Source organism: Kitasatospora sp. NPDC057940, from assembly GCF_042887425.1.
GTDB lineage: Bacteria > Actinomycetota > Actinomycetes > Streptomycetales > Streptomycetaceae > Kitasatospora.
Genome location: NZ_JBHVPH010000040.1, coordinates 1 through 54,638, shown reverse-complemented (window position 1 = coordinate 54,638; position 54,638 = coordinate 1). Strand labels below are relative to the sequence as shown.

Annotated in this window: 53 protein-coding genes and 1 pseudogene; 26 read left to right on the top strand and 28 right to left on the bottom strand. The window is 73.8% G+C overall.

Annotated features, from left to right (window positions below; translation table 11 throughout):
- Positions 1–1,601: DUF3492 domain-containing protein (locus ACFVTF_RS35705; protein WP_387818170.1), on the bottom strand; the 1,601-nt coding region annotated here is incomplete at its 3' end.
- Between the two features lie 807 nt (positions 1,602–2,408).
- On the opposite strand from ACFVTF_RS35705, the gene ACFVTF_RS35700 reads away from it, so the two are divergent.
- The 3 genes from ACFVTF_RS35700 (at position 2,409) to ACFVTF_RS35690 (ending at position 3,886) form a co-directional block, all read left to right on the top strand.
- Positions 2,409–3,059, top strand: coding sequence for a TetR/AcrR family transcriptional regulator (locus tag ACFVTF_RS35700; RefSeq protein WP_363586740.1), 651 nt, complete (start codon positions 2,409–2,411; stop codon positions 3,057–3,059).
- Between the two features lie 141 nt (positions 3,060–3,200).
- Positions 3,201–3,428 carry a DUF3107 domain-containing protein gene (locus ACFVTF_RS35695; protein ID WP_063347919.1) on the top strand — a complete coding sequence of 76 codons (228 nt, stop codon included), beginning with the start codon at positions 3,201–3,203 and terminating at the stop codon, positions 3,426–3,428.
- Between the two features lie 134 nt (positions 3,429–3,562).
- Positions 3,563–3,886, top strand: coding sequence for a hypothetical protein (locus tag ACFVTF_RS35690; protein ID WP_387818167.1), 324 nt, complete (start codon positions 3,563–3,565; stop codon positions 3,884–3,886).
- Between the two features lie 182 nt (positions 3,887–4,068).
- Here the strand turns inward: ACFVTF_RS35690 and ACFVTF_RS35685 are convergent, their stop codons facing one another.
- Positions 4,069–4,797 carry a ferritin-like fold-containing protein gene (locus ACFVTF_RS35685; protein ID WP_063347921.1) on the bottom strand — a complete coding sequence of 243 codons (729 nt, stop codon included), beginning with the start codon at positions 4,795–4,797 and terminating at the stop codon, positions 4,069–4,071.
- 706 nt (positions 4,798–5,503) lie between these two features.
- Here ACFVTF_RS35685 and ACFVTF_RS35680 point away from each other — a divergent pair.
- The 5 genes from ACFVTF_RS35680 to ACFVTF_RS35660 all read left to right on the top strand — a co-directional run bounded on the left by ACFVTF_RS35680 (position 5,504) and on the right by ACFVTF_RS35660 (position 10,931).
- Entirely contained in the window at positions 5,504–7,465 is a 1,962-nt protein-coding gene (locus ACFVTF_RS35680) for a DEAD/DEAH box helicase (RefSeq protein WP_387818165.1), read from the top strand.
- A 177-nt stretch (positions 7,466–7,642) separates the two neighbouring features.
- Positions 7,643–8,521 (top strand): alpha/beta fold hydrolase, encoded by an 879-nt coding sequence (locus ACFVTF_RS35675; RefSeq protein WP_387818163.1) that lies wholly within the window; start codon positions 7,643–7,645, stop codon positions 8,519–8,521.
- Positions 8,522–8,890: 369 nt separating this feature from the next.
- Positions 8,891–9,049, top strand: a complete 159-nt coding sequence (locus tag ACFVTF_RS35670; protein WP_159398440.1) for a hypothetical protein — start codon at positions 8,891–8,893, stop codon at positions 9,047–9,049.
- A 311-nt stretch (positions 9,050–9,360) separates the two neighbouring features.
- Complete coding sequence (locus ACFVTF_RS35665) at positions 9,361–9,999, top strand: DUF6758 family protein (RefSeq protein ID WP_363586743.1); 639 nt, start codon at positions 9,361–9,363, stop codon at positions 9,997–9,999.
- Between the two features lie 71 nt (positions 10,000–10,070).
- The gene (locus tag ACFVTF_RS35660; protein ID WP_387818160.1) at positions 10,071–10,931 is read left to right on the top strand and encodes a PHP domain-containing protein; all 861 of its coding nucleotides are present in this window, start codon (positions 10,071–10,073) and stop codon (positions 10,929–10,931) included.
- Between the two features lie 74 nt (positions 10,932–11,005).
- Here the strand turns inward: ACFVTF_RS35660 and ACFVTF_RS35655 are convergent, their stop codons facing one another.
- Positions 11,006–11,647, bottom strand: coding sequence for a suppressor of fused domain protein (locus tag ACFVTF_RS35655; RefSeq protein ID WP_350879892.1), 642 nt, complete (start codon positions 11,645–11,647; stop codon positions 11,006–11,008).
- A 425-nt stretch (positions 11,648–12,072) separates the two neighbouring features.
- Between ACFVTF_RS35655 and corA the strand changes: the two genes are divergently transcribed.
- On the top strand, positions 12,073–13,194 hold the full coding sequence (corA, locus tag ACFVTF_RS35650; RefSeq protein WP_387818158.1) for a magnesium/cobalt transporter CorA: 1,122 nt from the start codon (positions 12,073–12,075) through the stop codon (positions 13,192–13,194).
- Positions 13,195–13,217: 23 nt separating this feature from the next.
- On the opposite strand, the gene ACFVTF_RS35645 is transcribed toward corA, so the two are convergent.
- The gene (locus ACFVTF_RS35645; RefSeq protein ID WP_387818156.1) at positions 13,218–14,144 is read right to left on the bottom strand and encodes a DMT family transporter; all 927 of its coding nucleotides are present in this window, start codon (positions 14,142–14,144) and stop codon (positions 13,218–13,220) included.
- Positions 14,145–14,302: 158 nt separating this feature from the next.
- On the opposite strand from ACFVTF_RS35645, the gene ACFVTF_RS35640 reads away from it, so the two are divergent.
- The 4 genes from ACFVTF_RS35640 (at position 14,303) to ACFVTF_RS35625 (ending at position 18,105) form a co-directional block, all read left to right on the top strand.
- Positions 14,303–14,842, top strand: coding sequence for a hypothetical protein (locus tag ACFVTF_RS35640; protein WP_387818154.1), 540 nt, complete (start codon positions 14,303–14,305; stop codon positions 14,840–14,842).
- Between the two features lie 128 nt (positions 14,843–14,970).
- Complete coding sequence (locus ACFVTF_RS35635) at positions 14,971–16,266, top strand: magnesium transporter MgtE N-terminal domain-containing protein (protein WP_387818152.1); 1,296 nt, start codon at positions 14,971–14,973, stop codon at positions 16,264–16,266.
- A gap of 49 nt (positions 16,267–16,315) precedes the next feature.
- Positions 16,316–16,888 carry a DUF1003 domain-containing protein gene (locus tag ACFVTF_RS35630; RefSeq protein ID WP_387818178.1) on the top strand — a complete coding sequence of 191 codons (573 nt, stop codon included), beginning with the start codon at positions 16,316–16,318 and terminating at the stop codon, positions 16,886–16,888.
- A gap of 56 nt (positions 16,889–16,944) precedes the next feature.
- A complete protein-coding gene (locus tag ACFVTF_RS35625; protein ID WP_387818150.1) occupies positions 16,945–18,105 on the top strand; it encodes an Mrp/NBP35 family ATP-binding protein in 1,161 nt (386 codons plus the stop codon).
- 87 nt (positions 18,106–18,192) lie between these two features.
- Here the strand turns inward: ACFVTF_RS35625 and ACFVTF_RS35620 are convergent, their stop codons facing one another.
- The 4 genes from ACFVTF_RS35620 to sigE all read right to left on the bottom strand — a co-directional run bounded on the left by ACFVTF_RS35620 (position 18,193) and on the right by sigE (position 21,438).
- Positions 18,193–18,870 (bottom strand): hypothetical protein, encoded by a 678-nt coding sequence (locus ACFVTF_RS35620; protein ID WP_063347930.1) that lies wholly within the window; start codon positions 18,868–18,870, stop codon positions 18,193–18,195.
- A gap of 222 nt (positions 18,871–19,092) precedes the next feature.
- Positions 19,093–19,530 (bottom strand): sec-independent translocase, encoded by a 438-nt coding sequence (locus tag ACFVTF_RS35615; RefSeq protein WP_387818148.1) that lies wholly within the window; start codon positions 19,528–19,530, stop codon positions 19,093–19,095.
- Positions 19,531–19,684: 154 nt separating this feature from the next.
- Positions 19,685–20,713 (bottom strand): zf-HC2 domain-containing protein, encoded by a 1,029-nt coding sequence (locus ACFVTF_RS35610; RefSeq protein WP_387818146.1) that lies wholly within the window; start codon positions 20,711–20,713, stop codon positions 19,685–19,687.
- A complete protein-coding gene (sigE, locus tag ACFVTF_RS35605; protein ID WP_371522687.1) occupies positions 20,710–21,438 on the bottom strand; it encodes an RNA polymerase sigma factor SigE in 729 nt (242 codons plus the stop codon). Before sigE ends, ACFVTF_RS35610 begins: the two co-directional genes overlap by 4 nt.
- Before the next feature lie 288 nt (positions 21,439–21,726).
- Here sigE and ACFVTF_RS35600 point away from each other — a divergent pair, with 288 nt between their 5' ends.
- Positions 21,727–22,359: an O-methyltransferase gene (locus ACFVTF_RS35600; RefSeq protein WP_387818176.1), complete on the top strand. Its 633-nt coding sequence runs from the start codon at positions 21,727–21,729 to the stop codon at positions 22,357–22,359.
- Between the two features lie 174 nt (positions 22,360–22,533).
- Here the strand turns inward: ACFVTF_RS35600 and ACFVTF_RS35595 are convergent, their stop codons facing one another.
- Positions 22,534–22,701: a DUF3117 domain-containing protein gene (locus ACFVTF_RS35595; RefSeq protein WP_014137929.1), complete on the bottom strand. Its 168-nt coding sequence runs from the start codon at positions 22,699–22,701 to the stop codon at positions 22,534–22,536.
- 295 nt (positions 22,702–22,996) lie between these two features.
- Here ACFVTF_RS35595 and ACFVTF_RS35590 point away from each other — a divergent pair, with 295 nt between their 5' ends.
- Positions 22,997–23,797 (top strand): enoyl-CoA hydratase-related protein, encoded by an 801-nt coding sequence (locus ACFVTF_RS35590; RefSeq protein ID WP_387818144.1) that lies wholly within the window; start codon positions 22,997–22,999, stop codon positions 23,795–23,797.
- A gap of 31 nt (positions 23,798–23,828) precedes the next feature.
- Here the strand turns inward: ACFVTF_RS35590 and ACFVTF_RS35585 are convergent, their stop codons facing one another.
- Complete coding sequence (locus tag ACFVTF_RS35585; protein ID WP_387818142.1) at positions 23,829–24,422, bottom strand: DNA-3-methyladenine glycosylase I; 594 nt, start codon at positions 24,420–24,422, stop codon at positions 23,829–23,831.
- Positions 24,419–24,859: a DivIVA domain-containing protein gene (locus ACFVTF_RS35580; RefSeq protein ID WP_063347936.1), complete on the bottom strand. Its 441-nt coding sequence runs from the start codon at positions 24,857–24,859 to the stop codon at positions 24,419–24,421. Before ACFVTF_RS35580 ends, ACFVTF_RS35585 begins: the two co-directional genes overlap by 4 nt.
- Before the next feature lie 178 nt (positions 24,860–25,037).
- Here ACFVTF_RS35580 and folP point away from each other — a divergent pair, with 178 nt between their 5' ends.
- The gene (gene folP / locus ACFVTF_RS35575; protein ID WP_387818174.1) at positions 25,038–25,850 is read left to right on the top strand and encodes a dihydropteroate synthase; all 813 of its coding nucleotides are present in this window, start codon (positions 25,038–25,040) and stop codon (positions 25,848–25,850) included.
- A gap of 24 nt (positions 25,851–25,874) precedes the next feature.
- On the opposite strand, the gene ACFVTF_RS35570 is transcribed toward folP, so the two are convergent.
- Together ACFVTF_RS35570 and dapE are read right to left on the bottom strand one after the other, a co-directional pair.
- Positions 25,875–26,684 (bottom strand): TIGR00730 family Rossman fold protein, encoded by an 810-nt coding sequence (locus ACFVTF_RS35570; protein ID WP_063347937.1) that lies wholly within the window; start codon positions 26,682–26,684, stop codon positions 25,875–25,877.
- Between the two features lie 123 nt (positions 26,685–26,807).
- Positions 26,808–27,884, bottom strand: coding sequence for a succinyl-diaminopimelate desuccinylase (gene dapE / locus ACFVTF_RS35565; RefSeq protein ID WP_387818139.1), 1,077 nt, complete (start codon positions 27,882–27,884; stop codon positions 26,808–26,810).
- Positions 27,885–28,053: 169 nt separating this feature from the next.
- Between dapE and ACFVTF_RS35560 the strand changes: the two genes are divergently transcribed.
- Both ACFVTF_RS35560 and ACFVTF_RS35555 read left to right on the top strand, forming a co-directional pair.
- Positions 28,054–29,118 carry a hypothetical protein gene (locus ACFVTF_RS35560; RefSeq protein WP_387818137.1) on the top strand — a complete coding sequence of 355 codons (1,065 nt, stop codon included), beginning with the start codon at positions 28,054–28,056 and terminating at the stop codon, positions 29,116–29,118.
- Positions 29,119–29,398: 280 nt separating this feature from the next.
- Positions 29,399–30,166, top strand: coding sequence for a hypothetical protein (locus tag ACFVTF_RS35555; protein WP_387818135.1), 768 nt, complete (start codon positions 29,399–29,401; stop codon positions 30,164–30,166).
- Positions 30,167–30,231: 65 nt separating this feature from the next.
- On the opposite strand, the gene dapC is transcribed toward ACFVTF_RS35555, so the two are convergent.
- The gene (dapC, locus tag ACFVTF_RS35550) at positions 30,232–31,380 is read right to left on the bottom strand and encodes a succinyldiaminopimelate transaminase (protein WP_387818133.1); all 1,149 of its coding nucleotides are present in this window, start codon (positions 31,378–31,380) and stop codon (positions 30,232–30,234) included.
- A 20-nt stretch (positions 31,381–31,400) separates the two neighbouring features.
- Positions 31,401–31,727, bottom strand: coding sequence for a ferredoxin (fdxA, locus tag ACFVTF_RS35545; protein WP_030061559.1), 327 nt, complete (start codon positions 31,725–31,727; stop codon positions 31,401–31,403).
- Positions 31,728–31,858: 131 nt separating this feature from the next.
- On the opposite strand from fdxA, the gene ACFVTF_RS35540 reads away from it, so the two are divergent.
- Positions 31,859–32,872: a GNAT family N-acetyltransferase gene (locus ACFVTF_RS35540; RefSeq protein ID WP_387818132.1), complete on the top strand. Its 1,014-nt coding sequence runs from the start codon at positions 31,859–31,861 to the stop codon at positions 32,870–32,872.
- A 93-nt stretch (positions 32,873–32,965) separates the two neighbouring features.
- A complete protein-coding gene (locus ACFVTF_RS35535) occupies positions 32,966–33,838 on the top strand; it encodes a transglutaminase family protein (RefSeq protein WP_387818130.1) in 873 nt (290 codons plus the stop codon).
- 72 nt (positions 33,839–33,910) lie between these two features.
- Here the strand turns inward: ACFVTF_RS35535 and ACFVTF_RS35530 are convergent, their stop codons facing one another.
- A complete protein-coding gene (locus tag ACFVTF_RS35530; protein ID WP_387818128.1) occupies positions 33,911–34,540 on the bottom strand; it encodes a response regulator in 630 nt (209 codons plus the stop codon).
- Positions 34,541–34,623: 83 nt separating this feature from the next.
- Between ACFVTF_RS35530 and ACFVTF_RS35525 the strand changes: the two genes are divergently transcribed.
- Positions 34,624–35,124: a GNAT family N-acetyltransferase gene (locus ACFVTF_RS35525; protein ID WP_387818126.1), complete on the top strand. Its 501-nt coding sequence runs from the start codon at positions 34,624–34,626 to the stop codon at positions 35,122–35,124.
- 63 nt (positions 35,125–35,187) lie between these two features.
- Here ACFVTF_RS35525 and ACFVTF_RS35520 read toward each other — a convergent pair whose 3' ends face one another.
- From ACFVTF_RS35520 to ACFVTF_RS35500, 5 genes are all read right to left on the bottom strand, one after another.
- Positions 35,188–35,538, bottom strand: a complete 351-nt coding sequence (locus tag ACFVTF_RS35520; protein ID WP_387818124.1) for a hypothetical protein — start codon at positions 35,536–35,538, stop codon at positions 35,188–35,190.
- Positions 35,539–35,552: 14 nt separating this feature from the next.
- A complete protein-coding gene (locus tag ACFVTF_RS35515; RefSeq protein WP_387818122.1) occupies positions 35,553–36,815 on the bottom strand; it encodes a sensor histidine kinase in 1,263 nt (420 codons plus the stop codon).
- A gap of 8 nt (positions 36,816–36,823) precedes the next feature.
- Entirely contained in the window at positions 36,824–37,546 is a 723-nt protein-coding gene (locus ACFVTF_RS35510; RefSeq protein WP_387818120.1) for an ABC transporter permease, read from the bottom strand.
- A complete protein-coding gene (locus tag ACFVTF_RS35505; RefSeq protein ID WP_387818119.1) occupies positions 37,543–38,490 on the bottom strand; it encodes an ABC transporter ATP-binding protein in 948 nt (315 codons plus the stop codon). The genes ACFVTF_RS35510 and ACFVTF_RS35505 overlap by 4 nt, the downstream gene beginning before the upstream one ends.
- A gap of 205 nt (positions 38,491–38,695) precedes the next feature.
- Positions 38,696–40,849, bottom strand: a complete 2,154-nt coding sequence (locus ACFVTF_RS35500; RefSeq protein ID WP_387818118.1) for a prolyl oligopeptidase family serine peptidase — start codon at positions 40,847–40,849, stop codon at positions 38,696–38,698.
- Positions 40,850–41,161: 312 nt separating this feature from the next.
- On the opposite strand from ACFVTF_RS35500, the gene ACFVTF_RS35495 reads away from it, so the two are divergent.
- The 5 genes from ACFVTF_RS35495 to ACFVTF_RS35475 all read left to right on the top strand — a co-directional run bounded on the left by ACFVTF_RS35495 (position 41,162) and on the right by ACFVTF_RS35475 (position 47,174).
- A complete protein-coding gene (locus ACFVTF_RS35495) occupies positions 41,162–41,356 on the top strand; it encodes a DUF2304 family protein (RefSeq protein WP_063347949.1) in 195 nt (64 codons plus the stop codon).
- A gap of 31 nt (positions 41,357–41,387) precedes the next feature.
- Complete coding sequence (gene mshB, locus ACFVTF_RS35490) at positions 41,388–42,320, top strand: N-acetyl-1-D-myo-inositol-2-amino-2-deoxy-alpha-D-glucopyranoside deacetylase (protein ID WP_387818117.1); 933 nt, start codon at positions 41,388–41,390, stop codon at positions 42,318–42,320.
- Complete coding sequence (locus ACFVTF_RS35485; protein ID WP_387818116.1) at positions 42,317–42,778, top strand: DUF6113 family protein; 462 nt, start codon at positions 42,317–42,319, stop codon at positions 42,776–42,778. Before mshB ends, ACFVTF_RS35485 begins: the two co-directional genes overlap by 4 nt.
- 238 nt (positions 42,779–43,016) lie before the next feature.
- On the top strand, positions 43,017–45,341 hold the full coding sequence (locus ACFVTF_RS35480; RefSeq protein WP_387818115.1) for a hypothetical protein: 2,325 nt from the start codon (positions 43,017–43,019) through the stop codon (positions 45,339–45,341).
- 120 nt (positions 45,342–45,461) lie between these two features.
- The gene (locus tag ACFVTF_RS35475; RefSeq protein WP_387818114.1) at positions 45,462–47,174 is read left to right on the top strand and encodes an ABC transporter family substrate-binding protein; all 1,713 of its coding nucleotides are present in this window, start codon (positions 45,462–45,464) and stop codon (positions 47,172–47,174) included.
- A gap of 23 nt (positions 47,175–47,197) precedes the next feature.
- Here the strand turns inward: ACFVTF_RS35475 and ACFVTF_RS35470 are convergent, their stop codons facing one another.
- The 7 genes and pseudogenes from ACFVTF_RS35470 to ACFVTF_RS35440 form a co-directional block, all read right to left on the bottom strand.
- Positions 47,198–48,247, bottom strand: a complete 1,050-nt coding sequence (locus tag ACFVTF_RS35470) for an ABC transporter ATP-binding protein (RefSeq protein ID WP_387818112.1) — start codon at positions 48,245–48,247, stop codon at positions 47,198–47,200.
- A 159-nt stretch (positions 48,248–48,406) separates the two neighbouring features.
- Positions 48,407–49,591, bottom strand: a complete 1,185-nt coding sequence (locus tag ACFVTF_RS35465; RefSeq protein WP_387818111.1) for an ABC transporter ATP-binding protein — start codon at positions 49,589–49,591, stop codon at positions 48,407–48,409.
- On the bottom strand, positions 49,581–50,633 hold the full coding sequence (locus ACFVTF_RS35460) for an ABC transporter ATP-binding protein (RefSeq protein WP_387818110.1): 1,053 nt from the start codon (positions 50,631–50,633) through the stop codon (positions 49,581–49,583). Before ACFVTF_RS35460 ends, ACFVTF_RS35465 begins: the two co-directional genes overlap by 11 nt.
- A 16-nt stretch (positions 50,634–50,649) precedes the next feature.
- Positions 50,650–51,564, bottom strand: coding sequence for an ABC transporter permease (locus ACFVTF_RS35455; protein ID WP_387818172.1), 915 nt, complete (start codon positions 51,562–51,564; stop codon positions 50,650–50,652).
- 76 nt (positions 51,565–51,640) lie between these two features.
- Entirely contained in the window at positions 51,641–52,567 is a 927-nt protein-coding gene (locus tag ACFVTF_RS35450) for an ABC transporter permease (protein ID WP_363372530.1), read from the bottom strand.
- Positions 52,568–52,684: 117 nt separating this feature from the next.
- A complete protein-coding gene (locus tag ACFVTF_RS35445) occupies positions 52,685–54,313 on the bottom strand; it encodes an ABC transporter substrate-binding protein (RefSeq protein WP_387818109.1) in 1,629 nt (542 codons plus the stop codon).
- Between the two features lie 172 nt (positions 54,314–54,485).
- Positions 54,486–54,638, bottom strand: a pseudogene (locus tag ACFVTF_RS35440) (peptide ABC transporter ATP-binding protein); the annotation flags it as partial.

Below are 54,638 nucleotides of genomic sequence, written 5' to 3'. Positions count from 1 at the left end.
GCGTCGTGGCGGCCGCCGGGGCCGTCCGTCTCGTCCGGGGCGCCCTGGCCGCCCGGGCCGCCCGGCGCGCGGCGGCCGTCGGCGAGCCAGTACTCGGCGGGCCGGGCGAACGGGCGCGGCGGCTCCCCGGCCGCGCCGCCGGCCCCGCCGCCGGGGAAGGCCGGGTACTGCGAGACCAGCTCCAGGTAGATCTCCCGGAAGGCGCCGATCACCGGCTCCACGGCGAAGCGTTCCTGCGCCCGCAGCCGCCCGGCCAGCCCGAGCCGGGCGCGCCGCTCCTCGTCGCGCAGCAGCGCCAGGCAGGCGCCGGCCAGCGCGCGCGGGTCCCGGGCGGGCACCAGCAGCCCGGTCGGCCCGACCACCTCGCGGGCCACCCCGACGTCGGTGGACACCACGGCCCGGCCGCTGAGCATCGCGTCCGCGAGCAGCCGGGGGCTGCGCTGGGACAGCGCGGAGAACACGGCCAGCGTGCCGCCCTCCCAGACCTCGGCGAGCGAGCCGGGCCGCCCGGCGAACTCCACCGCCGCGGCCAGTCCGAGCCGCTCGGCGAGCGCCGCGCAGTGCGCCCGGTAGCCGGGCGCGGCCTCCTCGCCGTGGATCACCAGCCGGGCCCGCGGCAGGTCGGCGCGCACCCGCGCGAAGGCGTGCAGCATCAGCTCGGTGTCCCGCCCCGGCTCCAGCGCGCCCGCCCACACCAGGGTCGGCACGGCGGGCTCGGGCCCGGCCGCCGGGCGGACCACCGCGGGCGTCCCCTCGTACACCACCCGGGTGCGCGCCGGGTCGGCCCCGCAGCGGCGCTGCCACTGCTGGTCGTGGGCGCTGCCGGGGGTCAGGAGGGCCGCCTGCCGGTAGGTCTCCTCGGTGAGCGCCCGGAAGTACGCCAGCAGCAGCGCCCGGACCGGCCACCGGTACGGCGCCTCGCGGTGGCCGAGGTACTGCTCGCGCAGGTGCAGGCCGTGCTCGGTGACCACGAACGGCACCCCGTGCAGGTACCGGGCGACCAGCGCGGGCAGCGCCGCGGGGCCGCCGCCGACCACGTGGCACAGGTCGGCGCCGCCGAGGCCGTCGGGCCCGGTGCCGTACCAGGGCGCGGACAGCGGCCGCAGGCACTGCTCCAGCAGGTCCGCGGCGACCAGCACGTCGCGGACCAGCGGCTGCCCGGCCGAGGTCTCCGCGCCCGGCAGCCGCCAGACCCGCTCCAGGGTGCGCCGGGCGTGCGCGGAGGCGAGGAAGGCGGGCAGCGTGCCGTCCTCCCGGGCGAGGACGGCCAGCCGGTACAGCCCGGCCCCGAAGCCGGCCCGCTCCCCCGGCAGCACCAGGGCTCTGACCAGGTCCTCGTACGCCCGGGCGTACTGGCGTCCGCGCAGCGTGCCGGGCACCCGGCCGCCCGGCCGACGCCCCCACAGCGCCAGCTCGCGTGCCCCGCGCCAGGCGGGGGACAGCCGCTCGGCGGCGCCCTGGCCGCCCTGGCCGCCCTGGCCGGTCAGCAGGTACAGCCCGAACTCGTGCTCCGGCAGGCCCGCGGCCAGCCGGTCGCACCAGCCTCCGGCGCCGCGCCGGGAATGTGGGCCGGCACCCTCGGTGAGCAGGGCGATGCGCACGGGAGACCTCCAGGGCAGAGCGGATCACGGGCAGGCGGATCACGGGCGGGCGGATCGACGGACGGCTTGAGCGGCTTGAGTGGCCACCGGGGCGGCCCCGCGCGGCGGCGGGGACGGCCGGTGGCGAGGAGTCCGGTCGGCCGGGTACGACACCGCGACGCTCCCCCGGGGCGGGGCACCACCGAGCGGTGGTGCGGCCGTCCGGCCCGACGGTCCGGCCGCGCCCCTCCCGCGATCCGTTCCCCCGGGCGCACGCCCGTTCCGGCGGGCCGGGCCCGACCCGCCGGGCCCCCTGGGTGCGGCCGCCCTCCGGATTTCCCCGGCGTCCGCGGCCTCCCCCACACCTGTTCGGTCCGACAGCAGAAAGGTAGGACCGGGCCCGGGCAATCCATCGGTCACATGCCTGGTTGCCACCTGAACGAGTGAACGGGCGTGACCTCGCCCCGAACCGGGCCGTTACCGGGCGGCGCCGGCGACCGGCCGCCGGTCGCCGGCCTCCCCGCTCATGGCGGACGATGGGAGTGGCCTTGTTCGCCGCCGCGAGGGGCCCCGGGTCCACGAAGCCGGCCCGCGCTCCGCGCTCGGTGACGCCGCCGGTGCGGTGCGTCACGAGGTCCGGATTCCGACGGCCCGGACGGCCGTTCCGGCCCCTGTCACACCCCTGCCGACGCCGAGGTCAGCGCCGTATTGTGGGCTCCTGACAAGGAGGCCGAGGTCCTTTTCTCACTCCCGCCGAACGCGGAAGCGGTTACCGAAAAGTAGAATCGGCCCTCTTGCCAGCCCCGAACAACCGAAGTGAGGAGCGCCGTGACGGCCATCCAGGAGGCGCAGGAGCGCCCGCGCGGTGCCCGCCTGCCGCGAAGCGCCCGCCGTGAACAACTGCTCGGTGCCGCCCAGGAGGTGTTCGTCGCGCAGGGTTACCACGCGGCCGCCATGGACGACATCGCCGACCGCGCCGGGGTCAGCAAGCCGGTGCTGTACCAGCACTTCCCCGGGAAGCTGGAGCTGTACCTGGCGCTGCTGGACAAGCACTGCGACGCCCTGGTCGAGTCGACCCGCGACGCACTGTCGACGACCACCGACAACAAGCTCCGGGTGGCCGCGACGATGGAGGCGTACTTCAACTACGTCTCCAGCGAGTCCGGCGCGTTCCGGCTGGTCTTCGAGTCGGACCTGACCAACGAGCCGGCCGTGCGCGAGCGGGTCGAGCGGGCCTCCGAGGCGAGCGCGACGCTGGTCAGCAAGGTGATCCAGGAGGACACCGACCTGCCCGAGGCGGAGTCCAAGCTGCTCGCCGCCGGGGTCTGCGGCCTGGCCCAGATCACCGCCCGGTACTGGCTGTCGCAGGGCCTGGACATCCCGCGCGACGAGGCGGCGCGACTGGTCGCCAGCCTGGCCTGGCGCGGGCTGAAGGGCTTCCCGATGCACCCCACCTCGGAGGGCGGGGAAGCCCTCTAGCAGGGGTGATCCACCGAGCTTCGCCGCCGCGGTGATCCCGTGCTCTATGGTGAAGCCGTACGGCGCGGTCGTCGCGAACGCTTGTCCCAGGCGGTCGGGGTGTCCGCGCGTGGAGGCTGCAACCCCGGAGGGACGGAAGCCGTGGAGGTCAAGATCGGCGTGCAGAACACGCCGCGCGAGATCGTGATCGAGAGCACGCAGAGTGCCGATGAGATCCAGAGCGCGATCGCCAAGGCGCTGGAGGGTTCGGAGAAGCTCTTCGCGCTGACCGACGAGCACGGCCGCCGCGTCATCGTCCCGGCCGAGCGCCTGGCGTACGTGGAGATCGGCGAGCAGGCCGCCCGCAAGGTCGGCTTCGGCACCGCCTGAGGCGTCGTCCGAGCTGCTCACCCGGTGCCCCGCTCCCCCAGGGAGCGGGGCACCGTTGCGTGTACGGCCGGGTCGGCCAGGGTACGGCGACAGTGCGGCCGTCGGCGCCGCGCGCCCGTCCCCGGGAGGCAGTTTTGCTGGTCGAGTCGATCGCCTTCGCCCTCGTCGGCCTGGCCGCGGGCCTGGCCGCACTGCTGGCGCGGCCCGCGTACTTCCGGGCCGCCCGCACCCTGACCCTGGGCACCGCCCTGGCGTCGGCGCTGCTCGGCGGGACGGTGGCGCACTTCTGCCTGGACGGGCGCTACCCGGCGGCGTCGATCGCGGCCGCGGCGCTGGCCTCGGCGGTGCTGACCACGACGCTGGCCCGGCCGGACCTCGCCGCCGGGCGGGCCCCGGCGCACCGGCACCACCCGCACCGGGCCGGTGTCCACCGCACCCGGCGCCACCGGCCGGCCTGACCCCCGGGGCCGGGCAGGGCCTAGGGGCTTTCTTTCGGATCACGTCGGATCAGCGCGCGGTGTCGGGGTGCGTGCATCGCAAGGCGGAGGAGGGAGTCCATGCGGAGCATCGGCGACCGACGACAACGCAGCGAGGTGCGTGCTCCGGCGCCGCGCGCCCGGCGTGATCCGAAAGAGAGCCCCTAGCTGGCCAGGCCCAGGGCGGCCATCCGCCGGGTGTGCGCCTCGGTGATCCGGTTGAACATCTTGCCGACCTCGACCAGGTCGAAGCCCTGCACCTGGACGCCGCCGACCAGCAGGTTGGACAGCGCGTCCCGCTCGGCGACCACCCGCTGGGCCTGGCTGAGCGCCTCGCCCATCAGCCGCCGGCCCCACAGCGCGAGCCGGCCGCCGGAGCGCGGGTCGGCCTCGATGGCCTGGCGCACCTTGTCCACCGCGAACTGGGCGTGCCCGGTGTCGGACATGACGCCGAGCACCAGGTCGCGGGTGTCGTCGTCGAGCCGGACGGCGACCTCGCGGTAGAAGTCGGTCGCGATGGCGTCGCCGACGTAGGCCTTGACCAGGCCCTCCAGCCAGTCCGAGGGCGCGGTCATCCGGTGGAACAGCTCCAGCGGCTCGACGAACGGGCGCATCGCCTCCTGCGGGTCGGCGCCGATCTCGGCGAGCCGGTCGTGCAGGCGCTGGTAGTGCTGGAACTCGGCGGAGGCCATCCGGGCCAGGGCCGCCTTGTCGGCGAGGTCCGGCGCCAGCTTGGCGTCCTCGGCGAGCCGCTCGAAGGCGCTCAGCTCGCCGTAGGCGAGTGCGCCGAGCAGATCCAGCACCGCCGCCCGGTAGCCGGGGTCGGCCGAGCACGCGGCCCAGTCCCCGATCGAGCCGGCCGCGGCGTCCTGCGTCTCACCATGGGTCTCCATGACCCGCCACCTTAGTCCCGCCGGCCCGGGGGACCCACCCTGGCCGGCCGTCGGCCGGTCGCCCGGGTGACCGGCCGGAACACCCCTTCCGGCCCGGGTCGGGAGGGGCAATGTCAGACGCGTCACGTGTTCGAGTCGTCGCCTGACTGTATGGTGGTACGGAGCCCCGTCGTGTTCGCACGGTGTCACCGCCGTCTCGGTGTCCCGCGCAAGCCCGCTCCGAAGCAACACCGTCCATCCGGACGTGTCCGCACCGGAGCCACGGGTACTCACGTACGCGGATGCCCGGTCGGAGAGCCGATCGGCTCCGACCATGGCTTGGACTTCAAGCCTTGGCACCGCATCAGTGGCCGAGCGAGGGCCGCCGAGACCGCGCCCCCTGGCGAAGGTCCCGCGCAGGTCCCTCATGGGAATCCTCCCCGACGCCGCCGGCGACGCGCCCCGCACAGGGCAGCGCGCACCGGCCGGCCGCAGGGACCGGCGCGGTTGTGCGTCCGCTCAGCTGCATCAGGGCCGCCAGGCCCGTACGCAGCCGTGCGGCTGCCCGCCCGCCGCTCGCTCTCGGCCCCTTTCACACGGAAGAGGCAGCACCCTGTCCACCACCGCTGAACCCATCAAGACGACGTTCCGGGATCTGGGAATCCTCCCGGAGACCGCCGAGGCGCTCGAGTCCGTCGGCATCGTCCACCCCTTCCCCATCCAGGAGATGACCCTCCCGGTCGCGCTGACCGGCCACGACGTCATCGGCCAGGCCAAGACCGGCACCGGCAAGACCCTCGGCTTCGGCCTCCCGCTGATCGAGCGGTGCGTCGTGCGCGCCGACGTGGACGCCGGCCGGGCGACCGAGGAGCAGCTCTCCGACGGCCCGCAGGCGCTCATCGTCGTCCCGACGCGTGAGCTCTGCACCCAGGTCACCAACGACCTGCAGACCGCCGGCAAGGTCCGCGACGTGCGCGTCCTGGCCGTCTACGGCGGGCGTGCGTACGAGCCGCAGGTCGAGGCGCTCGCCAAGGGCGTCGACATCGTGGTCGGCACCCCGGGCCGCCTGCTGGACCTGGCCGGGCAGAAGAAGCTGAACCTGTCCAAGGTCCGCTCGCTGGTCCTGGACGAGGCCGACGAGATGCTCGACCTCGGCTTCCTGCCGGACGTCGAGAAGATCATCACCATGCTGCCGGCCAAGCGGCAGACCCTGCTGTTCTCGGCCACCATGCCGGGCCAGGTCATCAGCCTCGCCCGCCGGTACATGAGCCAGCCCACCCACATCCGGGCCGCCGCCCCGGACGACACCGGCACCACCGTCGCCAACATCGAGCAGCACATCTTCCGTGCGCACTCGCTGGACAAGGTCGAGCTCGTCTCGCGCATCCTCCAGGCCGACGGCCGCGGACTGGCGATGATCTTCTGCCGGACCAAGCGCACCGCCGCCGACGTCGCCGACCAGCTGACCCAGCGCGGCTTCGCGGCCGGCGCCGTCCACGGCGACCTCGGCCAGGGCGCCCGCGAGCAGGCGCTGCGCGCCTTCCGCAACGGCAAGGTCGACGTGCTGGTCTGCACCGACGTCGCCGCCCGCGGCATCGACGTCGAGGGCGTCACGCACGTGGTCAACTACCAGTGCCCCGAGGACGAGAAGACCTACCTGCACCGGATCGGCCGCACCGGCCGGGCCGGCGCCTCGGGCACCGCCGTCACCCTGGTCGACTGGGACGACATCCCGCGCTGGCAGCTGATCAACAAGGCGCTGGAGCTGACCTTCAACGACCCGGAGGAGACCTACTCCACCTCGCCGCACCTGTACGAGCTGCTGAAGATCGCGCCGGGCACCAAGGGTGTGCTGCCGCGTTCGGAGCGGACCCGGGCCGGGCTCGGCGCGGAGGAGGTCGAGGACCTCGGCGAGACCGGCGGGCGCGGTGCGCGCACCGCCCGGGCCAAGGGCCCGCGCAGCGGCTCCGGCCGCACCGGCGCCCCCGAGGCCGCCGTGGCGACCGAGGAGAAGCCGCGCCGCACCCGTGAGCGCCGCCGGACCCGGGGCGGCTCCGCGGTCGCCGAGGGCGAGGCCGGGAGCGTCGTCGAGGCCCCCGCGGCCCCGGCCGTCGAGGGCACCGAGGGCGAGGCGGCCCCGCGCCGCCGTCGCCGCCGTTCGCGCGGCGCCGCCGCCGGCGAGGCCGCCGTGGTGGCCGAGGCCGTCGCGGTGACCGAGGCTGCCGTGGCGGCTCCGGTCGCCGAGGCTCCGGCCGCGGTGGCCGTCGTGGCCGCCGCCGAGGCCGTCGTCGAGGCCGCCGTCGCGGAGAAGCCCGCCGCCCGCACCCGGACGCGCGCCGCCCGCAAGCCGAAGGCGGAGGCCGTCGAGGCCCCGGCCGAGGCTCCGGCCGCCGACACCGCTGAGGCCGCCGAGGCCGCCGTCGTGAAGAAGCCGGCCACCCGGACGCGCACCCGCAAGCCGAAGGCGGAGGCCGTCGAGGTCGTCGCCGAGGCCCCGGCCGCCGAGGCCGCCGTCGCGGAGAAGCCCGCCACCCGGACGCGCACCCGCAAGCCCAAGGCCGAGGCCGCGACCGCCCCGGCGGCTCCGGAGGCTGCGGCCGCCGACGCCGCGACCGAGGTCCCGGCCCCGCGCAAGCGCACCCGGGCCCGCAAGGCCGCCGCCGCGCCGGAGGCCACCCCGGAGAGCTGACGCGCCCCGCCCCGGAGGGGGCGGGCCGGGCCCCTCGCGGTCCGGCCCGCCCCCTCCGGCGTTCCGGCGTTCCGGCGTTCCGGCGTTCCGGCGTTCCGGCGTTCCGGCGTTCCGGCGTTCCGGCGCAGGCTGGATAGGGTCGGGGTTACCGGCCAGTCGCCCGCAGGAGAGCAGCCCATGAGCACGCCGCCGTTCCTCACCCTTCCCCGCTGTGCCCGTGCGCTGCGGCTGTCGACCAGCCGCGGCGGGTTCGCCGCGCTGCGGGCCGAGCCGGACGGGCCGGTGCGCGGCTCGGCGCTGCTGGTGCCGGGCTTCACCGGCAGCAAGGAGGACTTCATCGCCCTGCTGGAGCCGCTGGCGGCGGCCGGCTACCGGGTGACCGCCGTCGACCAGCGCGGCCAGTACGAGACCGGCGGCCCGGACGACCCGGCCGCGTACGCCGTCGAGGCGCTGGGCGCGGACGTCCGGGCGCTCACCGAGGCCGTGGCCGCCGACGGCGGCGGGCCGCCGCACCTGCTGGGGCACTCCTTCGGCGGCCAGGTGGTCCGGGAGGCGGTGTTGGCCGCGGCCGCGGACGGCCCGTCGCCGTGGCGCTCGCTGACCCTGATGTCCACCGGCCCGGGCGCGATCGACCCGGCCGAGGCGGCCCGTACCCAGTTGCTGCTGGACGTGCTGCCGGTCATGGGCCTGGAGGAGATCTGGCAGGTCATGCGGCAGATGGAGGAGGGCAGCGGGGACCAGAAGCAGCGCCCGGAGCCGGCCGTCGCGGAGTTCCTGCACCGCCGCTGGCTGGCCAACGTGCCGCTGTCGCTGAGCGTCACCGGTGGCCATCTGGTCGCCGCGCCGGACCGGGTGGCGGAGCTGGCCGCCGCCACCGCCGACCTGCCGGTGCTGGTGCTGTCCGGGGTGCGGGACTACGCCTGGCCGGTGCCGGAGCAGACCGGGATGGCGGAGCGCCTGGGGGCCCGCCGGGTGGTCGTCGAGGACGCCGGCCACTCCCCGAACGCCGAACGTCCGGCCGCCACGGCCGAGGCGCTGGCCGCGTTCTGGGCCTGAACCGGACCGGTCCCGAAGAGTGGTCTGAACCACTTCTCGAAGTTCGACCGTCCTCAACACAGGACAAAAGTCGTTAGTTACGGTAATCTTTGATTCTGTCCGGGAATCATCGCCGGCCTCCGCGTCGGCGCGAATCAGCCGAAACCTGGACGTCACGGGCGGGCAACGGCCCGGAAGCACCACCACGTCACCGTGGTTCACGAGGCACCAGACGCACCGGGCAAGCAGGGGGAGCCCTTGCCGCAGCAGACCGCCGCACGTACGAACCGAACGATCCGGCCGCACCGCCGGACCCGCAGGACCCCGAAAGGGCTGGTACCCACTCAGCCGCAATCGCCCCGACCGACGGGGCAAGAAGAGGAGACGCCCATGACGAAGACCATGCGCTTCGAGATCGTCCGACTGGACGACGCCAACGGCTCCGCCGCCGACCGCCTGATAGCCGACGCCGAGACCGTCCGCGAGTTCGTCCAGGCCGCCGCCCGCACCGGTGAGCGCCTGCTCATCCGCCCGTGCCCGACCGTCTGACCACGCGCGGCGCCTCCGACCGGGAGCCCTCACCCGCCGCCGACGAGCCGGGAGCGTCCGATCCGGACGTTCCGATACCCGACTGACGCCCTGTCACCGCGATCGCCGATGACGGGGCGTCAGTGCGTCCGGGCCCTGCGCCCGTAGACGTTTGCCGCCGCCCGCCACGGGACATCCCCCAACGGGAACCGCCCGTGCCGCGCCGCCCCACCCCGCGCCGAACGGGCCCCGCCACCGACAGGTGCCGCCGAGCCCTCCGTACGGGTGATCGTCCTTGACGCGGCGGTCCGGAGGGAGGAGCGTTGTCGCCTATGAGGGGCGAGCCAAGCTGCCCGAGGTGCGCCGGTCGGGTCCGCGCCCCCGGTCTGTTCTCAGACACCTGGCAGTGCGACCGGCACGGAGCCGTGCACCCGATGCAGCCCGTGCTGCCACCGAGCGTCGAAGCCCTGGGCGTAGCCGTCGCCCGCTCGCAGGTCCCCGTCTGGCTGCCCTGGCCGCTCCCGGTCGGCTGGCTCTACACCGGCATCGCCCACGTCGGTGACGACGTCTCCGGCGCCCGGGCCACCGCCGTCGCCTGCTCCGGACCGGCCCCGCTCGGCGGCTTCGGCGAGCTGGTGCTCGTCGCCGAGGAGCTGGGGGTCGGCCTCGGCGCCCGCTACGCCGGGATGCCCGGGCCCGACCCGGGCGACTCCGTCGGCCTCTACAAGCCCGCCGACGCCAAGCTGCTGGCCGCCGGCCGGCCCACCCCGATGTTCCACGTCCCGGACGCCCCGGTCGACCGCGCGGTGTTCGTCGGCGAGGCCCGCGGCCTCTGGCTCTGGGCGGTCGCCTGGCCCGAGCAGTCCGCCCTGGTGATGTACGACGAACTCGTCCTCACCGACCTGCGCGAGGCCGGCGCCGAACTGGACCTGCTCCCCTGCGGGGCCCTCTCCCCCCGCCTGCTGGGATAGGTCCTGTCCGGCCGGGGCCCGGCGCCCTTGTCCTATCCTGGGCGGCACCCGAGCCCCCAGGAGTCCGCCCCGTGCGCATCGACCTGCACGCCCACAGCAACGCCTCCGACGGCACCGACAGCCCGGCCGAGCTGGTCGCGGCGGCCGTGGCCGCGGGCCTCGACGTCGTGGCACTCACCGACCACGACACCGTCGCGGGCCACGCCGGGGCCGCCGAGGCGGTGCGCGCGCTGCCGGAGGGCAGCCGGCTGACCGTCGTCCCGGGCGCCGAGCTGTCCTGCGTGGTGGGCGGCGTCAGCATGCACCTGCTGGCGTACCTGTTCGACCCGGACGAGCCGGAGTTCGCGCGCGAGCGGGAGCTGGTGCGCACCGACCGGTTCCGGCGCGGGCGGGCGATCGTCGAGCGCTGCCGCGAACTCGGCGCGGACATCAGCTGGGAGCAGGTGCAGCGGATCGCCGGGGCCGGCTCGGTCGGTCGCCCGCACATCGCCAGCGCGCTGGTCGAGGCGGGCGTCGTGGCCACCGTGTCGGACGCCTTCACCGCCGAGTGGTTGGCCAACGGCGCCCGGGCGGACGTCCGCAAGCACGAGACCGACCCGATCGAGGCGGTCCGGATGGTCCGGGCGGCCGGCGGGGTGCCGGTGTTCGCCCACCCCGGCGCGGTCAAGCGCGGGCGGACCGTTCCCGACCAGGTGATCGCCGACCTCGCGGCGGCCGGACTGGCGGCGCTGGAGGTCGACCACACCGACCACGACGAGGAGACCAGGGTCCGGCTGCGCGGCCTGGCCGGCGAGCTGGGGCTGCTGGTCACCGGCTCCAGCGACTACCACGGCAGCCGCAAGACCGTCCGGCTCGGCGAGCACACCACCGATCCCGCGGTGTACGAGGCGCTGCTGGCGCAGGCCACCGGCGCGAAGCCGATCGGCGGCTGAGGGCCGCACGCCGGGGTGCGGGGGCGCGGCGGGAGCGCGGGGCCGGGACGGGAGACCCGCGACCTGAGCCCCTGTCAGTCCAGCCGGACGCCGCGGCGGTCCGGGTCGCGCAGGTCGGCGCCCTGGTCCAGCCAGCGCTCCTGGAGCGCGGCCGCGCCGTGCACCCGCTTCCAGCCGGCCTCGTTGGGCGTCATCGGCAGCAGCGGCAGGAAGCGGACCGGGTCGGCCGGCTCGTCCAGCTCCAGGTCCGGCACCAGGCCGCCCGGCTCGGCGGCCAGCACCGAGGTGAACGGCGCGCCGTCCCACAGCGGGGCGCCGAGGTCCAGCGAGCCGCCGGGGGCCACCACCAGTCCCTCGACCTGCGGGGTCGCGGCCAGGGTGGCCAGGCTGCGCAGCACGCTGTCGCGCCCGCCGCGGACGGTCAGCACCAGTTCGGCGCGCGGGCCGCGCAGTTGGTCGGCCACCGGTGCGGTCGGGTCGGCCATCGGCGCGGCGGACATGCCGAGCGTCGCGTACCGGACCAGGCCGTCGGCGTCCGGGCCGAAGCGCAGCACCTCGATCCGGTCGGTGCCGAGGAAGGTGACCGCGGCGCGGCCGCTCGGCTCGCCGAAGGTGGTGATCAGCCGGGCCTCGACGGCGGCCAGCACCGCCTCCCGGGAGAGCGCCGGGGAGCTGCCGCCGTGGGGTTCGCCGAAGAGCGGGAAGTCGTGCGCCATGCCGGTGAGCGTAACCCCCGGGGGCGGGCCGGCCGTGTGCGGGCGGCCCGGGCAAAGCCTCGGGAAAGCCCGGGGCGCCGATGGTCGGTCAGATGTTAGGGTGAGCGACTGGCCACCGGGAATCCTCAGGTTCCCGGGGCGGCGGCACGAAGGAGGTGGTTGCGGTGGATACCGGCCGACCATGCAGTACCGGCAGCTCTACCCGGCCCCGACTTCCCCGTACCCCTCGCCACGCAGGCTGAACCGGCTGATCCAGCCGAGGTAGCCCGGGCAGGCCGGACGCGGACGAAACCGGCCGGGAGAGCACCCTCACCCCCCTTCACCGGTGTTCTTCGCCGTCGCACCACGGCCGCCCGTTCCTCCCCCGCTTCCGACCGGGGGCCCCGACGCCGCTGTGCGGCGGCTCCTGTTCCAGGGAGCCTGCCATGTCGATGATCAACAGCCTGCGCGCCGCCGTCCGCACCAACCGCCGCCGTTCCGCGGTCGGCGGGTACGACGCCGTCCCGGCGGGCGCCGGCTCGGCGGTCGTCGACTGCGCGGTGTACCAGCACGGCAAGCGCCACGGCGAGACCTGCAGCCCCCGCGAGGCCGCCCGCCGGATCAAGGCCGCGCACCAACTCCCGGACGGGAACGGCTCGTTCAGCTGGATCGGGCTGCACGAGCCGACCGAGGCCGAGTTCGAGGGCATCGCCCAGCGCTTCGGTCTGCACCCGCTCGCGGTCGAGGACGCGGTGCACGCGCACCAGCGGCCCAAGGTCGAGCGCTACGACGACGTGCTGTTCGCCGTCTTCAAGACCATCCGCTACGTCGAGCACGACCAGCTCACCCCGACCAGCGAGGTGGTGGAGACCGGCGAGTTGATGGTCTTCGCCGGGCGGGACTTCGTGATCACCGTCCGGCACGGCGGCCACGGCTCGCTGCAGGAGCTGCGGCACCGGCTGGAGGCCGACGCGGACGAGTCCGGGCTGCTCGCCAAGGGCCCGTCCGCGGTGCTGCACGCGATCGCGGACCACGTCGTGGACAACTACCTGCTGGTCTCCGAGCGGCTGCAGAACGACGTGGACGAGATCGAGTACGGCGTCTTCTCGGTCAAGGGCGGGCGCAGCTCCGACGTCGGACGGGTGTACCAACTCAAGCGCGAGGTACTGGAGTTCAAGCGGGCCGTGGTGCCGCTGCTGCGCCCGATGCAGCAGCTGTCCGAGCCGCTGCAGCGCCTCGTCGACCCGGACATCCAGAAGTACTTCCGGGACGTCGCCGACCACCTGGCCCGGGTCACCGAGCAGGTGCACGGCTTCGACGAACTGCTGAACTCGCTGCTCCAGGCCAATCTGGCGCAGGTCTCGGTGGCGCAGAACGAGGACATGCGCAAGATCACCGCGTGGGCGGCGATCTTCGCCGTGCCCACCATGATCACCGGCGTGTACGGCATGAACTTCGAGTACATGCCCGAGCTGCACCACAAGTACGGCTATCCGATGGTGCTCACCGCCATCATCCTGATCTGCGTCGGGATGTACCGGGGCTTCCGCCGCAACGGCTGGCTGTAGCCGCCCGCGGCGCCCGCCGGCCGCTACCGCCGGCCGCCGCGGGCGACCAGGACCAGGCCCACCAGGATCAGCACCACCGCCGGATACGCCGCCACCGGGGGCCACTGGCCGAGCCACAGGGCGGCGATCAGGGCCGCGCCCGGGGTCTCCAGCAGGATCGCGGTGGAGGTGATCGACGGGCCGAGGGTGCGCACCACGCGGTTGCTCAGCGAGTGGCCGAGCAGTTGGGCGGCGACCGTCAGCAGCACGATCTGCCACCACACCCCGGCCGGCCAGCCGGCCAGCGGCGTCCCGGCGACCAGGCAGATCGCCAGCAGGCCCACCGCCGTGGTGGCGTAGCAGACCAGCGTGTACGCGGTGGTGCTGACGGTCTTGCGGACCTCCGCGCCCAGCAGCACGTACCCGGCGGCGGCCAGGCCCGCGCCGAGGGCGAGCGCGTCGCCGAGCAGCGCGCGCGGGGAGAGCGAGAGGTCGACGCCGGTCAGCACCAGTACGCCGGCGAAGGCCACGCCCGTGCCGAGCCAGACCATCCGGGGGGCGCGGACGCCGAGCAGGCGCATCAGCAGGATGGTCCACAGCGGGGTGGTGGTGACCAGGGCGGTCGCCGAGGCCACCGAGGTCATCCGCAGGCTGGGCATCCAGAGCGCGAAGTGCACGGCGAGCAGTGCGCCCGCCGCGATCGCGAGCAGCAGCGCCCGCCGGCCGATCCCGCGCAGTTCGGCGCGGTGGCGCAGCAGCGCGTACGGGCCGAGGACGCCGACCGACATGACGTTGCGCCAGAACGCGATCGCCAGCGCGGGCGCGGCGGTGGCGCTGATCAGCGGGCCGGACAGCGAGATGCCGGCGATGGAGACGGCGAGCAGCAGCAGGTCGGCGGTGGGGAGCGGGTGTGCCGGCTCGGTGGCGGTGGCGGCTGGTGCGGGGGCGGTCGCGGGCCGGGCGGCGGGCACGGCGCTCCTCTGCTGGTCACGTGGGCTGGGGCGAGGCGGGGCCGGCTGAACCGGGCCGGGGCTGGGCGCTCCTACGGTAAGGCCCGTGGCAATCCGATGGAACTGTCGCCCGACGGCTGAGACAACTCGTGGACGGCGGAGGTCGTACGCTGGGCGCCATGGACCGTACGCCCGCCGCCGCGACCGCCGACGACTTCCTCGACCAGGCCCTGCTGGAGGAGGCCGCGAAGAAGTCCGGCCTCCTCTGGGTCCGCGTGGACGGCCAGGAGCAGGCCCGCCCGCTCTGGCACGCCTGGCACGACGGCGCCGTGGTGGTGGTCGGCGAGGGCGGCGAGCAGCCCCTGCACGGGCTGACCGCCGGATCCGGCGCGGTGGTGACCGTCCGCAGCAAGGACAAGGGCGGCCGGCTGACCGGCTGGAGCGCCCGGGTCTCGGAGCTGGCCCCGGGCGGCGAGGCCTGGCTGGGCGCCGTCGAGGAGCTCAAGGGCAAGCGGCTGAACGCGCCCGACACCGACACCATCACCGACCGCTGGGCCCGCGAGTGCCGGGTGCTGCGCCTGGAGCCCGCCGGTGCGCTGACCGAGCTTCCGGGCGCGATGCCGGACGGCTCGCACGCCGCCCAGCCGATGCCCACCGCGGCCACCACCCGCCGTCCCGTCCCGGCCGGCCTGCCCAAACTGCTGTTCAAGCGCCGCTAAAGGTTCACGCCCGGGACTCCTCGGCTGTGTACCGTGCCTCGTCGGGCCGGGCTCGCGACACGCGGGTAGCCTTGCCCGCAGGTGTGCCCGGCCTACCCGGCACGGCATCGAACGAGTCGAGGGAGTTCATGGCAGGGCCAGGCACCCGGGTCTTCATCTCCCACCTCTCCGCCCTCGCCGTCTTCGACCCGAACGGCGACCAGGTCGGCCGGGTCCGTGACGTCGTCGTCTCGCTGCGGCTGAGCGGCCGCCCGCCGCGGGTCCTGGGCCTGGTGGTCGAGGTGGTCGGCAGGCGCCGGATCTTCCTGCCGATGACCCGGGTGACCAGCCTGGAGTCCGGCCAGGTGCTCGCCACCGGCGTGATCAACCTGCGGCGCTTCGAGCAGCGCCCGTCCGAGACCCTGGTGCTCGCCGAACTGCTGGACCGCACCGTCACCTGGTCCAAGACCGGTGAGGCCGTCACCGTGCTGGACGTCGGGATGGTGCAGACCCGGCTGCGCGAGTGGGAGATCAGCAAGGTCTTCGTCCAGATCGGCCGGGCCGGCCGGCTGCGCAAGGGCAAGGGCGAGCGGCTCACCCTGGACTGGCAGGACGTCACCGGCTTCACGCTGCCCGAGCAGGACCAGGGCGCCGCCAACCTGCTCGCCACCTTCGACCAGCTGCGCGCCGCCGACCTCGCCAGCGTCATGCACCACCTGTCCGCCAAGCGCCGCGCCGAGGTGGCCGCCGCGCTCGACGACGAGCGGCTCGCCGACGTCCTGGAGGAGCTGCCCGAGGACGACCAGGTCGAGATCATCGGCAAGCTCAAGGACGAACGCGCCGCCGACGTCCTGGAGGCGATGGACCCGGACGACGCCGCCGACCTGCTCTCCGAGCTGCCCGACGACGAGGCCGAGCGGCTGCTCCAGCTGATGGAGCCGGACGAGGCCGAGCCCGTCCGCCGCCTGCTGTCGTACGAGGAGAACACCGCCGGCGGTCTGATGACCACCGAGCCGGTCGTGCTGGAGCCGGACGCGACCGTGGCCGAGGCGCTCGCCCGCATCCGGGTCTCCGACCACAAGCCCGCGCTCGCCGCGCAGGTGTACGTCTGCCGGCCGCCGAACGAGACCCCGACCGGCAAGTACCTGGGCACCGTGCACTTCCAGCGGCTGCTGCGCGAGCCGGCGTACGTGCTGGTCGGCTCGCTGCTCGACGACGACCTGGACCCGCTGCCGCCGGACACCCCGCTGTCGCTGATCACCAGCTACCTGGCGACCTACAACCTGGTGTCCGCGCCGGTCGTCGACGAGGCCGACCACCTGCTCGGCGCGGTGACCGTCGACGACGTGCTCGACCACCTGCTGCCGGAGGACTGGCGCGAGTCCGTCCTGCACGGCCCCGACGACACGGACGGCACGAGGGAAGAGGTGCACGGTGGACGCTGACCGCAAGGGGCGGCGGGACGAGTCCCCCCGCCAACGCCTCCAGAGCGAACTGCGGGAACTGCGCCAGCTGCGCGAACTGCGCGGCCGCGAGGGCGGCCGGGAGCGGCGCGCCGAGATCTCCGTGGCCGGCCCCGGCCGCACCCGGCTCGACCAGCCCCGCACCGCCCGGCCCGGGCTGATCTCGCTGCCCGCCTACGACCCGGAGGCGTTCGGCAAGCTCTCCGAACGGATCGCGCGCTTCCTGGGCACCGGCCGCTTCATCGTCTGGATGACGGTGGTGATCATCATCTGGGTGGCCTGGAACACCCTGCTGCCGGAGAACGTGCGCTTCGACAGCTACCCCTTCATCTTCCTCACCCTGGTGCTGTCGCTCCAGGCCTCCTACGCGGCCCCGCTGATCCTGCTCGCGCAGAACCGCCAGGACAACCGGGACCGCGTCAACATGGAACAGGACCGGGCCCGCAGCGACCGCAACATCGCGGACACCGAGTACCTGACCCGCGAGGTCGCGGCACTGCGGCACGGGCTCGGCGAGGTCGCCACCCGCGACTTCATCCGCTCCGAACTCCAGTCCCTGCTCAAGGAGATCGAGGACCGCCGGGAGCCCTCCGAGACGCTGTGACCTGCGGCACGCTACCGACGGGTTGGGGGATCCCCCGAGCGCCGTACCATCAAGGCATGGCCAATGAGACAGAGGTCGCGGCCGGCGTCACGGAGGAGTCCGTACGCCAGGCGCTGGCGACCGTCAACGACCCGGAGATCAACCGCCCGATCACCGAGATCGGCATGGTGAAATCGGTCGAGATCGCCGAGGGCGGCGCGGTGCGCGTCGCGGTCTACCTGACCGTCTCCGGCTGCCCGATGCGCGACACCATCGTCACCCGGGTCCGCGAAGCGGTCGGCCGCGTGCCCGGTGTGACCGGCGTCGAGGTCGAGCTCGACGTGATGAGCGACGAGCAGCGCAAGGAGCTCTCCCAGCTGCTGCGCGGCGGCGCCCCCGAGCGGGAGATCCCGTTCGCCAAGCCGGGCACGCTGACCCGGGTCTACGCCGTCGCCTCCGGCAAGGGCGGAGTCGGCAAGTCCTCGGTCACGGTCAACCTGGCCGCCGCGATGGCCGCCGACGGCCTGAAGGTCGCCGTCGTGGACGCCGACATCTACGGCCACAGCGTGCCCCGCATGCTCGGCGTCGAGGGCCGGCCCACCCAGGTCCAGGACATGATCATGCCGCCGCAGTCGCACGGCGTGAAGGTCATCTCGATCGGCATGTTCACCCCGGGCAACGCCCCGGTGGTCTGGCGCGGCCCGATGCTGCACCGCGCGCTCCAGCAGTTCCTCGCCGACGTCTACTGGGGCGACCTGGACGTCCTGCTGCTGGACCTGCCGCCCGGCACCGGCGACATCGCGATCTCGGTGGCCCAGCTGGTCCCCAACGCGGAGATCCTGATCGTCACCACCCCGCAGATGGCCGCCGCCGAGGTGGCCGAGCGGGCCGGCACCATCGCGGTGCAGACCCACCAGAAGATCGTCGGCGTGATCGAGAACATGTCCGGCATGCCGTGCCCGCACTGCGACGAGATGATCGACGTCTTCGGCACCGGCGGCGGTCAGACCGTCGCGGACGCGCTCACCCGCACCGTCGGCGCGACCGTCCCGGTGCTCGGCTCGATCCCGATCGACGTGCGCCTGCGCGAGGGCGGCGACGACGGCCGCCCGGTCGTGCTCGCCGCCCCCGACTCCCCGGCCGGCGCCGCCCTGCGCGCCGTCGCCGGCAAGCTCGGCGGCCGCCAGCGCGGCCTCTCCGGGCTCTCCCTCGGGCTGACCCCGAAGAACAAGTTCTGACGACGCGTCGCCGAAGGGGCCGGGTGGTTCGACCACCCGGCCCCTTCGGCGTACCCGGCGTGCCCGGCGCCGTCGCGCCCTCGCGCCCTACGGGCGGGTGTAGGCGGTCAGGTCGGGGGCGGTGGCGAAGCCGGCGCCGTAGGCGCTGACGCCGCGGCCGTAGGCGCCGAGCAGGACGCCGGGGGCCTCGCCGGCGAGCACCCAGCCGTACTCGGACTCGCGGTAGCGGAAGGGCTGCGGCAGGCCGTTCACCGGGAGGCTGAGGGTGGACCAGCCGGGGCCGGCCAGGTCGTCGGCGAGGTCCCACGCGAGGGTGCTCTGCTGGTCCAGCCAGTCCTGGCGCAGCGCGCGGTCGAGCTGGCCGGGCCAGGTCGAGGCGAGCAGGCCCGAGCCGGCCAGCCAGGCGGCGGAGGAGGCGGAGGTCGCCTCCAGGGTGCCGGTGTTGTCGGCACTGCGGCGGCTGTCCCGGCGGGCCACCGTGACCACGACCGCGAACCTGCGCATGTCGCGCGGCTCGTACTGCCTGGCCGGCTCCTCGCCGTGGCCGAGGCTGCCGTAGTCGACGCTGCCCGGCGCCCCGGCCCGGGGGCCTCCGGCACCGGCCTGCATCAGGTAGCGGCGGCCGGTCCAGCCGTCGTCCAGGCCGTACCAGGGGAAGTCTGCGGACAGGTAGGGCACCAGCGGGTCCGCCGGGCCGGCCTGCCCGCCGACCACCGGGCCGCCGGCCGTGGCCGTCGTCCCCACCGCCTGACTCGTCGCGTCCATCCCCGGGCCTCCTCAAACACACGTTTGCCTGCCGTGGCGCGCTCCCATCGTGGCGTACCGCGGCGTTCCCGGGAGCCGTTCCTGGTCCGCGACAGCGCGGAATGTGACGGACGGCTCAGCGGGAACAATCAGCACAATAGCGGCGCACACGCCGCCGCCCCGCTCAGCCGGGCGGCCGGGCGGGGCGGTGGCGTGGTCGTACGGGGCGTGACCGGGGGCCGGTCAGGTCGCGTCGGGGTCGAACGGGGGCCGCTCGCCGGGCTGCAACGGCGCCCCGGTGGAGGCCGCCACCGGGGCGGCGGACTTCTCGAAGCTCACGCTGCCGTTGCGGCCGTTCACCGGCGCCGCCGGCTTGTCGTCCAGGACGGAGCGGATGTCGAGCGAGTCCTTCATCTCCTTGAGGCCCAGCGGGTCCTCTTCGTCGCCCATGAGCTGCTTGCGGACGAAGGTCTTGGGGTTCAGGTCCTCGAACTCGAAGTCCTTGAACTCGGGGCCCAGCTCGCTGCGGATGTCCTCCTTCGCGTTGTCGGCGAAGGAACGGATCTTCCGGATGAAGCCCATGGTGTCCTGGATCAGCTTCGGCAGCTTGTCGGGCCCGAAGATGATGATCGCCATCACGGCCAGGGTCAGGATCTCCAGCCCGCCTACATCGCTGAACACCTAAGCTCCCTAGCTCGTCGGACGACGGTCCCTACAGGGTAATGGCCATCGGCGGGTCCATGGTCCACGCTGCGATGAAGCCGTGGTAAAGACCTGCCGATGGCCGAGATCGTCGCGACCGGGGCACGAGCGGCGCTCCAGGTGCGGACAGGGTCTAGCGAGTCTGCTGGCGCAGTGCGGGCAGACCGCCCGAGTTGCGCTCCGAGGCCGGCGGCGGCGTCGCGTCGCGGGTCGCGGCGACGGGGTGGGCCGGGAAGTCCACCGGGATCTGCGCGGTCATCGGGACCAGGCCCCCGCTGCGGCCCGTGCCGCCGGTGTTGCCGACCGTGCTGACCGGGTTGCCGTGCTGGTCCTCGCTCTGCGTGCTGAGGCCGCCGACCCCGCCGAGCGTGACCGCGGCGACCGAGAAGGCGCCCGCGGCGGCGAAGACGAAGCGGCGCCCGCGCGGCGCGGCGGAGCGCACGGCGACGGCCGGGCGGGGCCGGACGGTGCTCTCGGGGCGGGCCGCGGCCTCGGGGCGGCCGTTGCGCCGGCCCATCAGGGGCCGCAGCACCGCGCCGCCGCGCCCGAACGCCCGCGGGTCGACCCCGGGCACCGGGGTGTCGGCGCCGAGCGCTCCCGCGCCGAAGGAGGCGCCTGCGCCGCGGCCGAAGGAGCCGCCGGTGAGCCGGCTGCCGCCGAGCGTGCCGCCGGCCGCGACCCCGCCGCCGGGCAGGTCGTCGTCGTCACCGCGTCCGCCGCGGCGGACGGGCCAGTCGGCGTCCGCCGGATCGTCCTCGGGCAGGCCTCCGACGGCCATCAGCCGGGCCATCAGGCCGGAGGACGGGCCGGGGGTGCCGGTGCGGGTCAGCAGGTGCTTGACGGCCCGGCCGGCGTCGACCTCGGCGAGGCACTGCGGGCAGGTCGCCAGGTGGGCCTGGACGCGATCGCGCGAGTCGTGGCCGAGTTCGCCGTCCAGGAACGCGGAGAGGCGCTCACCGAGGTGGTGCTCCTCGGCGGCCGGCTCGGCGGGGCGCACCGGCACCGCGCGCAGCGCCGTCTCGCCCGGCAGCGGCAGCGCGGGCAGGACGGGCTCGCCCGGTTCGTCGCCGCCGCGGCGGCCGGGCAGCGCCCAGCCCCGCCTGGCCGCGGACCGGCCGGACGGATCCGGCTGGCCCGGCCCGGACCGGCCGGTTCCGCTCACGATCGCCTCCGTCCGCGCGCACCCGGCGCGAGCGCGCCCTCGACGGCGGCGCCGACCGGCACCGGCTCCTCCGAGCCGCCGCGGCGCTCGCGCCCGGGGGCCGAGCCGGGGGCACGGTGCTTGAGCGCGGCGCGCAGGTGCGAGCGGCCGCGGTGGATGCGGCTGCGGACGGTGCCGAGCTTGACGCCCAGCGTGGCGGCGATCTCCTCGTAGGACAGTCCCTCGATGTCGCAGAGCACCACGGCGGCGCGGAACTCCGGGGCGAGGGTGTCCAGGGCGTGCTGCACGTCGGCGTCGAAGTGGGTGTCGCTGAAGTGCTGGGCCGGGCTGGGCTCGCGGGAGGCGAGCCGCTCGGCCGCGTCCTCGCCGAGCGCGTCGAAGCGGATGCGCTGGCGGCGGCGGACCATGTCCAGGAACAGGTTGGTGGTGATCCGGTGCAGCCAGCCCTCGAACGTGCCGGGGGTGTAGGTGGACAGCGAACGGAACACCCGGACGAAGACCTCCTGGGTGAGGTCCTCGGCGTCGTGCTGGTTGCCCGTCAGGCGGTACGCGAGGCGGTAGACCCGGGCGCTGTGCGCCTCGACGATCTCCTCCCAGGAGGGCGGAGTCCAGGTCTGCGCGTCGGGGCCCTCGGTGAAGGTCGCGAGGGCGGGGGCCTCGGTGGTACCGGCGGCCGGCGTTGCGGCGGCGGGCTGGTCCAGGTCGGAGTGCGCAGGCTGGTTCATCACGGGCTTCGGCGTACGGGCCGACGCGGTGCCGCGGGAGTGCCGCCGCACGGGGACGTCGCCCTCGGCCACACCTCCTCGGTCGGCTCTTCTGCCCAGCAGGGCCACCACCATATCCACCTCACCCGTCAAGCCCGGATAAAAGTGCCCGGGAGGTCTCCCGTACCCGGTCCTTCGTGACAACGGCCCGCCGCCGTACGCGGTTCCCGGTCGGCCAGTAATCTGTGCCAGGAAATATCGACTTCCCCCGGCACCGGGCCGTAACCCGGGGCTCCGAAAGAGGCAGCCATCAGCGAGTTCGGGCCCGCGAGTGTGGCCCTCGCCGACACCTACGTCGGCGAGGACGCGGTGCTGACCTACGCCCGGGCGCAGTCCGCGCGCACCGGGATACGGGCGATCGGGCCCAGCGGCGGGGCTTGCCTGCGGCTGCTGGCCGCAGCACTGGACGCCAAGGCGGTGGCCGAGATCGGCACCGGGACGGGCGTCTCCGGGGTCTACCTGCTGCGCGGCATGCGGCCGGACGGCGTGCTCACCACGGTGGACTCCGAGCCGGTGCGCCAGCAGCTGGCCCGCGAGGCGTACCACGCGGCCGGATTCGCGGCCGGCCGCTCGCGGTTCATACCGGGCCGGGCGCTGGAGGTGCTGCCCCGGCTCGCCGACGGCCAGTACGACCTGGTGTTCTGCGACGGCGACCCGGCCGAGTCCCGGGAGTACCTGCTGGAGGCGATGCGGCTGCTGCGGCCGGGCGGGATGGTCTGCTTCGAGGGGGTGTTCCAGGAGGGCCGGCTGGCCGAGCCGGAGCTGCAGGACCCCCAGACGGGCGCGGTGCGCGACCTGGTCCGGGACGTCCGGGAGAGCGAGGCGCTGCTGCCGGCGCTGCTGCCGGTCTCGGACGGGCTGCTCTGCGCCATCAAGCGGTAGCACCATCGAGCGGCAGGGCCGTCAGGCAGCCGGACCGTCAGGTGGCGGCCCCGCCGCCCCAGGCCGGAGCCGCCGGGCGCGCACGGCCCCCAAACGCCGCAGGGCCCGGGCCGACATGACGTCGTACCCGGGCCCGGCAGCACATCTCCAGGAGATGACGAGCACCCGCTGCGGTCAGCCGCAGGCCTTCTTCAGGGCCTCGCCGAGGGCGTCGGCCTCGTCAGGTGTGAGCTCCACCACAAGGCGTCCGCCGCCTTCGAGCGGAACGCGCATGATGATGCCCCGTCCCTCTTTGGTGACTTCGAGCGGGCCGTCACCCGTCCGCGGCTTCATGGCCGCCATGCTCGTTCCCCTTCCTGCAACCGCTCAGCTACGCACCGGCAGTCCGTCCACCGCCGGTATCGAACGCATTGATCGGAAGCCATTATCCCGCATGCCACGGCCTGATGACCAACATCACTCTCGGTGCAACATCGGCCGGACCGCCCCCAAGCGCCGCAATTGCCGTCATAAGCCCCGGCGTGGCGGCGGTGCGCGGGCCGTCGAAAGGTGCGATACCTCACACTCCCCACCCGGCCGTCCGCTCCGGCATCCTGGCACACGACCGACACCGAGCGACCACAGGGAGCCCTCGCCCATGTCCGATTCCGTGCTGTACGAGCTGGACGGCGGCCTGGCCGTCATCACCATCAACCGCCCGGAGGCGATGAACGCCCTGGACGTCGCGACCAAGATCGCGCTGCGGGACGCCGTGGCCGCCGCGGCCGCGGACCCGGCGGTGCGGGCGGTGCTGCTGACCGGGGCCGGCGAGCGCGCGTTCTGCGTCGGGCAGGACCTGAACGAGCACCTGACGACGCTGAAGCGGACCGAGGAGACCGGCGAGAGCGCGCTGCGCACCGTCGCCGAGCACTACAACCCGCTGGTGCGGGCGCTGGCCGGGATGCGCAAGCCGACCGTCGCCGCGGTCGGCGGGGTGGCGGCCGGCGCGGGCGCCTCGCTGGCCTTCGCCTGCGACTTCCGGGTCCTCTCCGACCGGGCCGGCTTCAACACCGCCTTCGCCGGGATCGCCCTGACCGCCGACTCGGGCGCCTCCTGGACGCTGCCCCGGCTGGTCGGGCACGCCAGGGCCACCGAGCTGCTGATGCTGCCCCGGACGGTCAAGGCCGCCGAGGCGCTGGAGCTGGGCCTGGCCACCAGGGTGGTGCCGGCCGGGGAGCTCGCCGCCACCGCGCGGGCCTTCGCCCAGGAGCTGGCCGCGGGCCCCACGGTGGCCTACGGCGCCATCAAGGAGTCGCTGGCGTACGGCGCCTCGCACTCGCTGGACGAACTGCTCGACAAGGAGGACGAGCTGCAGACCCTGGCGGGCGAGAGCGAGGACCACCGGATCGCGGTCCGCGCCTTCATCGCCAAGGAGAAGCCGCAGTACCTGGGCCGCTAGGGGCCCACGCCCGCCCGCCCGGTCAGACCGGTCAGACCGGGCGCGCGGTGCGGACGTGGCAGTCCGCCAGGTGGTCGTCGACCAGGCCGCAGGCCTGCATCAGGGCGTAGGCGGTGGTCGGGCCGACGAAGCGGAAGCCCTCCTTCTTCAGGGCCTTCGCGAGCGCGGTCGACTCGGGCGTGACGGCCGGCACCTCCCCCATCGTGCGGGGGGCCGGCCGGTCCGGGGCTCCGGCGAACTGCCAGATCAGCGCGTCCAGCCCGCCGTCCAGGTCGCGGGCGACCCGGGCGTTGGCGATGGCGGCCTCGATCTTGGCCCGGTTGCGGATGATGCCGGTGTCGGCGAGCAGCCGCTCCACGTCCGCCTCGCCGAACTCGGCGACCGCGGCGATCCCGAAGCCGGCGAACGCGGACCGGAAGCCCTCCCGGCGGCGCAGGATGGTCAGCCAGGACAGCCCGGACTGGAACGCCTCCAGGCAGACCCGCTCGAACAGGGCGTCGTCGCCGTGCACCGGACGGCCCCACTCGGTGTCGTGGTAGGCCCGGTAGTCGTCGGTCGACTCGCCCCAGGCGCAGCGGAGCAGGCCGTCCGCGCCGAGCACCGCGCCCTCGGCGAGAGCGGTCACCGGTCGTTCACCGGCTTCGCGTCCTCGGGCCGCTCCTGCTCGGGCCGCTCCTTGGTGAGCGCGACGGCCGGTTCGACCACCTTCGCGAACTCCTCCAGGCCGGGCAGCGGTTCGGCGCCGGCGTCCGGGCCGTCGGTCGCCTCGACCGCGCCGCGCAGGTGGCCGGCGGCCTCCAGTTCGGCGATCCGCGAGTCGCGGTAGGCGAGTTCGGCGCCGAGGCGGTCCAGGACGTCGTCGACCTCGTCCATCCGGTAGCCGCGGACGGCCATCGGCAGCCGCAGGTCGTCCACGTCCGCCTTGCTCAGCGGACGGTCCTGCGGCAGCCGGGCGGCGAGTCGGTCCTGCACCGCCTCCGGCATCGAGCCGCCCCCGCCGAGCGCCACCAGCGCGGCGCCGCCGACCACCACGGCCATGGCGACCACGATCACCCAGAACACGAGCTGTCCTCCCGAACTCCCGGCCGGCCTGCTGCGAAGTGCCCCCGACCAAACTGATCATGACAGCATGGTCCCTGTGAGGCCGGGGGCCATCATCGCACCCGCAGCAGCTGTGGAGGAGACATCGGTGGCACTGCGCCTGGGACCGCGGGAATTCGGTGACGACGAGCTGGTGATCATGGCGATCGTCAACCGGACGCCGGACTCGTTCTTCGACAAGGGGGCGACCTTCGCGGACGAGGCCGCGTTCGCCGCCGCCGACCGCGCGATGGCCGAGGGAGCGGCGATCCTGGACATCGGCGGGGTGAAGGCCGGGCCCGGTGACGAGGTCACGGTGGAGGAGGAGCTGCGGCGCACCGTGCCCTTCGTGGCCGAGCTGCGCAAGCGCCACCCGGAGGCCGTGATCAGCGTCGACACCTGGCGGCACGAGGTCGGCGAGGCGGTCTGCGAGGTGGGCGCCGACCTGCTGAACGACGCCTGGGGCGGGGTGGACCCGAAGCTCGCCGAGGTGGCCGCGCGCCACGACGTCGGGCTGGTCTGCACGCACGCGGGCGGCGCCGAGCCGCGCACCCGGCCGCACCGGATCGGCTACCAGGACGTGATGGCGGACATCCTGCGGGTGACCGTCGGGCTGGCCGAGCGGGCGGTGGGGCTGGGTGTGCGGCGGGACGCGGTGATCATCGACCCCGGGCACGACTTCGGCAAGAACACCCGGCACTCGCTGGAGGCCACCCGGCGGCTGCCGGAGATGACCGCGACCGGCTTCCCGGTGCTGGTCTCGCTGTCCAACAAGGACTTCGTCGGCGAGACGCTGGACCGGCCGGTGAACGAGCGGCTGCTCGGCACCCTGGCCACCACCGCGGTCTCGGCCTGGCTGGGCGCGCAGGTCTACCGGGTCCACCAGGTCGCGGAGACCCGCCAGGTGCTGGACATGGTCGCCTCGATCCGGGGCACCCGCCCCCCGGCGGTCGCCCGCCGGGGGCTGGCGTAGCCGGCCCGGAGTGGGCCGGAGGGCCTAGATCTGGTTGGTCGGCCGGCGGGTGTCGGCGAGGATCTTCATGACCTCGTCGATCTCGTCGGTGATGTGGAACAGCTCCAGGTCGTGCGGGGCCGCCTTGCCCTGCGCGACCAGGGTGTTCTTCAGCCACTCGTAGAGGCCGCCCCAGTACGCGCTGCCGAAGAGGATCACCGGGAAGCGGGTGACCTTCTTCGTCTGCACCAGGGTGAGCGCCTCGAACAGCTCGTCCAGCGTGCCGAGCCCGCCGGGCAGGACCACGAAGCCCTGGGCGTACTTCACGAACATCGTCTTGCGGACGAAGAAGTAACGGAAGTTCAGCCCGAGGTCGACGAACTCGTTGAGGCCCTGCTCGAAGGGCAGCTCGATGCCGAGGCCGACGCTGAGGCCGCCGGCCTCGGAGGCGCCGCGGTTGGCGGCCTCCATGGCACCCGGGCCGCCTCCGGTGATCACCGCGTAGCCGGCCTCGGCGAGGGCCCGGCCGATGGCCACGCCGGCCTCGTACTCGGGCGAGTCGGCCGGGGTCCGGGCGGAGCCGAAGACGCTGATCGCGGGCGGGAGTTCGGCGAGGGCGCCGAAGCCCTCGACGAACTCGGAGGTGATCCGCAGCACCCGCCACGGATCGGTGTGCAGCCAGTCGGTCGGGCCGGTGGTGTCCAGCAGCCGCTGGTCCGTGGTGCTCGTGCCGACCTGGTCCCGGCGCACCAGCACCGGGCCCTTCTGCTTCTCGGGCCAGGCCTTCTTCTTCCGCGGCACGCCGACCTGCTCGGGGCCGTGTCCGTAGTGCTTCTCGTCTCCTGTGCCTGTCATGACGAAACCCTACGTCCGGTGATCCCGGTTTTCAGGCAACAGGGGAAGGTCGGTTGGGCGACCGGAAGATGGCGCTCAGCCGATGATCGGCCGGTCGGACCGGCCGATCATCGGAGGGGCACCTCAGCTGGTCAGCCAGGCCCGCAGCCGCTCCTCGGTCTCGGCGATGGCGCTCAGCGAGCAGTGCTCCTCCCGCTTGTGCGCGAGGTTCGGGTCACCGGGGCCGTAGTTGACCGCCGGGACGCCCAGCGCGCTGAACCGGGCGACGTCGGTCCAGCCGAACTTGGCCCGGGCCTGGCCGCCGGTGGCCTCCAGGAAGGCCTGGGCGGCCGGCTGGGCGAGCCCGGGCAGCGCGCCCGGGGCGAAGTCGGTGACGGTCAGCTCGAAGCCGTCGAAGACCTCGCGCACGTGCTTCTCCGCCTCCGCCTCGCTGCGGTCCGGGGCGTAGCGGAAGTTGACCGTCACGACGCACTCGTCCGGGATGACGTTGCCGGCCACGCCGCCGTCGATCCGGACGGCGTTCAGGCCCTCCCGGTACTCCAGACCGTCGATCTCCACCCGGCGCGGCCGGTAGTCCGCGAGCCGGGTGAGCACCCCGGCGGCGTGGTGGATGGCGTTGTCGCCGAGCCAGCTGCGGGCCGAGTGCGCGCGCACGCCGGTGAGCCGGATCTGCGCCCGCAGGGTGCCCTGGCAGCCGCCCTCGACGACCGCGCCGCTCGGCTCCATCAGCACCGCGAAGTCGGCGGCCAGCCAGTCCGGGTGCTCCCTGGCGAGGTGGCCGAGGCCGTTGCGGTGGGCCTCCACCTCCTCGCAGTCGTAGAACACGAAGGTGAGGTCGCGGTTGGGCTCGGGCAGGGTGGCGGCGAGCCGCAGCTGGACGGCGACGCCGGACTTCATGTCCGAGGTGCCGCAGCCGTAGAGCAGGTCCCCCTCGACGTGGGAGGGCACGTTGTCGGCGATCGGCACGGTGTCCAGGTGGCCGGCGAGCAGGACGCGCTCGGGGCGGCCGAGGGTGGTGCGGGCGACCACGTTGTTGCCGTACCGGTCCACGGTCAGGTGCGGGTAGCCGCGCAGCGCGGTCTCCACGGCGTCGGCGAGCGCCTGCTCGTCGCCGCTCACCGACGGGAAGTCGACGAGCCGGGCGGTCAGCGCGCCGCCGTCGAGGGTGAGGTCCAGGGGCGTCGGGTTCGGGCTGCTCATGGCGCCAGCCTAGTCCGCGCGGCGGGCACCCCGTGTGGCGCTTCCGTGACGCGGCGCACGGAGGCCCGGCCCGGAGCGAGCGGACCGGCAACCGCAACCGGGTGGCGCCGCACACCCGTCCGAGTGGGTACGGTGTCGGATCAAGAAGCAAGGCGCGAGAGGGGCGACGGTGGCCAGGAGAAAGAGCGGCGAGGAGCTGGGCGAGGAGTTGGCGCCCCCCCGCCGCGGTCCACTGCGCGCGCTGTTGCTCGTGATCGTCGGCCTGCTCGGCCTCGCGCTGGTCGCGGGACTGGCCGTGGTCGGCATCTGGTGGTTCGGCTTCAAGCAGGGCGAGCCCGAGGGCTGCTCGGTGAAGACCGCGGCCGGCAGCGGCACGCTGGAGCTCCCGCAGGCGGCCAACGCCGCGACGATCGCCGCGGTGGCGCGCGCGCGCGGACTGCCGGACCGGGCCACGACGATCTCGCTGGCCACCGCGATGCAGGAGTCCAAGCTGCGCAACCTCGCGGGCGGTGACCGGGACTCGATCGGCCTGTTCCAGCAGCGGCCCTCGATGGGCTGGGGCACCGCGCAGCAGATCGGGGACCCGGTCTACGCGACCAACAAGTTCCTGGACGGCCTGGTCAAGGTGCCCGGCTACACCCGGCTGCCGCTGACCGACGCGGCCCAGGCCGTGCAGAAGAGCGGCTACCCGCAGGCGTACGCCAAGCACGAGACCAAGGCGACGCTGCTCACCTCGGCGCTGGCCGGCCGGGAGCCCGGTTCGTTCTCCTGCGTGGTGCACGACTACGCCAAGCCGGATCCGACCGACTCGTCCTCCCCCACGGCGGGCTCCACCGCCTCCCCGGCCGCCGCCCAGCCCACCGCCGCGGACCGGGCCCAGGTGCTGTCCGACCGGGTGCGCCGCGAGTTCGGCCGCACCGTGACCCCGGCCACCGGGTACGCCTCGACCATCAAGGGCGCCGAGAACGCGGTCTCGCTCACCCCGGACCCGGCCGCCGCCGCGCTGACCTCCTCGGCCGACGGAACCGACGGCGGGATCACCGCCGAGCGGGCGAGCGGCTGGGAGGTCGCCCACTGGGCGGTCGCCCAGGCCCAGCAGCTGGGCGTCGCGACGGTCGCCTACGACGGGAAGATCTGGCGCAAGACCAAGTCGGAGGACGGCTGGCAGCCGCAGACCTCCGGGACGTCGACCAAGCTCGTTCAGGTCACCCTCGCCACGTCCGACAAGGGCTGACGCACTGACGTTCGGGTGGCCGCCGGGCGGGTGAATCCGGTCAACCCCGGTGGACCGGGAGCCCACCGTGGCGGCCCCGCCGGAGAACCGTCACTCCCCTTGCCCGGGGCCGGGTCCACGGGGCCGCACGGGCCCCGCCAGACGCCGTCACGCCGGTCCTACGATCCGATGGTCGGTCAGACACTTTCCTGGTCCAGGCCGAAACCATCTGGCTTCTCAAGCGGTAACACCGTCAGTCCGCCCGGCGGACGTGACGGACCCAGACCCTCCGAGGAGCCCCATGTCTCACCCCCTCACGCGACGGATCGCCAGCGCCGCGCTGCTCGTGGCGGCCGGCGCGACCCCGCTGGTCGCGGCCGGCTCCGCGTCCGCCCTGGGCGGCGACGCCCTGCTGCCCAAGAGCGACCTGGCCGCGCCGCTGGGCCAGCTGACCAACACCGACACCGGTTCCACCCTCCAGCACACCACCCACCAGCTGGGCCAGGCCGCCGGCAGCACCGGCGCCGCCACCGTCGCCGCGGGCGTACCGGCCTCCGCCGACGCCGCCGGCAACATCGTCGCCCACCAGCTCCCCGAGGCGAACGAGAAGGCCAGCTCGCTGACCGCCCCGGTCGACCAGACCGCCGCCACCACCGGCCAGCTCTCCGCCGTCACCCCGAAGGTCGCCTCCGCACTGGCCGGCAAGCTCGGCGAGGCCGTCACCGGCAAGGGCGCCGGCACCCGCAGCGCCGCGGCCAGCCCGGTCGGCGGGCTCGCCCAGAGCGGCGAGATCGCCAAGGGCCTGCCCGGCGCCGACAAGCTCGCCGGCGCCGTCCCCGGCACCAACGCCGTCACCGACGCGCTGCCGCTCGGCGCCGTCTCGCGCGCGCTGCCCGCCCTGCCCGGCACCGACGTCCTGGGCCTGGCCGAGCACGGCTCGGCCAACCGCCTCGGCGGCGCCGACCTCGGCCCGAACAACCCGCTGTCCGGCCTCACCGGCGCGCTCGGCCCGATCGGCGGCCTGCTGGGCGGCGTGAACGGCGGCAGCATCAGCGGCCTGCCGCTGTAACCCGCCCGGGGTACGGCGAAGGGGCCGGCGTTCCGCTCTCGGAACACCGGCCCCTTCGGCGTCGGTCAGCGGGCCGCGTCCAGCCGCTCCACGGCCGCGGCCACCCGCTCGTCGGTCGCGGTGAACGCGACCCGGACGAAGCGCTCGCCGGCCGGCCCGTAGAAGTCACCGGGCGCCACCAGGATGCCCAGTGCGGCCAGCTCGGCCACGGTCTCCCAGCACGGGCGGTCCTGCGTCACCCACAGGTAGAGGCTCGCCTCCGAGTGCTCGACCCGGAAGCCGTACGCCTCCAGCGCCGCCCGCAGCGCCGAGCGCCGGGCCGCGTACCGCTCCCGCTGCTCCGCCACGTGCGCGTCGTCCGACAGCGCCGCGATCGTCGCCGCCTGGACCGGCGCCGGCACGATCATGCCGCCGTGCTTGCGCACCTCCAGCAGCTCCCTGACCACCACCGGGTCGCCCGCCACGAAGGAGGCGCGGTAGCCGGCCAGGTTGGAGCGCTTGGAGAGCGAGTGGACGGCCAGCAGGCCCTCGTGGCCCGCGCCGCAGACGTCCGGGTGCAGGACCGAGACCGGCTCGGCGGACCAGCCCAGCTCCAGGTAGCACTCGTCGCTGACCAGCAGCGCCCCGTGCTCCCGGGCCCAGGCGACCGCCCGGCGCAGCTCGTCCGCGCCGAGCACCCGGCCGGTCGGGTTGGACGGCGAGTTCACCCAGAGCAGGCGGACCCGCGAACCGTCCAGCTCGTCCACCGAGTCGTACTCGACCGGCTCCGCGCCGCACAGCCGCGCGCCCACCTCGTACGTCGGGTAGGCCAGCCGCGGGTAGGCGACCTGGTCGCCCGGGCCGAGGCCGAGCTGGGTCGGCAGCCAGGCCACCAGCTCCTTGGAGCCGACGGTCGGCAGCACGGCCTGCGGGCCGATCTCGGCGCCGCAGCGGCGGTGCAGCCAGCCGGCGATCGCCTCGCGCAGCTCCACCGGGCCCCACACCGTCGGGTAGCCCGGCGTGTCCGTGGCGGCGGCCAGCGCCTTCTGGATCACCTCGGGGACCGGATCCACCGGGGTGCCCACCGAGAAGTCGCAGAGACCGCCCGGGTGGGCCAGCGCGGTCGCCTTGTACGGCTCCAGCTTGTCCCAGGGGAAGACCGGCAGGAGGTCGGAAACGCGGCGCGCCGCCCCCGGGTGACCCGGGAACGGCGCGCGCGTGCTGTTGGTGTTCACAGCTCAGATGCCACCGATCGTCAGTGGTCGGCGTTCTGCGGCGGCAGAGCGGCGATGAAGGGGTGGTCGCGCTCGATCAGGCCCAGCTTCGAGGCGCCACCGGGCGAACCCAGATCGTCGAAGAACTCGACGTTCGCCTTGTAGTAGTCCTTCCACTCCTCCGGGGTGTCGTCCTCGTAGAAGATCGCCTCGACCGGGCAGACCGGCTCGCAAGCGCCACAGTCGACACACTCATCCGGGTGGATGTAGAGCGATCGCTCGCCCTCGTAGATGCAGTCAACCGGGCACTCTTCGATGCACGCCTTGTCCTTCACGTCGACACAAGGCTGCGCGATGACGTAGGTCACGCTGTCGTTCCTCCTCGGAAGGGCCGTGGCGGCCCGTTCTGTTCTGCTCGCGTGCGCGGTGAGCGCGGCGTCGTCGATGCCCGCCCCTAGTATCGCGGGTCGGAGACCGCAAATGCACAGGAGGTGCCCAGATGACGGCAGGCGGCCCGGCCCAGGACCGTCCGGAGGTCCGGATAGATCGCTCTGACGTGGGACGACGCGTGTCCGTCCGGCGCCTCTCGGGGTTCGTGGACGACCGGCCGGTGTTCCGGGATTCGATCGGCGTGCTCACATCGTGGGACGATCATGGACTGACGGTCGCTCCGCGGACCGGCGACCCCGTCTCCTTCCCCGAGAAGCTGCTGGTCGCGGGCAAGGTCGTGCCGCTCTTCCCGGCCCGGCGCGCACCGCTGCCCGCCGCCACGCCCGTCGAACTCCAGCGGATCGCGGCCCGCGGCTGGCCCGCCGTCGAACAGGAGCCGCTCGGCGCGTGGACGCTGCGCGCCTCGGCCGGGTTCACCCGGCGCGCCAACTCCGTCCAGGCGCTCGGCGACCCCGGGCTGCCGCTGCCCGACGCGCTCGCCGCCGTCCGCCGCTGGTACGCGGCGCGCGGCCTTCCCGCGTACGTCGAGGTGATCACCCCGGGCTCGCCCGACGAGCTGCGGACCGAGCTCGACCGGCTGGGCGCCGGCTACGCGCCCACCCTGGTGCGCACCGCCCCGCTGGCCGGGCTCGCCCGGGCCGGCTCCGGGCCCGAGCGGGTCCGGCTCGCCCGGACCGCCGACCCGGCCTGGCTCTCGCTCTACCGCCGGGTCGGCGAGGACGAGGCGCTGGAGCAGGCCGCCCGGCAGGTGCTGCACGGCGGGCCGTCGGTCTGGTTCGCCACCGTGCCGGGCGCCCCCGGACAGCCGCCGCTGGCGATCGGACGCTGCGTCATCGACGGGCCCTGGGCCTGCTTCGGCGCGATCGAGGTCGCGCCGTACGCCCGGCGGGCCGGGCTGGCCACGACCGTCATGGCGGTGCTCGCCGCCCGGGCCGCCGAGGAGGGGGCGACCGGCGGATACCTCCAGGTCGAGGCGGACAACACCGGGGCGATCGCGCTCTATGACGGACTCGGCTTCACGACCAGTCACACTTACCACTACGCCCTCCTCCCCCAGGGGTAGCACCGCCCGCACCGCCGCCACGCCCGCACCGCTCGCCCGCCGCTCCTCGCCCGCCGTTTGCCCGCCCGTCGTACGAAAGCCGTCGCCGTCACCGTGACCGAGCAGAGCAGAGACCGCTTCCGGACCGCCGCCCGCGCCGAGCATCCCGACCCGGTGCTGCTCTGCCTGCTCGCCGCCGCCGAACACGGCCCGGTCCTCGACCCGGACGACCCCGGGGAACCGCCCAGCGTGGACGCCCTGCTCGCCGCCTGCGAGGCCGCCCTCGACCGGCACGCGAGCGCCGTGCGGCTCGCCGTCGCCGAACGCGCCCCCGCCGGCCCGGAGGAGACCGCCGCCCTGCTCGCCGCCGTCCTCGGCGGGCGGGAACGCTTCCACGGGCGGCAGTCCGACTACCGGCGGCTCGAATCCTCGTTGCTGCCCGACGTGCTGCGGCGGCGGCGCGGACTGCCGATCATGCTGTCCCTGGTGTGGATGGCGGTCGGGCAGCGGGCCGGGCTCGCCGTCCACGGCATCGCGCTGCCCGGCCACGTCATCGTCGCCGTCGGCGGGCCGGGCGGCGGCGACGAGTACGTGCTCGCCGACCCCTTCCACGGCGGGCGGCTGCTCGACCCGGACGACGCCGAACGCCTGGTCCGCGGCGCCGGGCAGGAGTTCAGCCCCGACCTGCTCACCCCCGCCCAGCCGCTCGACCTCGTGCTGCGCGTGCTCGGCAACATCCGCGCCTGGGCCGCCGACCGCCCCGAACACGCCCGCACCCAGCTCTGGGCCACCGAACTCGCCCTCCTGCTGCCCCGCCACCCCGCCCAGCTCCGCCTCGAACGCGCCGAACTCCTCGTCCGCACCGGCGACTTCCTCGGCGGCTCGGCCGAGATGGACGCCTTCGCGCAGATCCTCGACACCTTCGACCCCGACACCGCCGCCAAGGTCCGCCAGGAGGCCCGGGCCGCCCGGCACCGGCTCAACTGACGGCCGCGCCCGGACCCGCCGGAGGCGCGCTCAGACCAGCCGGGGCGCTCAGAGCCAGCCCCGGGAACGCGCTCAGAGCCAGCCCTTCTCCCGGGCGATCCGCACCGCCTCGGTGCGGTTGCGGGCCTCGGTCTTCTGGATCGCCATCGACAGGTAGTTGCGGACCGTCCCCTCCGACAGGTGCAGCCGCCGCGCGATGTCCGCGTTCACCGCCCCGTCCGCCGCCGCGCCCAGCACGTCCCGCTCGCGCGCCGTCAGCGGGTTCGCGCCCTCCGCCAGCGCGGCCGCCGCCAGCACCGGATCGATCACCCGCTCCCCGCGCAGCACCCGGCGGATCGCCTCCGCCAGCTCCGAGGCCGGCGCGTCCTTCACCAGGAACGCGTCCGCCCCCGACTCCATCGCCCGCCGCAGGTACCCCGGCCGGCCGAAGGTCGTCGCGATCACCACCCTCGTCCCCGGCGCGTTCCGGCGCAGCTCGGCGGCCGCCTCGATGCCCGTCATCCCCGGCATCTCGATGTCCAGCACGGCCACCTGCACCTCGTGCGCCAGCACCGCCGCCACCACCTCGTCCCCGCGCCCCACCTGCGCGACGACGTCGATGTCCCCCTCCAGCCCGAGCAGCGCCGCCAGCGCCTCCCGGACCATCCCCTGGTCCTCGGCGAGCAGCACGCGGATCAGGGACCCGTTCTGAATGTCACTCATGGCCACGACCTTAGAGGGGCGCCGGAGGGGCCGCGGAGGGTAATCGCCTGGCTCGCCGCAGGCCCGCGGGCCAGACTGGCGGCATGCCGAACCTGGAACGCCTCCGCCCGGACCACGCCGACGCCCTGCTGGCCTTCGAGCTCGCCAACCGCGCCTGGTTCGCGCGGACCGTTCCGGACCGCGGCGACGCCTACTTCGCCGAGTTCCCGGCCCGCCACGCCGCCCTGCTCGCCGAACAGGACGCCGGCGCCTGCCGGTTCCACGTCGTCCTCGACGCGGCCGGTGCCGTCCTCGGCCGCGTCAACCTCGTCGACATCGCCGACGGCACCGCCGAACTCGGCTACCGCGTCGGCGAACACGCGACCGGCCGGGGCGTCGCCACCACCGCCGTCGCCCAGCTCTGCCGGCTGGCCGCCGCGGACTACGCCCTCACGTCGCTGACCGCCGTCACCACCCTCGACAACCTCGCCTCCCAGGCCGTCCTCACCCGCAACGGCTTCGCGGTCGTCGCCGAACTCACCCTCGACGACCGCCCCGCGCTCCGGTTCGGCCGCGCCCTCACCGACGACCGGCCGTCGGCGTAGGAATCCGGCACAGGAAGTCGGCGCGGGAAGTCGGCCCGGCCGACTTCCCGTGCCGGATGCGGGTCAGAGCCAGCGCTGCACGGCCTCGACACTGTCGGAGCCACTGGTGTTGAAGGCGATGGCGGCCTGCGGGGCGTGGCGGCGGACGAGGTTGACGACGAGCTCGAAGAAGGGCAGGGCGGGTTCGGGCTTGCGGATGCCGCCGCCGATGACGACGACGTCCCAGTCCTGGTCGACGAGGGCGGCGGTGATCGCGGGCCCGGCCATCTCGTCGGGCGCGACCAGGGTCATCGACGCGTCGATGCCGTGGTCGGCGAAGCGGGCGAGTTCGGCGTCGAGGACGGCCCGCAGGCCGTCGCCGTCCATGCCGGGGACGGTGTGCGGGTCGAAGCCGAGGATGAGTGCGGTAGCCATACCGGGGAGGACGGTCAACCCGACCGGCCGGGTTCCGTGCCGGCCGGCGCGGTGACCGTCCGCAGCGGGACGGAGGCCCGGAGCCGGAAGCCCCGGCCCCGCTCGCCCGGCCCGGCCTCCAGCCGCCCGCCGACCAGCGCCAGCCGCTCCTCCAGGCCCGAGAGCCCGTTGCCCGGCTGGGACTTGCCCGGTCCGCGCCCGTCGTCGGCGATCTCCAGGACGGCGTAGCGCTCGCCGCCGCCCTCCCAGCTCTCGTCGGCCGTGACGGTGCAGACGGTGGCGCCCTCGCCGTGCCGGACGATGTTGGTGACGGCCTCGCGCAGTGCCCAGGCCAGCGCGCCCGCCTCCTCGTCGGCGAGCCCCGGCCAGGTGTCGGCCAGTTCCGGCGCGGCCTCCAGCCGGACCTGTGCGGCGGCCAGCGCGGTGCGGGCGGCGGCGAGTTCGACCGGCAGGGTGGGGCGGCGGAAGCCGGTCACCGCCTCCCGGACGTCGATCAGCGACTGCCGGGCGACCTGCTCGATGTCGGCGACCTGCGCCCGCGCCGCCTCGTCCTTGCCCGCGTCCATGAACCGCCCGGCCAGTTCGCTCTTCAGCGTGATCAGCGACAGCGAGTGCCCGAGCAGGTCGTGCAGGTCGCGGGAGAGGCGCAGCCGTTCCTCGGAGGCGGCCAGGTGGGCGACGGCGGCGCGGGCCTCGCGCAGCTCCTTCATGGTGGCGACCAGCCGCTGCATGCCGGTCATCGCGGCGCCGGCGAGGAAGGAGGTGAGGGCCAGGGTGGGGATGGTGTCGCCGCCGGCGTGGCTCAGCACGCCGACGGTGGCGGTGAGCACGGCCATGGCGGCGACGCCGGGCAGCGCGTAGCGCACCGGCAGGATCACGGCGACGCACACCGAGGCGTAGGTGAAGAGGGTCAGGAAGGCCTCGCCGAGGACGAAGGCCGAGACGCTCGCGAGCACGACCATCATCGCGACGATCAGCCGACAGGCCCGGGGCCGCATGCCGACCATCGAGCGGAAGATCACCAGCAGGACGTAGCCGCCGACGAAGACCGCCAGGCAGGACCAGCCGAACACCAGGGCGGCCGTCCCGTGTCCGCCGTGCAGCAGGTTGCCCACCGGGTAGGCCAGGTAGATCGTCCACAGCAGCATCCAGCTGACCTTGACCAGCAGTTGCCGCCTGGTCTCGATCGGCGAGCCCGGGACGGTCATGAACGACGTGCGCGCCGGACCCGCCTCCGGCTGCTCGTCGGATCGGCGGGTCTGGCGCGGCTCGGTCATGCCGGTCATCATGCCTGGCGGGTGTCGCGGCGGTACAGCGCCGCCGCGGCGACGACGAACACCGCGAGGAAGGCGGCCAGCCCGGCGATCGCGCCGGTGTCCAGGGAGTGCCCGGGCTGGGTGAACGCGGCCAGCTGGTTGTACAGGTACACCGGGTTGAACCGGGCGAACTTCTCCAGCGAGCCGCTCACCGGGAACCACGTCCCGCCGAACAGCGCCATCACCATGTAGGTGATCATCACGATGGTCTGTACCGAGTCCGGCGCCGCCGCGTACCCGAGCGCGACCCCGAGCGCCGCGAACACGAAGCTGCCCAGCCACAGCGCCGCCGCCAGGCCGGCCCACTGCGCCGCGCCGAGCGACACGCCCTGGACCGCGCCGAGCGCGAAGACCACCAGGATCGCCGGCAGCGTGGTCACCGAGCTCGCGGCGATCTTGCCGAGGGTGTACGCCCGGCCGGGCAGCGCGGTGAGCCGCAGCTGGCGCACCCAGCCGCTCTTGCGCTCCAGCGAGATCCGCTGCGCGCTGCCGGTGAGCACCGCGCCGACCGCGCCGAAGGTGGCCATCGAGACCATGAAGTAGGTCTTCACCGACAGGCCGCCGGCCAGTGGGGAGGAGCCGTAGGCGTGGGTGAAGAAGAAGTACATCAGCGCCGGGAAGGCGATGGTGAAGACCAGGTAGCGCCGGTTGCGGAAGGTCCGCAGGATCTCCAGCCGGATCAGGGTGGTCATCGCACGGTCTCCTTCGCGTCCTCGTGCTGGTCCTGCGCGCCGGTGATGGTCAGGAAGGCCTGTTCCAGGCCGAGGCCGGTGACTTCCAGCCCGCGCGGGTACAGGCCCGCCCGGTAGAGCCCGGCCACGCTGGCGTCGGCGTCCGCGGTGCGGATCCGGACGGTCCGCACGCCCGGCACCCGGGCGGTGACGTCCAGGGACTGCACGCCCGGCAGCAGGCGCAGCACGCCTTCGTCGAACTCCCCGTCCACGTCGTGGAGTTCGAAGGCGACCCGGCGGGCTCCGGCGCGCGCCTTGATCTCGGCGGAGCTGCCGTCGGCGATCAGCCGGCCCCGGTGCAGGACGAGGACGCGGTCGGCGATCGAGTCCGCCTCCTCCAGGTAGTGGGTGGCGAACAGCACCGTGCGCCCGGCGTCGGCCTGCGCCCGCATGCTCGCCCAGAACGCCTGCCGGACGGTGACGTCCATGCCGGTGGTGGGCTCGTCCAGCACGATCAGGTCGCTGTCGCCCGCGATCGCGAGCGCGAAGCGGACCCGCTGCTCCTGGCCGCCGGACAGCTTGTCGGCCCGGCGCTCGGCCAGTTCGGTGATCCCGGCGTCGGCCAGCACCTCCTGGACCGGCCGGCCGCGCGGGTGCACGTCGCGGGCGAGCTCGACCAGTTCGCGGACCTTGGCGTCGGCCATCAGCCCGCCGCTCTGCAGCATCGCGCCGACCCGGCCCGCCACGATCGCCTCCCGCGGGGTGCCGCCGAACAGCGTGACGCTGCCCTGGTCGGGCTGGCGCAGGCCGAGCAGCAGGTCCAGGCTGCTGGACTTGCCGGCGCCGTTCGGGCCGAGCAGGGCGACGGTCTCGCCCGGGCGCAGCACGAGGTTGAGGTCGTCCACGGCGCGCACCCGCCCGTAGCTCTTGCCGACGCCGCGGAAGGCGGCCACTTCGGTGCTCATCGTGCTGCTCTTCTCCCCTGGTGGTGTCGCGCCCGTGGTCGCGATCGGTGTCGCGATCGGTGTCGTTCGCACCACCTCAGAGTCCCGTGCGGGCGGGGTGCGGCGGCAGTGTCCGCCGTCGTGCCTTCGGTATGACGGATGTCATGGCTGCGGCCGGTACCCGGGTCAGGGGTACCGGCCGCATGACCGCAGGTCAGGCTGGGTGTCAGAGGCCCAGCGCGCGCTTCACGAAGTCGACCTGGAGCAGCAGCAGGTTCTCCGCGACCTCCTCCTGCGGCGTCATGTGCGTGACGCCCGACAGCGGCAGCACGGTGTGCGGGCGGCCGGCCGCGAGCAGCGCGGAGGACAGCCGCAGGGTGTGCGCGGCGACCACGTTGTCGTCCGCCAGACCGTGGATGATCATCAGCGGCCGCTCCAGCCCGGCGGCGTAGCCGGTCAGCGAGTTGGCCGCGTACACCTCGGGCCGCTCGGCCGGGTGGCCGAGGTAGCGCTCGGTGTAGTGGGTGTCGTACAGCTCCCAGTCGGTCACCGGCGCGCCGGCGACGGCCGCGTGGAAGACGTCGGGGCGGCGCAGCACGGCGAGCGCGGAGAGGTAACCGCCGTACGACCAGCCGCGGATGGCGACCCGGCCGAGGTCCAGCGGGAACTCCTCGGCGAGCGCCTGCAGCGCGTCGGCCTGGTCGTCGAGGGTGGCCCCGGCGAAGTCGAAGGCGATGGACTTCTCCCAGGCCGGGCCGCGCCCGGGGGTGCCGCGCCCGTCGGCGACGACCACGGCGAAGCCCTGGTCGGCGAACCACTGCGAGTTGAGGTGCGGGTTGTGCGCCTGGACGACGCGCTGGCCGTGCGGGCCGCCGTACGGGTCCATCAGGACGGGCAGCAGGCCGTCCCGCTCGCGGTCGTAGCCGGTGGGCAGGAAGACGGCGGCCGGGATGCGGCGCTCGCCGGCGAAGCGGAACACCGGTCGGGCGGTGATGACCGGGGTCTCGGCGTAGGAGGCGATGGTGGCGACGTCGTCGACGACCACGCCTTCGGGCAGGTCGCGGGCGACCCGGACGAGGGTGCCGGGCAGGTCGGGCTCGGCGGTGGCGCGCACGGTGATCCCGCCCGCGTGCACGGCGCTGGTGACGGAGGTGAACGGACGGCCGTTGGCGGACTCCCAGCCGAGCCGCTTGCCGTCGTGGCTGATCCGGCCGACGGCGATCCAGCCGGGCTCGGGGTCGGTCTCCGCGGCGCCGCCGGAGGCGGTGAACAGCACCTCGGCGTCGGTGACGGCGACCACCGAGCGCAGGTGCAGGTCGGCCCCGGTGACGGCCTGGTCGCCGATCACCAGCGCCCGCACGCCGCCCTCGTCGGAGATCCGGACCAGCTTGCCGTCCGGGGTCCAGGCCGGGACGCCCTGGAACAGCTCCAGCCAGACGTCGTCGCGCTCCTCGAACAGCACCTCGGTGGCGCCGGTGGCCACGTCGAGGCCGAGGACCAGCTGGCTGCGCTGGTCGCGGGCCTGGACGAGCAGCAGCGGCACGCCGCCCGCGGACCAGTGCACTCGGGCGAGGTACGGGAAGGCCGTGCGGTCCCAGACCACCTCGGTGCGGCCGCCGTCCAGGTCGAGCACCCAGAGGCCGACCTCGGCGTCGGCGGTGCCGGCGGCCGGGTAGGCGACCTCGGCGGGCTCGCGCTGCGGGTTGGCCGGGTCGGCGATCCACCAGCGGCGCACCGGGGTGTCGTCGGCGCGCTCGACCAGCAGCCGGTCGCCGTCGGGGGACCACCAGAAGCCCCGGTCGCGGCTCATCTCCTCCTGGGCGATGAACTCGGCCTGCCCCCAGGTGACGTTCGGGCCGTCGGGCTCGGCGAGCACCCGGTCGGCGGTGCCGTCGGTACGGGTGAGGCGCAGTTCGCCGGCGGTGTTGGCGTAGGCGACGTGGCTGCCGTCCGGGGAGACCCGCGGGTCCAGCAGCGGGCCCTGGGCGGGCAGTTCGGCGGTGGTGCCGGTGGCCAGGTCGGCGGTGAAGAGCCGGCCGGAGAGGGCGAAGGCGGCCAGCCGGCCGGCCGCGTCCAGGGCGTAGCCGACGATGCCGGCCGAGCCTTCGCGGCTGCGCTCGCGGCGGGCCTTCTCGGCGGGCGAGAGGTCCTCCTCGCCGCCGCCGAGCAGCACGGCCGGGTCGGCGGCGATCCGCTCCTCGCCGGTGGCGGTGTCGAGGGTCCAGAGCAGGTTGGCCCGGTCGCCGCCCGATCGGGAGCGCAGGAAGACGACCCGCGAGCCGTCCGGTGCGACGGAGAAGGAGCGGGGCGCGCCGACGGTGTAGCGCAGGGTCCGCGCGTACTGCCGGGGGAAGGTGTCCGCAGGGGTGTGGGAGGTCATGGCACCAGACCCTACGACGCCGTACTCCCGCTGCCGGGCGCCTGGTGATCACTCGTTCGGAGCATCGTTCCCGAGTACGCCCCAAAGGCGCCCATACCCCCTCCGACCGGCCCATGCGCCCTACGAGTGCCTCCGTACCCCGGCGCGTGGAGACTCACCGAATGTAATGCTCCCCTTACCCATCGGGTATGACTGGTCGGGCGAGTGATCGTCGGGCCCGTCCCGGCCACGGTCGCCCGACCGCAAGTCCCGTACGGTCCCACCGTCACCCTCCCCAGGGGGTGGCGCACCCGAGAAGGGGTGTGAGCCGACATGGCTTTGTCCGTCTCCGCAGCCATGCTGATGCTGGTCATCGTGGTGGTGCTGATCCGCCGCTCCGGGCTGAAGCTCGCGCACGCGATCATCTGCGCGCTGCTCGGCTTCTACCTGGCGTCCAGCTCGATCGCACCGTCGATCAGCCAGGTCACCAGCAACCTCGCCGGGATGATCAACGGCCTGAAGCTCTGACCCCGCCACGGCGGTCGTTAGGCTTCCTCCCATGACCGCGACTACCGGCCGCCGCCTGCTCCTGGTGCACGCCCACCCCGACGACGAGTCGATCGGCAACGGCGCCACCATGGCCCGGTACGCCGCCGAGGGCGCCCAGGTCACCCTGGTGACCTGCACCCTCGGCGAGGGCGGCGAGGTGATCCCGCCCGGGCTGGCCCATCTGACGGCCGATCGGGAAGGCACCCTCGGCGCGTACCGGATCGGCGAGCTGACCGCGGCGATGCGCGCGCTCGGCGTCACCGACCTCCGCTTCCTCGGCGGCCCCGGCCGCTACCGCGACTCCGGGATGATGGGCCTGCCCGACAACGACGTGCCCGGCTGCTTCTGGCAGGCCGACGTCGACGAGGCGGCCGGCCACCTGATCGCGGTGGTCCGCGAGATCCGGCCGCAGGTGCTGGTCACCTACGACGAGAACGGCGGCTACGGGCACCCGGACCACATCCAGGCGCACCGGGTCGCGATGCGCGCGTACGAGCTGGCGGCCGATCCGGCGCACCGCCCGGAGCTGGGCCCGGCCTGGCGGATCGCCAAGGTGTACTGGAACCGGATGCCCCGCTCGGTGATCGAGGCCGGGCTCGCCGAGACCGCCGCCCGGGCGCCCTTCCCCGGGACGGCCCAGCCGGCCGACGTTCCCGGGGTGGTGGCCGACGAGGTGGTCACGACCGTGCTGGACGGCTCCGCGTACGCCGGGCGCAAGGCCGCCGCGATGGCCGCGCACGCCACTCAGATCACCGTGGACGGCGCCTTCTTCGCGCTCTCCAACGACCTCGGCCAGCCGCTGGTCGCCACCGAGTACTACCAGCTGGTACGCGGCCAGGCCGGGCCGGAGCGGCCCGAGGACGACCTGTTCGCGGGCCTGTCGCCCGCCGCCGACCCGCTGCCCGCCACCGCCACCGCCACCGCCGAGGAGAGCGTCCGATGACCGAGCCCGCCGCCGCCCGGCCGCCGCGCCGCTCGTTCCCGGCGGCCGTCCTCGGCACCCGCGAGGAGCGGCTGGCCGAGCCCCAGCCCCCGCGCGCCGCCCGGATCGCGGCCTACGCCCTGTTCTTCCTGCTGGGTGTCGCGGTGTCGGTCTGCGGATCCTTTGTGCAGGCCTTGTGGCCGCCCGTGGGGGTCCTGCTGGCGCTCGCCGCGACCGGCGCCACCTTCTACGGCGGCCTGCGGGTCACCGGCACCCGGCTGGGCGCGGCACTGCCCGCGGCCGGCTGGTTCATGGCGATGCTGCTGGTGATCGTGCCCCGGCCGGAGGGCGACAACGTGCTGTGGTCCAACGCCTCCTCGCTCGGCTGGCTGTTCGGCGGCTCGGTCCTGGGCGTGATCTGCGCCACCCTGCCGACCCGTGCCGGCTGGTTCCCGGGCGTGCCCGGCCCGCCGCGCTGAACCCGCCCGCGGGGCACGTACGGCACCGCGCACGACGCGCAGTCAGGAGCGCGCGGCCGTACTCTCATACCGGAGGAACCGGACGTATCAGGATCTGTCCGAAGCCGTTCGCCGCTCTGTTCTTCCCAGTATGGTGGTCCCGCAGAACGCCGTACCCGACCGCCGCCCGCCCAGGCCCGGCGACCACGAACCGCGGTCGCGCCGCACGGCCCGCCCGCGAACCCGGAGCAGAGCAGCATTGAGCAGCCGCGAATCTGACAACGCCCACCCGACGCCCCGGCGTACGGGTCCGGACGCCTACCCGTCGGGCACCCCGCCCTACGGCACACCGGGGCTCCCGGGCGGCGACCGGGCCGGTGCCGCCCAGGGCGCCGCGTCGGGCGGCGAGGACGACGGCCCGAAGACCGAGACCACCCTGACGACCCGGGTCCGGATCAACATCCCCGGGTCGCGCCCGATCCCGCCGGTCGTGGTCCGCAGCACCGTCAAGAACGAGGACGGCCCGGGCGAGGAGGCCCCGGCGGCCGCCCCCGAGCCGGGCGGCCCGCGGCACCGTTCCGCGCCCTCCTCCCCCGTCCTCGGGGTGATGGAGGGCGGCGCCCGCACGGCCACCCCGCCGGAGCTGCCGCCGGAGTGGCAGGTCCCGCCGATCCCGCCGGCGACGTCCGAGGCCGAGTCCACCGGCGCCTGGTTCCGGCCCCGGCAGAAGAAGGCCGAGCCGACGCCGGCCGCCGTACCGGCCGGTGCCCCGAACACCCCGGGCGCGCCGGAGGCCCCGGCCGCGCCCGCCGCCGCCGAGCCCCGGCCGACGGCCGCCCAGGCCCCCGGCGCCCGCCCGAACGGTGCCCGCCCCGCCCAGGGCGCGGCCCGTCCGAACGGCCGGCCGGTGCCCGCCCAGGCCCAGACCCCGAACCCGGCCCCGAACCCGAACGGCGCGCCGTTCCCCGCCGGCCCCGGTGCGCAGGACCCGGCGGAGGAGCCCGGCGTGTACGAGGCCGCCTCCCCCTTCGCCCCGCCCACCGCCGACCCGTTCGCCCCGATGGCGCCCACGGCCGGAGCCCGCGGCGGGCGCGACGACCGCCCGCAGCAGAACGCCCAGCAGAACGGCGGCCGGCGCAACGGCCGGCAGTCCGACGGACGGCCGCAGCAGGGCCCGCGCCCGGGCGCCCGCCCGCAGGGCCCGGCAGCCGGCGCGACGGACCCGGAGGACACCTCGGTCGACGGCTTCGAGCCGATCCGCGAGGGCACCCCGCCGCCCGCCGCCATACCGGGCCTGCCGCAGAACGGCGCCCCGCACGGCGGCGAAGCCCGCCCGCAGCCCGGCCTGTTCGCCTCGGCCCCGGCCGGTGCCGACCCGTTCGCCGCCCAGCGCCCCGCCGCGCCGGGCCAGGACGCCTTCGCCCACCCGGCCCCCGGCGGGCTCTTCCCCGGCGCCCCCGGTACCGCCCACGGACACCCGCAGCAGCCCGGAGCGGACCCGGAGGCCACCGAGCTCACCCCGCTGCCGACCCCCGCCCCGGGCCCCCGGCCCGCACCGCAGCCGGCCAAGACCGAGTCCGCGCCCGCGCCCGCCAAGGGCAAGAGCAAGGGCAAGGCCAAGCCGAAGGCCAGCGCCGGCAAGAAGCTGGTCAAGCTGGGCGTGTACGGCTTCGGCTTCGTGCTGTTCCTCGGCGCCGCCGCGTACGGCACCGGTCTGATGCTCAACCAGTCCGACATCCCCAAGGGCACCGTGGTGCTCGGCACCGACATCGGCGGCAACAGCCGCGACCAGGCGATCCACCAGCTCGACGAGACCGTCGGCAAGACCGGCCAGCAGCCGCTCAAGCTGAAGGTCGGCGACCAGGCGCTGAACCTCGACCCGACCGTCGCCGGGCTGAGCTTCGACACCACGGGCACCGTGGACGGCCTCGCCCAGCACAGCTACAGCCCGGTCGACGTCATCAAGTCGCTGAAGGGCGGCACCAAGGCGGTCGCACCGGACGTCAAGGTGGACCGGGCCAAGCTCAAGGCCGCCCTGGACACCCTGGCCTCCGGCTCGGGCCAGGGCCTTCAGGAGGGCTACGTCAAGTTCGCCGACAACGGCGACCCGCTCGTGGTGCCCGGCCGGGCCGGCCAGGCCGTCGACTCGGCGAGCGCCCTCGACGTCGTCGAGCAGGCCTACCGCGACCGCGCCGCCGGCAAGCCCGAGCAGCCGATCGCGCTCGCCGTGACGGCCGCCCAGCCCAAGGTCTCCCCGCAGGCCCTGCAGGCCGCCGCGGACAGCCTCGGCAAGTCCGCGCTCAACGGCAACGTGTACGTCCTGGCCGGCACCAAGAAGTGGATCTTCGGCAAGCAGGTCGCCGCCAAGACGCTCACGCTCGTCCCGGACGCCTCCGGCAAGATCGTGCCCAAGTGGGACCTCGACGCGCTGAACGGCCAGCTGGGCAGCGTGTTCGACAAGGTGAAGGTCAAGAAGAACGGCCAGACCGCCGCGATCACCCCGCAGGACGTCGCGGACGCCGTCACCTCGTTGCTCGACAAGACCGGCGAGAAGGACCGCACCTTCAAGTTCACCGTCGCCTGAGCAACGACCGCACCGATCGGGGGCGGGCCGGCATCCGGCCCGCCCCTCGACAACTCGCCCTCCCGGTCAGCAAGATGTGACGCCACACCTTCCGCCACAGCCACCTCGGGGAGCACGCCGATGAGCCGCCGCCTCCAGCACCGGACGGCTCTGCTCGCCGGTCTCACCGCCCTGTCGCTCTCACTGACGCTCTGTTCGTGCGCCTCCGGCCAGGGCGGCGCCGCCGCGGACGGGCCGTCCGCCACCGGGGCCCCCAAGCTCACCTCGATCGACGTCAACCCGCGCGAGCGCTCCCAGCTGCGCCAGGGCGGCACCCTGCACATGGCGATCGCCCAGTTCTCCCGCCAGTGGTCGCCGATCCAGACCGACGGCAGCGAGTCCTCGACGATCAGCGTCAGCAAGCCGCTGCTGCCGACCTTCTTCCGCTCCGACGCGGCCGGCACCCAGACCGTCAACCCGGCCTACCTGCAGGACGCCCACGCGGAGCTGCGGGACGGCCGGCAGGTCGTCGTCTGGACGCTCAACCCGAAGGCCCACTGGTCCGACGGCACCCCGATCACCTGGCGCGACCTCGAAGCCAACTGGCGCGCGCTGAACGGGAAGGACCCGGCCTACCGGCCCGCCAGCAACACCGGCTTCGAACAGGTCTCCTCGGTCGAGCGGGGCAAGGACGACTTCCAGGCGGTGATGACCTTCGACCGGCCGTTCTCCGAGTGGCAGTCGATGTTCAACGGCGCCGCCAACGCCCCGCTGCTGCCCGCGAGCCGGCTCGCCACCCCGGAGCTGTTCAACTCCGCCTACCTGGACGCGATCCCGGTCACCGCCGGCCCGTTCAAGGTCGAACGGATGGACCGCGCCGCCCAGACCATCACGTTGGTCGCCGACCCCGCCTGGTGGGGCGACAAGCCGCTGCTGGACCGGATCGTCTTCCACGCCATGCTGCCCAACGCCATGGCCCCCGCCTTCGCCAAGGGCGAGATCGACCTCTTCAACAACGGCCCGGACGTCGCCGGCTACCAGACCATCAAGAGCACCAAGGGCGCCGCCGTCCGCCGGGCCGGCGGGCCCGACTTCCGCCAGCTCACCCTCAACGCCCGCACCCCGGCGCTCAGCGACGCGACCGTCCGCCAGGCCGTCTTCCAGGCCATCAACCGGGACGCCGTCATCCGCTCCGACCTGAACGGGCTGGACTGGCCCGCCGCCCCGCTCAACAACCACCTGCTGGTCGCCAACCAGAACGCCTACCGGGACAACTCCCTCGGCCTCAGCCGCTACGACCCCGCCGAGGCCGCCCGCAAGCTGGACGCGGCCGGCTGGCGGCTCGACGGCGACGTCCGCAAGCGCAACGGCCGCGAGCTGAACCTGCGGATGGTCATCCCGGCCGGCGTCACCCAGGCGCAGAGCGAGGCCGACAGCGCCACCAGGACGCTCAAGGACATCGGCATCAAGGTCACCACGGTCACCTCCGCCGCCAACGAGTTCTTCGACAAGTACGTCAACCGCGGCGACTTCGACATCACCGCGTACTCGCTGCTCGGCACGCCCTTCCCGGCCAGCGGCAACCGTGCCGACTTCGTCCAGAACGGCGGCACCAACCACGTCGGCGCGGGCAGCCCGGCCGTGGACGCCGCCCTCGACCGCGCCGCCGCCGCACCCGACGCGGCCACCGCCTCCGAGGCGATCAACCAGGCCGACGGCGAGCTGTGGAAGGTGGCCGGCGTACTGCCGCTCTACCAGCGCCCGCAGCTGTACGGCGCCCGCGCCAACCTCGCCAACATCGGCGCCCAGGGGCTGTCCGACATCGTCTGGGAGAACGTCGGCTTCGAGCGGTAGGCGACGACGGCGGCCCGGCGCCCTCAGCCGTGCAGGGTCTCCCGCCAGAAGTGGCAGGCGCTGCGACGGCCCGGCAGCTCGGCGCCCTCGGCGTCCACCATCGGCACCAGCGGCGGGAGTTCGCTCAGGCAGCGGTCCTGCACCCGGTCGCAGCGCGGGTTGAACGCGCAGCCCTGCGGGATCTGCAGGAGGCTGGGCGGCAGGCCCTTGATGGCGTGGAGGTTCTGCCCCTTCTGGTCCAGCCGGGGGATCGAGTCGAGCAGGCCCCGGGTGTACGGGTGCGCGGGGCGCGCGTACAGGTCGCGCACCGGGGCCGTCTCGACGATCCGGCCCGCGTACATCACCGCGATCGTGTCCGCGACGTCGGCGACCACGCCGAGGTCGTGGGTGATCAGGATCAGCCCCATGTGGAACTCGTGCTGCAACTCGGCCAGCAGGTCCATCACCTGGGCCTGCACGGTGACGTCCAGCGCGGTGGTGGGCTCGTCCGCGATGATCAGGTCCGGCTCCATGGAGAGCGCCATGGCGATCATGATGCGCTGGCGCATGCCGCCGGAGAACTGGTGCGGGTAGTCGCCGACGCGCTGCCTGGCCGCCGGGATCCGCACCCGGTCCATCAGCTCGATGGCCCTCTCCCTGGCCTCCTTGCGGCTGGCGCCGCGGTGCACCTGGAACATCTCGCCGAGCTGGAAGCCCACGCTGAGCACCGGGTTGAGCGAGGACAGCGCGTCCTGGAAGATCATCGCGATCTTCTGGCCCCGGACGAACCGCCGGGCCCTGGAGCCCATGGTCAGCAGGTCCTCGCCGCGGTAGAGGATCCGCCCGCCGGTGATCCGCCCGGGCGGCGTGTCCAGGATGCCCATGATCGCCTGCGCGGTCACCGACTTGCCCGAACCGGACTCGCCCAGCACCGCCAGCGTCTCCCCGGCCGACACCGAGTAGCTCACCCCGTTGACGGCCCTGGCCACGCCGTCCCGGGTACGGAACTCGACGTGCAGGTCGTCGACCTCCAGCAGCGGGGTCCCGGGCACCAGGTTCTCCCGACCGCCGCCGATCACCTCCACCACGTCCATCCGAGCAGCCCTCCCCCAGCGCAGCAGCGAGCACCTGTACGCGCAGAGCAACTATCAACGACCCGACCCCACTTGTGGAATCGCGCTGCACGTCTCTTTTCCATCACAAGAAAGGGCGCACCCCCCGAGGCAGGGGTGCGCCCTGGGTCCCGCGGACCGCTAACCGGGCTCGGTGCCGCCCTGCCCGACCTCGCGCTCCGCCGCGCCCTGCCCGACCTCGCGCTCCGCCGCGCCCTGCCCAACCCCGCGCTCCGCCGCGCTCTGTCCGACCTCGCGCTCCGCCGCGAAATGACACGCCGAGTCGTGCCGGGCCGCCCCGCCCAGCCAGGACGGCGAGGCGAGCAGCGGGATCTCGGCCGCGCAGCGGTCCTCCGCCTTCCAGCAGCGGGTGCGGAAGCGGCAGCCGGACGGCGGGTCGGCCGGCGAGGGCACGTCCCCGGTGAGCACGATCCGGTCCCGCGACTCCCGGGCCGTCGGGTCCGGCACGGGGACGGCGGAGAGCAGCGCCTGGGTGTACGGGTGGGTGGCGTGGTCGTAGATCTCGGCATCGCTGCCGATCTCGACCATCTTGCCGAGGTACATCACGCCGACCCGGTCCGAGATGTGCCGGACGATGGAGAGGTCGTGCGCGATGAACATGTACGAGAGGTTGAACTCCCCCTGCAGCTTGTCCAACAGGTTGATCACCTGCGCCTGCACCGACACGTCCAGCGCGGAGACCGGCTCGTCGCAGATGATGATCTCCGGCCTGAGCGCCAACCCCCGTGCGATGCCGATGCGTTGGCGTTGCCCGCCGGAGAACTGGTGCGGATAGCGGTTGATGTACTCGGGGTTGAGCCCGACCACGTCCAGCAGGTCCTGGACGGCCTTGCGACGGTCCCCCTTGGGCGCCACCTCGGGGTGGATCTCGAACGGCTCCCCGATGATGTCGCCGACCGTCATGCGCGGGTTCAGCGAGGTGTACGGGTCCTGGAACACCATCTGGATGTTGCGGCGGACGGCCTTCAGCGCCGACCCGGACAGCCGGGAGATCTCCTCGCCCTTGTAGCGGACCGATCCCCCGGTGGCCGGCTCCAGGTTCATCAGCACCTTGGCCAGCGTGGACTTCCCGCAGCCGGACTCGCCGACGATGCCGAGCGTCTCGCCCTGCCGCAGGTCGAAGGAGACCCCGTCGACGGCCTTCACGGCGCCGACCTGCTTCCTGAACAGCACGCCCTTGGTCAGCGGGAAGTGCTTGACCAGGTCCCGGACTTCGAGGATCGGCTCGCCGCGCGGCACCTCCTGGGCGAAGGCGGTCTCCTCCGGCGCCGCGGCGCCCAGTGCGGTGGACCCGTTACCGGCCATGGAGGGTCTCCTTCCAGAAGAAGCAGGCGCTGCCCCGCCCGGCCAGCGGGGCGCCGTCGTCCTCGGCGACCGGGTACAGCTCCGGCACCTCGGCCCGGCAGCGGTCCTGCGCCCGCGGGCAGCGCGGGTTGAAGGCGCAGCCCTGGGGGATCCGCAGCAGGTTGGGCGGCAGGCCCTTGATGGCGTAGAGCTCCTGGCCCTTCTGGTCCAGCCGCGGGATGGAGTCCAGCAGGCCCCGGGTGTACGGGTGCGCGGGGCGCGCGTACAGGTCGTGCACCGGGGCGGTCTCGACGATCCGGCCGGCGTACATCACGGCGATCTTGTCGGCCACGTCGGCGACCACGCCGAGGTCGTGGGTGATCAGGATCAGGCCCATGTGGAACTCCGCCTGGAGCTCCGCGAGCAGGTCCATCACCTGGGCCTGGACGGTGACGTCCAGGGCGGTGGTGGGCTCGTCCGCGATGATCAGGTCCGGCTCCAGGGCCAGCGCCATGGCGATCATGATGCGCTGGCGCATGCCGCCGGAGAACTGGTGCGGGTAGTCGTTCACCCGCTGCTTGGCCGCCGGGATGCGCACCCGCTCCATCAGCTCGACGGCCCTGTCCTTGGCCTCCTTGCGGGACGCCCCCCGGTGGGCGCGGAACATCTCGCCGAGCTGGAAGCCCACGCTGAGCACCGGGTTGAGCGAGGACAGCGCGTCCTGGAAGATCATCGCGATCTTCTGGCCGCGGATCCTGCGCCGCTCCTCGTTGCCCATCTTCAGCATGTCCCGGCCGCGGAAGCGGATCTCCCCGCGCGGGATCCGGGCCGGCGGCATGTCCAGGATGCCCATGATCGCCTGCGCGGTCACCGACTTGCCCGAACCGGACTCGCCGAGCACCGCGAGCGTCTCCCCCGCCCGGACGCTGTAGTCGACCCCGTTCACCGCCTTGGCCACGCCGTCCCTGGTGACGAACTCGACGTGCAGGTCGCGGACGTCGAGCAGCGGCCCCTCGTACGACGCGGCCCGCTCGGACCTGCCGGCGTCCACAGCTGTACTCACGTTGCGCTCCCCTCGCTCAGCGAAGCTTCGGGTCGAGGGCGTCGCGCACCGCGTCGCCCAGCATGATGAAGGCCAGCACGGTGACGGAGAGCGCCACGGCCGGGAAGAACAGCACGTACGGCGCCGTCCGGATCACCTTCTGGGCGGAGGAGATGTCGATGCCCCAGGAGATGGTCGGGTCCTGCAGACCGATGCCGAGGAAGCTCAGCGTCGCCTCGGTGGCGATGTAGCCGCCGAGCGCGATGGTGGCGACGACGATCACGGGGGCGATCGCGTTCGGCAGGATGTGCCGGAACATCAGCCGCCCCGTCCCGGCGCCGAGCGCCCGGCCGGCCACCACGTAGTCGGACTGTTTGACGGTCAGCACGGCGCCGCGCATGACGCGGGCGATCTGGGTCCAGCCGAGGAAGGCCAGCGCGATGACCACGCTCCACACCGTGCGGGTGGTGAAGGCGTTCAGCAGCACCAGGGCGCCGAGCAGCAGCGGGAGGCCGAAGAAGATGTCGGTGATCCGGGAGATCACCGCGTCGACGGCGCCGCCGAAGTAGCCGGCGACCATGCCGGCCAGCCCGCCGAGCACGGTGACCGCCAGGGTCACGCAGATGCCGACGGTGATCGAGGCGCGGGCGCCGTACACCACCCGGGCGTAGATCGACCGGCCCTGCCCGTCGTAGCCGAACCAGCCGGCGCCGAAGAAGTCCGTCCAGTTCGGCCGCCTGAGGTAGTCGTGGATCAGGTCGGCCTTGCGCGGGTCGGCGTCGGTGAACGCCCAGGGGAAGATCGCCATCACGACCAGCAGCAGGATCAGCACGGCGGAGATCAGGAAGATCGGCCGCCGGCGCAGGTCCCGCCAGGCGTCGCCCCAGAGGCTGCGGGCCTCCTCCCGCTTGGCCGGGTCGGGCTCGACCAGGGTCTCCTGTTCGACCGCCATGCCCTGCTCCCCGGCGTAGTCGAGGCGTGAGACCCCGGGCTTGGGGTGCGGCTCGTACGAGTTCTCGTCGTGGACGTCAGGCATAGCGGATCCTCGGGTCCAGGACCGCGTAGAGCAGGTCGACGAGCAGGCTGGCGACGAGGTAGACGATCACCAGGACGGTCACGATGCCGACCACGGTGGGGCCTTCCTTCTGGTTGATCGCCCGGTACAGGACGTTGCCGACGCCCTGCACGTTGAAGATGCCCTCGGTGACGATCGCCCCGCCCATCAGGGCGCCGAGGTCGGTGCCGAGGAAGGTGACCACCGGGATCAGCGAGTTGCGCAGCAGGTGGCGGGAGATGACGGTCCGCCGGGGCAGCCCCTTGGCGACCGCCGTGCGGATGTAGTCGGCCCGCAGGTTCTCGCCGATGGACGTCCGGGTGAGCCGGGCGACGTACGCGAGCGAGAGCGAGCCCAGCACGATCGCGGGCAGGATCAGCTGGGAGAGGTCGGTGGAGTCCTGCACCGTCGGGGTGACCCAGCCGAGGTTGGTGGCGAAGATCGTCTGCGCGATGTAGGCCAGCACGAAGACCGGGATCGAGATCACCACCAGGGTGAGGATCAGCACCAGGGTGTCCTGGATGCTGCCGCGCCGCAGGCCGGAGGCCATGCCCAGGGCGAGGCCGAGGACCACTTCGAAGACGAAGGCCATCAGCGCGAGCCGGATGGTGACCGGGAAGGCGGTCGCCATGATCTCGGAGACGGGCCGGCCGGTGAAGCTCGTCCCGAAGTCCCCCTGGAAGAGGTTCCCCATGTAGTGCAGGTACTGCTTCCAGACCGGCTGGTCCAGGAAGTACTTGTGCTTGATGCTGGCCACGACGGCCGGGTCGGCGGCCTTCTCGCCGAACAGCGCCGACACCGGGTCGCCCGGCAGCGTGTAGACCATCAGGAAGATCAGCAACGTGGTGCCGAAGAACACCGGAATCATCTGCAGCACCCGCCGCAGCACGTAACTGCCCATCCGAGCCTCCTTCCTAGACGTGCCCTGGGTGCACGGCCGGCCGGGGACGGTCGGCCGGGAGGGCCGGGCCCCGCCCTCCGTGCGGGGAGGGCGGGGCCGGCGCGAGGGGTCGGGGGGTCAGCCCTTGACCTCGACCTGGGTCCAGGCCGGGTTGCCGAAGGAGTCGAACTTCACGTTCTGCACCTTGGTCGAGTAACCCGAGTTGGTGCGGTAGTACCAGAGCGGGATGGCCGGCATCCCGCTCGGCAGCACCGCCTCGGCCTGCTGGTAGCCGGTCACCGTGTCGGCGACACTGGCGGCCGCGTCGGCCTTGGTGGCCGCCTGGTCGAACTGCGGGCTGCTGTAGCCGAAGTCGTTGGACGCGGCGCCGGTGCGGTACACGTCGGACAGGAAGTTGGCGTTCAGCGGGTAGTCCTGCACCCAGCCGGTGCGGAAGGCGCCGTTGACCTGGTGCCCGGTGATCGCGGCGCGCGCGGTCTTGAAGTCGGGCTTCGGGTCGCCGAGGCACTCGACGCCGGTGCTCTGCCGGATCGAGTTGCAGACCGCGTCGACCCACTCCTTGTGGCCGCCGTCGGAGTTGTAGGTGATCAGCAGCTTGTTGCCGGGGACGCCGCCGCCGTCGCTGATCAGCTGCTTGGCCTTGGCGGGGTCGAACTTGCAGAAGTCGCCGCAGGCGCCGTCCTTGTAGCCCTCGACGCCCTCGGCCACCCAGGCGGTGGCCGGCTTGCGGGAGTTCTGCAGCACCGTCTTGGTGATGGTGTCGCGGTCGATCGCCATGGACAGGCCCTGGCGCACCTTGGCCTTGTCGGGCGCGGCCCAGTCGGCCTGGTAGAGGGTGAAGCCGATGTTCTGGATGGCGCCCTGCGGGGCGTCGATCGCCCGGTCGCCGAGGTCGCTCTTGTACGTCGCCAGCGCGGACGGCGGCACCTGGTCCATCACGTCCAGGTTGCTGGACTGGAGGTCGGCGTAGGCGGCCTCGGACGTGGTGTACATCTTGAAGACGATGCCGCCGTTCTTCGGCTTGTCGACGCCCTGGTAGTCCGGGAAGGCCTTGGTGACGACCTCGGTGTTGTGGTTCCAGCTGACGAACTGGTAGGGGCCGTTGCCCACCGGCTTCTGTCCGTACCCGGTCGGGTCGTTGAAGAAGGCGTCCGGCAGCGGGGAGAAGGCGATGTAGCCGAGCTTGTACTCGAAGTACGAGACCTTGTTGCTGAGCTTGACGGTGAAGTGCAGGTCGTCGACCACGGTCAGGCCGGACATCTTGGTCGCGGTCGGCTGGCCGCCGGCGGGGTGGACGTCCTGGTAGCCCTCGATGTCGGAGAACCAGGAGCTGTTGATCTGGTTGTTGCTGGTGGTCGCGCTCCAGTTCCAGGAGTCCACGAAGTTCTTGGCGTGCACCGGCGTGCCGTCGTGGAACTTCCAGCCGTCCTTCAGCGTGACGTCGAAGGTCTGGGAGTCGCTGGTGTCGATCTTTTCGGCGACCTGCATCCGGATCTTGGCGGTGGCGGGGTCGTAGTCGACCAGCCCCTTGAAGAGGTTCTGGATGATGCGACCGCCGCCGACCTCGTTCGCGTTGGCCGGCTGCAGCGGGTTCTGCGGCTCACTGCTCTGGTAGCTGAAGCTCTTGCTGCTGTCCGACGAGCTGTTGCTGCTTCCGCCGCCGCCGCCGCTGCTGCACCCGGTGGCGACCAGGGCCACGGATGTCGCAGCGGCGAGGACCCAGCGAGCACGGGCGGCTACGGGCATGGAAGTCCCTCCTCGTGGTGTGTGTCGCATCACACCCCATGAGAAGCGCGCCCGGACGACGGCGCGAGTCAGGTGCACCCGGACGGGTGCACCGAACGCCCCGTGAGTTGACGGAACGACGGAAGGGCCCGCGGCACGGAGCCACGGGCCCTTCCGGGGATGCCACGGGGAGTCAGGCGGCGGCCGGCTCCCGGACCTCGGCGAAGTGACAGGCCGACTCGTGCGCGGCCGGGCCCTTCAGCACCGAGGGCACCGCGAGCAGCGGGATCTCCTCGGCGCAGCGGTCCTCCGCCTTCCAGCAGCGGGTGCGGAAGCGGCAGCCGGA

Bases quoted from the DNA above. Each gene is read 5' to 3' on its own strand.
- mshB (WP_387818117.1), top strand. From the start codon at position 41,388: ATGACCGCGACTACCGGCCGCCGCCTGCTCCTGGTGCACGCCCACCCC.
- ACFVTF_RS35465 (WP_387818111.1), bottom strand. From the start codon at position 49,591: ATGGCCGGTAACGGGTCCACCGCACTGGGCGCCGCGGCGCCGGAGGAG.
- ACFVTF_RS35635 (WP_387818152.1), top strand. From the start codon at position 14,971: ATGGCAGGGCCAGGCACCCGGGTCTTCATCTCCCACCTCTCCGCCCTC.
- ACFVTF_RS35595 (WP_014137929.1), bottom strand. From the start codon at position 22,701: ATGGCGGCCATGAAGCCGCGGACGGGTGACGGCCCGCTCGAAGTCACC.
- sigE (WP_371522687.1), bottom strand. From the start codon at position 21,438: ATGAACCAGCCTGCGCACTCCGACCTGGACCAGCCCGCCGCCGCAACG.
- ACFVTF_RS35620 (WP_063347930.1), bottom strand. From the start codon at position 18,870: ATGGACGCGACGAGTCAGGCGGTGGGGACGACGGCCACGGCCGGCGGC.
- ACFVTF_RS35455 (WP_387818172.1), bottom strand. From the start codon at position 51,564: ATGGCGGTCGAACAGGAGACCCTGGTCGAGCCCGACCCGGCCAAGCGG.
- ACFVTF_RS35680 (WP_387818165.1), top strand. From the start codon at position 5,504: ATGACCCTCCCGGTCGCGCTGACCGGCCACGACGTCATCGGCCAGGCC.
- ACFVTF_RS35640 (WP_387818154.1), top strand. From the start codon at position 14,303: ATGGACCGTACGCCCGCCGCCGCGACCGCCGACGACTTCCTCGACCAG.
- ACFVTF_RS35515 (WP_387818122.1), bottom strand. From the start codon at position 36,815: ATGACCGAGCCGCGCCAGACCCGCCGATCCGACGAGCAGCCGGAGGCG.
- ACFVTF_RS35655 (WP_350879892.1), bottom strand. From the start codon at position 11,647: ATGGCGCACGACTTCCCGCTCTTCGGCGAACCCCACGGCGGCAGCTCC.
- ACFVTF_RS35675 (WP_387818163.1), top strand. From the start codon at position 7,643: ATGAGCACGCCGCCGTTCCTCACCCTTCCCCGCTGTGCCCGTGCGCTG.
- ACFVTF_RS35510 (WP_387818120.1), bottom strand. From the start codon at position 37,546: ATGACCACCCTGATCCGGCTGGAGATCCTGCGGACCTTCCGCAACCGG.
- ACFVTF_RS35670 (WP_159398440.1), top strand. From the start codon at position 8,891: ATGACGAAGACCATGCGCTTCGAGATCGTCCGACTGGACGACGCCAAC.
- ACFVTF_RS35450 (WP_363372530.1), bottom strand. From the start codon at position 52,567: ATGGGCAGTTACGTGCTGCGGCGGGTGCTGCAGATGATTCCGGTGTTC.
- ACFVTF_RS35570 (WP_063347937.1), bottom strand. From the start codon at position 26,684: ATGACAGGCACAGGAGACGAGAAGCACTACGGACACGGCCCCGAGCAG.
- ACFVTF_RS35475 (WP_387818114.1), top strand. From the start codon at position 45,462: ATGAGCCGCCGCCTCCAGCACCGGACGGCTCTGCTCGCCGGTCTCACC.
- ACFVTF_RS35685 (WP_063347921.1), bottom strand. From the start codon at position 4,797: ATGGAGACCCATGGTGAGACGCAGGACGCCGCGGCCGGCTCGATCGGG.
- ACFVTF_RS35625 (WP_387818150.1), top strand. From the start codon at position 16,945: ATGGCCAATGAGACAGAGGTCGCGGCCGGCGTCACGGAGGAGTCCGTA.
- ACFVTF_RS35470 (WP_387818112.1), bottom strand. From the start codon at position 48,247: ATGGACGTGGTGGAGGTGATCGGCGGCGGTCGGGAGAACCTGGTGCCC.
- ACFVTF_RS35445 (WP_387818109.1), bottom strand. From the start codon at position 54,313: ATGCCCGTAGCCGCCCGTGCTCGCTGGGTCCTCGCCGCTGCGACATCC.
- ACFVTF_RS35500 (WP_387818118.1), bottom strand. From the start codon at position 40,849: ATGACCTCCCACACCCCTGCGGACACCTTCCCCCGGCAGTACGCGCGG.
- ACFVTF_RS35485 (WP_387818116.1), top strand. From the start codon at position 42,317: ATGACCGAGCCCGCCGCCGCCCGGCCGCCGCGCCGCTCGTTCCCGGCG.
- ACFVTF_RS35505 (WP_387818119.1), bottom strand. From the start codon at position 38,490: ATGAGCACCGAAGTGGCCGCCTTCCGCGGCGTCGGCAAGAGCTACGGG.
- ACFVTF_RS35525 (WP_387818126.1), top strand. From the start codon at position 34,624: ATGCCGAACCTGGAACGCCTCCGCCCGGACCACGCCGACGCCCTGCTG.
- ACFVTF_RS35665 (WP_363586743.1), top strand. From the start codon at position 9,361: ATGAGGGGCGAGCCAAGCTGCCCGAGGTGCGCCGGTCGGGTCCGCGCC.
- ACFVTF_RS35520 (WP_387818124.1), bottom strand. From the start codon at position 35,538: ATGGCTACCGCACTCATCCTCGGCTTCGACCCGCACACCGTCCCCGGC.
- dapE (WP_387818139.1), bottom strand. From the start codon at position 27,884: ATGAGCAGCCCGAACCCGACGCCCCTGGACCTCACCCTCGACGGCGGC.
- ACFVTF_RS35590 (WP_387818144.1), top strand. From the start codon at position 22,997: ATGTCCGATTCCGTGCTGTACGAGCTGGACGGCGGCCTGGCCGTCATC.
- ACFVTF_RS35495 (WP_063347949.1), top strand. From the start codon at position 41,162: ATGGCTTTGTCCGTCTCCGCAGCCATGCTGATGCTGGTCATCGTGGTG.
- ACFVTF_RS35540 (WP_387818132.1), top strand. From the start codon at position 31,859: ATGACGGCAGGCGGCCCGGCCCAGGACCGTCCGGAGGTCCGGATAGAT.
- folP (WP_387818174.1), top strand. From the start codon at position 25,038: ATGGCGATCGTCAACCGGACGCCGGACTCGTTCTTCGACAAGGGGGCG.
- corA (WP_387818158.1), top strand. From the start codon at position 12,073: ATGTCGATGATCAACAGCCTGCGCGCCGCCGTCCGCACCAACCGCCGC.
- ACFVTF_RS35530 (WP_387818128.1), bottom strand. From the start codon at position 34,540: ATGAGTGACATTCAGAACGGGTCCCTGATCCGCGTGCTGCTCGCCGAG.
- ACFVTF_RS35555 (WP_387818135.1), top strand. From the start codon at position 29,399: ATGTCTCACCCCCTCACGCGACGGATCGCCAGCGCCGCGCTGCTCGTG.